This window comes from Streptomyces chilikensis, assembly GCF_001642695.1.
Taxonomy (GTDB): Bacteria; Actinomycetota; Actinomycetes; order Streptomycetales; family Streptomycetaceae; genus Streptomyces; species Streptomyces chilikensis.
Map to the genome: position 1 here is coordinate 105129 of NZ_LWCC02000142.1, position 55074 is coordinate 160202.

Below are 55074 nucleotides of genomic sequence, written 5' to 3' on the forward strand. Positions count from 1 at the left end.
CGGCCCTCTTGCGGTAAGGCCCGCCCCTTGGTGATGACGTAGGACCGGACCAGATCCGGAGTTTCCGCCTCTTGGCGGTCGTGGTCGGTCATGAGCTGCTGCCGATGTCCTGGCGGGCCGGCGAGGTCAGTTCCTTGCCGAGCCGGCCGACCAGTTGCTGCATGCGGAAGGTGATGTCCTGCATGTCGACGTCCGGCAGCGCCGAGACCCCCAGGTAGGCGCCCTCACCCGCGGAGATCAGGAACACCCATCCGCCGCTGAACTCGACCACCGTCTGCCGCCACAGTTGGTCCGGTTCGTCGCAGAAGAAGCCCAGGGAACGGCTCAGGGACTGCATGCCGCTCATGGCGGCGGCCACCCGGTCCGCGTCGTCCCGCTGGAATTCCTTCGTCCGGGCCATCAGCAGGCCGTCGGCGGAGATCAGGACGGCGTGCAGGGCCCCGGGAATCTCCAGGGCGCTGTCCAGCATCCATGACAGGTTGTCGTTCACGATTCCTCGTGCCCTTCACTGCTCGTCGTGCGTGTGCCGCTCGTGTTCCCCCCGGGGGAGGGCTGGGTCGCTCGGCCGGACTGGGTTCCGCGCTGGAAGGCGCCCATGATCGCCGCCTTCTCGGTGTCCGAGCGCTCCGGTGCCCGTGGTGCGGTGGCGCTGTCGTCCCGGACGATCGTCATCGGCCGCTTCCGGCGTCGCTGGGGCAGGCCGTGGGCACCCACGACGGGATCGGCCGCGGGCTCCGGCCCGCCGAGCTCCGCGGCCGGGACGGCCGTGGACGGCGGCCGGGTGTCGGCCGCCGGGGCGGGCTGGGTCGCCGCGGGGGCGACCGGCCGGGCTGGCATCTTCCTCTCCGGCATGCTGGTGAGCAGGTCGTGCGGCAGCAGGATCACCGCGCGGACACCTCCGTACGGGGAGGACGAGTCGACCGCCACCTCGAAGCCGAACTTCTCGGCCAGCACTCCGATCACGGCGAAGCCGAACTGGGGCGGATTGCCGAGTCCGGCCACACCGGTGGCCCGCTCGGTGGACAGCAGCTTCTCGGCGCGGGCGCGTTCCTCGTCGCTCATGCCGACACCGGCGTCGTCGACGACGATGCAGACGCCCTTCGGAACGGACCTGATGTTGATCTCGACCACGGTGTCCGGGCTGGAGTAACTGGTCGCGTTGGCGAGCAGCTCGGACAGGGCCAGGGCGACCGGTTCGACCGCACGGCCGACCACGCGGTAGTCGACCTGGGAAAGGATCTCCACCCGGCGGAAGTGCCGGATCCGTCCCTGCGCGCTGCGCACCACGTCGTACACCGAGGCAGGATCGCGCCGGCCCCCCAGCCAGCCGTCGCACAGGACCGCGATGGACAGGGCGCGGCGGCCGAACTGGGCGTTGGTGTGGTCGGCCTCGAGGAGGTCCTCGAAGATCGGCGAGTCCCCGTGCTTGGTCTGCAGCCGGGACAGCACCAGCTGCTGCTCCGCGGCCAGGCCCTGCAGGGTCCGCATGGCGGACTTCAGGACGGTCTTGGTGTCCTCCTCGGCCTGCTCGCGGGCTTCCCGCAGCGACTTCGCGTGGTCGTCCTCGAGCTCTGCGTTCCGGGCCTCGAGCCTGCGCGTCTCCTCATGCAGCACCGCCAGACGACCGCGCTGCCCGCGGATCACGGCGACCGCCGCCAGAACGATGGCGAGCACGACGAGAAAAGCCCAGAACCAGGGGCTCTGTATGGATTCCGTCATAGGACTCTCTTCGGGGGAGGAGGGCTGATGACCTGCCTGCGGAGTCCTGTGGACGCGGGCCGGAACCGGCCTGGCCCGCGTGAGGGCATGGCGGCGGACCGGCCGTGTGAGGAGCCGTGCCTGGGGTCGGAGAAGCCGTGTCGCGTACCTGCATCTGCCCCGCAAACGCGGTGATCTTAACAGCACGATTTTGCAAACAATCCGTCAAAATCTTTACGTGCCAGATTAGTTGGGTACACAGCGTGACCGCATTCGGGGTGGGTGTCTGTCAGCAGGAACGTTGCGGCTGCTCCCGCCCCCACGGCTCCCCGGCGCGGAGCCGCGCCGGCGCACCGGTCGCCGCGCGGCCGTGGCCGGCCAGCGGTCAGCGGGCCGGCAGGTGTTCACCTGCCTCCGGCGACCGGAGGAGGCCGTCCAGGTCGCGGAGGTAGGAGCCGACGTCCACTTGGACCGAGGACCCCTCCGACAGTCCGTAACGTCCGTCGATGTCGGTCAGGTAAGCGGCGATCTCCTCCCGCATGCCCTCCTGGGACGGCAGCGCGGCATTCCCCGACACCACCTCCGCCAGCCAGCGGGACTGGGCCTCCACCAGGCGGGTGATGGAGCCCACCGGCCGGATCAGCCCGACGAAGTGGAGGCCGGGCCGGTCCGGCGAGACCACCCGCCGGTAGAGCTCGACCGCTCCCCGCGGGCCTCGAGGGCACCCCTCAGGCAGGAACGGGAAGTGCATCCGGTACCCGGTGCAGTAGACCACCGCGTCCGCCTCCTCCGCGGTGCCGTCGGCGAACACCACCCGGTCCCCGTCGAAGGACGTGATCGCAGGCCGGGGGACGACCATCCCGTGCCGGATCCGGCTGAGTATCTCGTCCGAGATCGTCACCGCCGAGGAGAAGACGCGATGATCGGGTTCCGGGAGTCCGTAGTCCGACATCCTCCCTCTCGCCACCCGCAACGCCGTCTCCACGAACTGCCGCTGCTCGGCGAAGGGCATCGCCGAGAACCACGGCGCGTCGGCTATCTCGTCCACCGGCAGCCCGAAGAGCTGCTTGGGGATCACGTGCAGTCCCCTGCGCACCGAGAGCAGGGTCCGCGACGCGTGCCGGGAGAGGTCCGCCGCGATGTCCACCGCCGACGCGCCCAGCCCCACCACCACGACGTTCCGGCCGACGAACTCGGCACCCGTGCGGTAGTCCATCGAGTGGAGGATCCTCCCCCGAAAGTCCTCCGCCCCCGGCGGCAGCGGATCCGGCAGCACCGGCTGCGAGTGATGCCCGGAGGCGACGATCACATGGTCGAACCTCCGGGTGACCAAGACGCCGTCCGCGTCACGGCTCACCACCGTCCAGCCGAGATCCGGGTCCTGCTCCACGGAAACCACCTCGGTCCGCAACTCCACGTCGTCCAGCACCCCGGCCCACTCCGCGAACGACCGCAGATAGGCGGCCATGTCGCTGTGGCGTGGATACAGAGGGTAGGACGCCGGCATCGGGAAGTCGCTGAACTCGGTCAGCCGTCTGGTGCTGTTGAGGTGGAGCGCCAGATACCCGGGCCCGCGTTCACCGGCCTGAGGCTGACGCCAGATCCCGCCGACGTCGGGCGCCTTCTCCACGCACACGAACCCGACCCCCCGGGCCTTCAAGGCATGCGCCACAGCCAGCCCCGACAGCCCCGCGCCGATCACACAGACACTCAACGTTTCTCCCTCGTCGATCATGAACACGCTGTCACTGCCCAGCCGCTTCCCGAGGCACACCCCGAGACCCCGCTCAGTGTGCGGGGACCCCTTCCACAGCGTGGGCACCACCCCACGCACAGGCTCCGGACCGGTTGGGTCGAAGGCCCTTCACCACCCCATCGCTACGGTTCGCGCCTTCCAGGAACTTCCCGCACCTGGAAAGGTCCTGCCACAGTTGCCGCCAGGCCCCAGCGACGAGGATTGCGAACCCCGAAGGTCGACGGCAGCCCGTCCCCGAACTCATGCCCCGCGGCCCCCCGGCCCGCCCGCGTGCTCCCCGCGGGCACCGCTTCAGCCCTGACCGCTGCGACCCCGGCCGCTCAGCGCTCGGACGCCGCGGTCAGCACCGCTGGTGCCACGCCGCCCGCGTCCTCGACGCGTACATGAGCCCCGGCTCCGTCACCGAACGCCTCCACTTCTTCGCCGCCCCCTACACCCCCGCCGACCGAACCGGCACCGGCGGCGGCCTCGAGGAGGACGGCGAGGACATCGAGGTGCTCGAACCGCCCTTCACCGAAGCCCTCGCCATGACCCGCGACGGCCGCATCGCCGACGGCAAGACCGTCCTGCTCCTGCAGTGGGCCGCCCTGGACGGCCCGTTCGCCCCGCATCCGGCCGGAGCAGGCCATGACCACCGGGCCTCCTGACCTCGCCCACAGGGGCAACTGCCGGCCGGGTCTCCCGGGTGGCCGGCAGTTCCGAGGACACGACCTGGCCTCAGTGGCGGAAGCGCGCCCTTCCACCGTTGACGCGGAGGAGGAACCCCGTGAGGGGCGCCCCGCCGTCGCCCGTGGTCATGACGGCGCGGGGGCCGCGCTGGTCGAGGATGCGTCCGACGCGGATTCCGGCGAGTGCGGAGATGACGAGAGCGAGGGAGAACGCCGCGGTGGCCGCCCCGGCCGGCCGGCCGGTGGCGGCGGTGGTCCGGGGGTTGAGGACGGGGAAGGCATGGTGGACGATGCCCCAGCTCACGATCTGCGTGGGGCAGAGGGCGGGTGGGGCGGCGCGGGGCCGTGACCGGTCCCCCGTTCCGGTCGCGGCCCCGCGAGTTGATGAGCCCGGGCTGGTCACGAGCCGCAGCAGCCGCCCGCCGGGGCCTCCTCGGCAGCCGCCCCGGCCGCGGCGGGGGCTCCGAGCTGGACGAGCTGCGGCGCGGGCGCGCAGCAGCCGCCGTCGCCCTCAGCGGCGTCGGGGGCGTCGAACAGGCCGGCGCCGCCGCAGACTCCGGTCTCGGGCAGAGTGAGTTCCACGCGGTCGGCCGCGTCGAGGTCGCCGGCGATCGCGGCGGCGACGGAGCGGACCTGCTCGTAGCCGGTCATGGCGAGGAAGGTCGGGGCGCGGCCGTAGGACTTCATGCCGACCAGGTACACCCCCGGTTCGGGGTGGGAGAGCTCGCGGTGGCCGTGCGGGTAGACGGTGCCGCAGGAGTGCTGGTTGGGGTCGATCAGCGGAGCCAGTTCGACGGGTGCCTGGAGGCGCTCGTCGAGGCCGAGGCGCAGTTCGTCGAGGAAGGACAGGTCGGGGCGGAAGCCGGTCAGGACGATGACCTCGTCGACCGGGTCCAGGCGGCGGCCGTCCTCCCCGGCCAGGATCAGGCGGCCGTCGGTGTCGCGCTCGATCGTCTCGGTGCGGAAGCCGGTGACCGCGTCCGCGTGGCCGTCGTCGACGGCGGCCTTGGCCGCCAGGCCCAGGGCGCCGCGGGCCGGGAGCTGGTCGGCTTCGCCGCCGCCGAAGGTGGAGCCGGAGATGCCCCGGCGCAGGATCCACACGCCCTTCGTCCCCGCACCGTCGTCGGACGTGGCGAGGTCGGCCAGGTAGGCCAGGGCGGTGAAGGCGGAGGCGCCCGAGCCGATCACAGCGGTGCGCCTGCCCGCGTACCGGGCGCGGACGGCCGGGTCCTTCAGGTCCGGGACGCGGTAGGTGATCCGGTCCGCGGCGGCCTTCTCACCGAGCGCCGGCAGACCACTGCCGCCGGCCGGAGACGGAGTGGCCCAGGTGCCGGAGGCGTCGATGACGGCGCGGGCGAAGACACGTTCCTCACGGCCGCCGATGTGGGCGACGTGCACGACGAACGGCTGCTGCTCGCGGTCGGCGTCGACGATCCGGTCCCGGCCGGCCCGCGAGACGCCGGTGACGGTGGCGCCGGTGCGGACCCGCTCGCCGAGGACGTCGGCGAGCGGCTGGAGGTACTGCTCGGCCCAGTCGCCGCCGGAGGGGTAGGTGGCCGGGTCGGGCCGTGTCCAGCCGGTGGGGGCCAGGAGCTTCTCGGCGGCCGGATCGACGACCTCGCCCCAGGTGGAGAACAGCCGCACGTGCGACCACTCGCGGACCGCGGCGCCGGCGGTGGGCCCGGCTTCCAGGACCAGGGGCTCGATGCCCTGGTCGATCAGGTGGGCGGCGGCGGCCAGGCCGGCGGGTCCGGCTCCGATCACGACGACGGGCAGCTCGGCGGTGGCGGGCGCGTTCACGACGACTCCTTGTGGTTCGACATCTGTCGATGGCTTGCGCGGCCCAGCATGGCACCTGTATTGATGGGCGTCAACATAGACATGCGTCGAAACCAGGGGATCGCTCATGGAGCACATCGACGTCGCCGTCATCGGTGGCGGCCAGTCCGGACTCGCCACCGCCCACGCGCTGCTGCGCCGCGGGCTGCGGCCGGTGGTGCTGGAGGCGTCCGGCCGTACGGCCGGATCGTGGCCGCGCTACTACGACAGCCTCACGCTGTTCTCGCCCGCCCGGTACAGCTCCCTGCCCGGGATGCCGTTCCCCGGCGCGGACCGTGACCGATATCCGCATCGCGATGAGGTCGTCGCCTATCTCACCGCCTACGCCGACCGCCTGGACGCCGACATCCGCACAGGCGAGCGCGTCACCTCCGTGCGACGCGACGGGCCCGTATTCGAAGTGGCCCTCGAAGGCGGCGGCCGGCTCAGGGCGCGGGCTGTCGTCGCGGCTTCCGGCACCTTCGGCCGACCGCACCGGCCGGCGCTGCTGCCGGGGCCGGCGGAGTTCACCGGGCAGGTGCTGCACGCCGCTGACTACCGCAGCCCGGCCCCCTTCGCCGGCGGCCGGCTGGTGGTGGTCGGGGCCGGGAACTCCGCGGTGCAGATCGCCGCCGAGCTCGCCGAAACCGCCCGCGTCACGCTCGCCACCCGCGGGCCGGTGAAGTTCGCAGCCCAGCGAATCCTCGGCCGCGACCTGCACTTCTGGACGGCCCGCACCGGCCTGGACATCGCACCCCTCGGCCGGCTTCTGCCGAGCCCGCCGGCGCAGCCGGTCCTCGACGACGGCCGCTACCGCGCCGCCCTGGCTGCCGGGCGGCCCGACCGGCGACCGCTGTTCACCGGCGCCGACGGGAACAAGCTCATCTGGCCGGACGGGCAGCGGGAGGAGGTCGACGCGATCGTGCTCGCCACCGGTTACCGGCCCGACCTGCCCTATCTCGCGTCCCTGGACGGTGCCCTGGACGCCGACGGGAGCCCCCGGCACCGCGAGGGCCTGGCCGCCGGCGTGCCGGGGCTGGCGTTCGTCGGGCTGGAGTGGCAGCGCAGCCTCTCGTCGAACTCGCTGCGCGGGGTGGGCCGGGACGCGGAGCGGATCGCCCGGCGCCTGACCGCCCACCTCGCCCACCTCGCCCACCGATGATGAGCCTCCCCACAGTGGTTCGACGTGTGTCAACATAGACGCATGTCGAATGCGAAGGTGTTGCCGCTGCTCGAACCCGCCGACGGTCAGGGTGCGGCACCGTGCTGCCCGCCGCTGACCGAACGCCCGATGACCGCCGCAGAGGCCGAGACCGCGGCGCGGATGTTCAAGGCGCTCGGTGACCCGGTGCGGCTGCGGCTGTTCTCCGCCGTTGCCTCCCACGAGGGCGGGGAGGCGTGCGTGTGCGACATCTCCGACGTCGGCGTCTCCCAGCCCACCGTCTCCCACCACCTGAAGAAACTGAAGGAGGCCGGGTTGCTCACCTCCGAGCGGCGCGGCACCTGGGTCTACTACCGGATCGAGCCGTCGGTGCTCGCCGCGATGGGCAAGCTGCTGGCCATGCCGGCCGCGGCCCGATGACCGGACGGACAGAGGGGGAAGCGGTGGGCGGGGCGCTGAGCGCGGCGGTCGTGCCACTGGCGGCGGAGCACGCCGAGCAGGTGCTGGCGATCTACCGGGCGGGGATCGACGAAGGGAACGCCACCTTCGAGACCACCGCCCCTGCGTGGGAGGCGTTCGATGCGGCGAAGCTGCCCGAGCACCGCTTCTCCGCCGTCGACGAGAGGGGGACGGTGCTGGGGTGGGTTGCGGCGAGCCGCATCTCCGACCGGTGCGCGTACGCAGGTGTGGTCGAGCACTCCGTCTACGTCCACCCCGCCGCGCGCGGGCGCGGCATCGCCTCCACCCTGCTCAAGGCGCTGATCGACTCCACCGAGCAGGCAGGGATCTGGACGATCCAGTCCGGGATCTTCCCCGAGAACACCGCCAGCCTCGCCGTTCATGAGCGCGCCGGGTTCCGGGTCATCGGCACGCGGGAGCGGATCGGGCGCCATCACGGCGTCTGGCGCGACGTCGTCCTTCTCGAACGCCGAAGCCCCGCCATCACCTGACCGTCAGCTCAGCTGTGCGATCTCGCGTGCGGCATCACGGGCCGGCCAGAACGTGCACCGGCTGCGGCGCGGCAGTCGGGGCGGGCGTCCGCCTGCCTTCGACCGTGAGGCTTACAAGCAGCGCGACATCGTCGAGCGGTGCGTCAACCGCCTCAAGTGAGGCGAGGGATCACCACTCGCTGATCCAAAGGAAGCAGCTCAGTCCACGCTGCGGCAGAGGCGCGCGGGGATCACTCGCCGAAGACCTCGGCCATCGTCAGTGCGCCCTTCTCGGAGCGGCCGGCCGTGTTCCAGCGGCGGTAGGCCGCCACGGCGTGCATGCGGGCGCGGGCCTCGCGGAGTTCCCGGCTGCCCGAGGCGGCCGCGAGGTCGGCGGCGAGGACTTCGGTGATGTAGTCGCTGAGGCCCATGCCGGCGCGGGCGGCGGCGGCCCTGACCTCGGCCGCGAGCTCCTGGGGAACCTGAGCGTTCAACTGGGTCTTGGCCATGCCGAAAGTCTAGGGATTTCCCCAGTGCCGGGCAGGTCCTCGTCGTTATCGGTAGAACCTGGCCTGATTGACCCCGGTGGGGCACACGGTTTGTCACCCGTGCTCATTCCTCGGCCTTCCGTCATCAGCGACGAGGCCGGGGCGGACTGCTGCAGGACGGGGTGGCGTCCGATCCTGCTTCGCCGTCGGGTTCGTCCAAGGTCTCGCGCGGTGTCCGCAGCTGATCCCGTCCGAGCCCGCGCCACACCGCGCCGGCGGCCCCGGCAGGGCCGGACCGTGCGAAGACTTCCCTCAGTCAGTGGCGCCGACGGGTGCCGTCGCGGTGCCGCGGTGCATGATGTGACCGGTGGCGGTGAACGCCTCGTTGCCGACCAGTGGGCCGGTCCGGGTCTCCGTGACGATGAATCCCTCGCCGGCGTAGAGCGCCTCGGCGGCCGGGTTGCCGTCGAGCACCGTGACCTCGACCCTGGGGCCGGCGGCGGCAACGGCGTGGCGCAGCAGTGTCCTGCCGATCCCCTGCCGGTAGCGCTGAGGGTCGACGTACAGCCAGGTGACCTCGTCGTCGTCGAGCGCGACGAAACCGGCCACTTCCCCGTCGGCCTCCGCCACCCACAGCCGGCCGTCGAACAGCCCCTCCGGCTCAGCGGTCTGCGCGAGCGTCAAGAACGCATCGAGGCCGACGGAGTGGCGCAACTCGTCAAGGCGCGCGGCGTCGTGGATGCGCGCGATCGCGTCCCAGTCGTCGTCGGCGTACGGCCGGACCTCGATCTTCAAGGGTGGCATGCTCACGATCCTCCCGGTCCGCCCACGGCCGGCGCAACGCGTTTACGCCGCCACCGCGGCATGTGACGGGAGCGGGGCGACCGGCGCGGACGGGGTCCCTTTTCCACGGGCGGAGGGCCGGTGAGCGGGCTGGGAGTGCGCGCCCCACGGGCGGGCACACCGGGTGCGCACGGTGGACGACGTCGCGCGCACCGGTGCGCCGTGCTCAGCTTGTCGTGCCGGTTCGTGTCGCGATCTGGCGGAAGCGGACATGCCTGGATCGAGTACTCGGCGTTGACGGACTTGGTGCGGCGCGGAATTCGCTGCACCCTCCCCGACCGGGCTGACCAGGCGTGCAACCGCCGAGAACTCGGGATCGGGCTTGGAGAGCGACAAGGCGGTCCGGGCAGCCGCCTATTCCAAGCGCGAACAGGAACGCCGCCGCATGCTCGAGAAAGACCAGGACTAGCTGGTGGCCCGAGTCGGCAGGCGGGATGCGATGAATCCGCTGATCGACGGGTAAATAGCCGTTTCGTACCAAAGGCCGACGGGGACCCGAATGGCACGCCGCCGGAGCGCCGGAGTTCCGCCTGGCGGGCTGACGGCTCACCGTTCCATCTGATCCGGGTGAACGGCCCACAGAGGCGTGCCGGAGCCACGGCCCCCGTCGCACCAGCATCGGGAGTCAGTTGCTCTGTGCGCGGTCTCATCACCGCCGTGCCGTGGTCATGGTGCGGCAGCAGGGGAAGTCATCATGAAGGCAGCGGTATATGAAGGTCCGCGAACGGTCACGGTGAAGGACGTACCGGACGCGAAGATCGAGCATCCCTGCGACATCATCGTCAAGATCACCACTACCAACATCTGCGGTTCGGACCTGCACATGTACGAGGGCCGTACCTCATTCGAGTCCGGCCGCACCCTGGGGCACGAGAACATGGGCCAAGTCGTGGAGGTCGGCTCGGCCGTCCGCAAGGTCCAGGTCGGCGAGTACGTGGTTCTGCCCTTCAACATCGCCTGCGGCTTCTGCAAGCAGTGCGAGCAAGGTCTGACCAACTACTGCCTGACCATGCAGCCGGATCCAGCCCTCGCGGGAGCCGCCTACGGGTTCGCCGAGATGGGCCCCTACCAGGGCGGCCAGGCGGAACTGCTGCGTGTGCCCTACGGCGACTTCAACGCGCTGCGTCTGGGCGAGGACGCCGCCGAGCGGCAGACCGACTACGTGATGCTCGCCGACATCTTCCCCACCGGCTATCACGCCACCGAGATGGCCCACGTCAAGCCGGGCGACCAGACCATCGTCTTCGGGGCCGGCCCCGTCGGACTGATGGCGACCTACTCCGCCCTCCTCAAGGGCGCCGGCCGCGTCTGGACGGCCGACCACCAGCCCGACCGGCTGCGCAAGGCGGAGGAGATCGGGGCCATTCCCATCAACACCGCCGAGCAGGACCCGGCAGAGGTCGTCAAGGAGGCCACCCTCGGTCTGGGCGCCGACAACGGCTGCGAGTGCGTCGGCTACCAAGCACACGACTCCGAGGGACACGAGGACGCCAGCCTCACACTCAACGGACTGATCGACTCGGTCAGGTTCACCGGCGACATCGGCGTGGTGGGCGTGTTCCTGCCCCAGGACCCCGGTGGCGCGGAGGCCCAGGGGGAGCTGGAGGCGCAGGGCAAGGTCCCGATCGACTTCGGCATGATGTGGTTCAAGGGCCAGCGCATGGGCACCGGGCAGGCGCCGGTGAAGAAGTACAACCGGGCGCTGCGGGACCTGATCGCCGGCGAGAAGGCGAAGCCGAGCTTCATCGTCTCCCACGAACTCAGCCTGGACGAGGCTCCCACCGCCTACGAGCACTTCGACACCCGTGACGAAGGCTGGACCAAGGTGGTCCTGCATCCCGACGGACACGGCAACGGCCACAAGCAGTAAAGACTCCTGAGGCCGCCGTCCCGCCCGCATCCCCGGACCGGACCGACCGCGTGCTGCGGCGTCCGGTCCGCTCGATCCGAGCCGGCGGCCATCGCTCGGTCTCCGGCCCGGTGGACGAAGGGCGGACGCCTCCCTCAGCCGGCTCGAGGACGCGTGCTCGACAGGCGGGGGTCCGCACCCGCTCCTGAAGTCAGGGATCCGCCGGAAATACCGTCCGTCGAATCCACGGCGCGCGTCACGACGCCGCGGTACCGGACAGCCGCGCCCGTTCGGGTGGCGAGGGCCGGGGCTTGCATGCGGGCCGGGCGGAACTCCGGCATCGCCCGACACGTGCGGGCTTCACCTTCTCACTCGAGTGACCCAACGCCTTCCTTCCGTTCATCCCACCGCACGCGGGGAGCACTCATGAAGACGGACATCCGCTCCACCTCCCGCCTCCGGCAGGATCCGCTCGTACGCGGCCTCGGCTGGACCAGCGCGCTCCTCGGCGTGCCCCAGGTCGTCGCCCCGGCGGGCTTCGCCCGGACCTTGGGCGTGGACGACACTTCCCGGCACCGCTCGGCCACGACCGCCGTCGGTGTGCGTGAGCTGGCAGCGGCGACCGGTCTGCTGGGGCGGCCGCATCCCGCCTGGCTCTGGGGCCGAGTCGGTGGCGACCTCATGGATCTGGCGATGCTGACCCGAGCCCTGAGGAACCACGACGGTCGCGGCCTCGGCCGCACCGTCGTGGCGACCGCCGCGGTCACCGCCATCACCGCCACGGATGTCTACGCGGCCGTGACCCGCACCCGTAGGAGCACCCCCATGGAACTGACCGCGGCCACCACCGTCACCCAGCCCCCGGACGAGGTCTACGCCCTCTGGAAGGACCTGGAGCGGCTGCCGGACTTCATGGCGCACCTGGACGAGGTGCGCGTCACCGGCCCGCGCACCAGTCACTGGCGGGCCGGCGCGCCGTTCGGCAAGGAGGTCGAATGGGACGCCGAGACCACCCAGGACGTCCCCGGCCAGTTGCTCGCCTGGCGGTCGGTGGACGGCGCCGACATCGACAACTCCGGCGAGGTCCGCTTCGCGCCTGCCCCCGGCGGCCGGGGCACGGAGATCAAGGTGACCCTGCGCTACGAACTGCCCGGCGGGGCGCTGGGCAGGGCCGCGGCGCGCTACTTCGGCGAGGAACCGCACCAGCAGCTGGACGACGACCTGCGCCGCTTCAAGCAGATCGCGGAGACCGGTGAGGTCGTCCGCTCCGAGGGCGCACCCGGCGGCAAGCGGGCCCGGAGGGAGTTCCCGCAGCACCCGGCCCGGCCGCTGACCGAGGACGAACTGAAGGAGGCCCTGGCATGAAGGCGAACTGCTGGACGGGACGCAACTCGGTCGAGGTGCAGGACGTTCCCGACCCGTCGATCCTGAACAGCCGCGACGTCATCGTGAAGATCACCGCGACGGCGATCTGCGGCTCCGACCTGCATCTGGTCGACGGCTACGTCCCCACCATGGAAAAGGGCGACATCCTGGGACACGAGTTCATGGGAGAGGTCGTCGAGGTCGGCCCCGGCATCAGTGACGGCGACCTACGCGTCGGCGACCGGGTCGTGGTGCCCTTCCCCATCGCCTGCGGCGCTTGCGCGTCCTGCCGCGCGGAGCTGTACTCGTGCTGCGAGAACACCAACCCCAACGCCGGCCTGTCGGAGAAGCTCTTCGGTCACCCCACCGCCGGCATCTACGGCTACTCCCACCTCACCGGCGGCTTTGCCGGCGGCCAGGCCGAGTACGCCCGGGTGGTGCTCGCCGACGCCAACGCCCTCAAGATCGAGTCGGACCTCAGCGACGAGCAGGTGCTGTTCCTGTCCGACGTCCTGCCGACCGGGTACATGGGCGCCGACATGTGCGACATCCAAGAAGGTGATGTCGTCGCAGTCTGGGGCGCCGGTCCGGTCGGCCAGTTCGCCATGGACAGCGCCCGCGTCCTGGGCGCGGAAAAGGTCATCGCGATCGACAAGGAGAACTACCGGCTCGACATGGCCGCCGCCCAGGGCTACACCACCATCGACTTCGAAGACAACGACGTACGGTCCGCACTGCTGGAACTCACCGGCGGCCGAGGACCCGACAAGTGCATCGACGCGGTCGGGCTGGAAGCCACACACGGCGCCTCCCACGTTCACCTCTACGACCGCGCCAAGCAGGCGGTCCGCTCCGAGACCGACCGGCCGCACGCCCTGCGCCAGGCCATCCTGTCCTGCCGGAGCGGCGGCGTGGTGTCGGTCATCGGCGTCTACGGCGGGTTGATCGACAAGTTCCCGGCGGGTGCCTGGATGAACAGGTCCCTGACCCTGCGCACCGGGCAGTGCCACGTGCAGAAGTACATGAAACCGCTGCTGGGTCTGATCGGACAGGGCAAGATCGACCCCACCCGGGTCATCACCCACCGGCTGCCCTTGACCGAGGGACCGACCGGCTACGACCTGTTCAAGAACAAGAAGGACCGCTGCGAGAAGGTCGTCCTCGCACCGTGAGGGCCGCGCCGATGAAATGCGGCACCATGTGCCGCTGTCGCCGACGAGCCGAGTCGGCCCTGGAGGCGTGGGCGGCCTCGTGAGAGCCTGTCTTCTGCTTCACGCCCCGGTCGCCACCCGTGGGCGACACGCTCGGACCAAGCCTGGCGAGCGACAAGGGCAGCCGTCCATGTGGACCGGAGGAAGGCGCCCGCGATGTGGAGCGCGGCCAAGTGGACGATGGCCGTCTTTCTCATGACGGGTGGCACTGCCGCGCCACTGCTTCAGGCGGTTGTGGATCACCTGGCGGTGACCCCGCCGGCCATCCCGTTTCGGCGTACGGTCCGGCAGTGACAACTCGATGCGCACCCATTGCGCGTCAGTCAACTGCACACCCAGACCAAAGATCAGATGATCTAAACGAAACGGCCTAGTCCTCGGGGTTCAGCATCGCCGCCGCGGTGGCCAGGTCGGTCTCGGCGCCGGTGGTCAGCGCGTACAGGGCGTACCCGATCGGGGAGGCGTCCCACAGGTGCTTGGCCTGGGCCGCCAGGCCGGGGTGGACGTGCCCGCCCGCCTGCTCGTACGCGGTGAGGGTGGCCTGCAGCATCTCCTCGCCCGCGGCGCCGTACTGAAAGGACAGGTCACGGGCGGGGTCGTCCACGCGGGCGGTGGTCCAGTCCAGGATCCCGGTGATCGCGCCCTCCTCGTCGAGCAGCACGTGCGCGGGATAGATCTCGCCGTGGGTCATCACGGTCCGCTCGGGCCAGCAGGTGTCGTCGTCGAGCCAGGCCTGCCAGGCATCGGACAGGGCGGGGAGGACGGTGAAGGCCTCGCTCACGCGGGCGATGTCGTCCCGCCACGCCTGGCGCACCTGGGCCGGGGTGCGGACCTCGACGCCCGCGGCCTCGGCCTGTTCCGGGGTGATGGAGTGCAGACGGGCCAGCAGGCGCCCCAGGCGCTCGGCGTAGTCCGGGCTGGCGGGGTCCATGTGCCAGTCGGGCTTCCCGGCGTCGGTCAGGGTCAGACCCGGGGCGCCGGGCAGGGCCGGGTAGGCGATCAGCTCCGGGGAGCGGATCTGCCAGTCGGGGACCGCGACACCGTCCTCGGCCAGGACGGGAGCGACCAGGTCGAGAACGCGCGTCTCGGCGGCCATGCCCTCGGAGACGTCGGCGCGGCGCGGTATGCGCAGCACCCACCTCCGGCCGGCCGTGTCGGAGGCCATGACGACGCGGTAGTCCAGGCCCGCCTCGTTCACGGTGGCGTCCTGCGCGGAAAGGCGCGGGCCGTGGGTGGCGGCCAGGGCGATGACGTCATCGATCGTACTCATGGGGCCACGCTCTCATCCGCGCCCGCACCGCCTCCAGTTCTTTTCCCCTCACCGGCCGTGGCGGCGGCGCGGCCGTCCGCGCCGGCCGTCCGCGCCGGCCGGGCCCGTCCGACCCCGGCCGGCCCGTGACCGTCCTACGAGGGCGCGGCCCCGCTCTGTGCCGCCTTGCGGTGGCGCGCGGTCAGGCGGGAGCCGGACTCGCGGCGGGCGGCGCGGCGCAGGAGGGGAACGGCGAGGAGGAAGCCGAGGACGGCCCAGGCGGTCAGGACCGCGGCCACCAGGGGGAGTTCCCAGGAGCCGGCCGCCTCGGCGGCCCGCGCCGAGTCCGGCAGCAGGGCCGAACGCAGGCCCTGCGCCATCCACTTGAGCGGGAAGACGGAGGCCACCTGCTGGACGGGTACCGGCAGCGAGGTGAGCGGGAACACCGTCCCGGACGTGACCAGCAGCCCCATCACCGGCAGCATGATCAGCGCCAGTGCCTCGCGCGGGTTGGGCAGCACGGCGCCGATGGCCGCGCCCAGCGGCACGACGGCGAGCAGTCCGAGCGCGGTGACCCACAGCAGCGTCAGCCAGCCGCCCGGCCCGTGCGGCAGCGGTCCGTCCACCAGGACGGCCGCCGCCAGCAGGAGCAGTGCCAGGGTGCCGACGGCCGTGCCGACCACCAGCAGGCACTTGGCGATCAGGTAGGCCGGTATGCCGCCGGGCGTGGCGCGCAGCCGCAGCAGGGCGCCCTCCTCCCGCTCGGTCACGAGGATCTGCGGGAGGGTGACCAGCCCGACCTGGAACAGCAGGTAGGCGGCGAACCCGGCCAGTACGAGGTGGGCCATCGGGGTCCGGGTGCCGGGCACGTCGTCACCGACGAAGGCCGCGACGGCCAGCGCGACGGCCACGTTGCTCAGGTGGCCCGACAGCTCTTTGGGATTGCGCAGGAGCTGACGCAGTTCGATGCCGCCGCGCTGGAGTCCGGCGCGCAGGCAGCCCTTCATGTGTGTTCCCCTCATGCGGCCCGTTCCTTCGCGTCCTCGGTCCCGTCCGTGTCGTCGGCCGCCCGGTGCACCATGTGCAGGTACGTGTCCTCCAGGGTCGGGCGGCGCACCTCCAGGCCGGGGATCGGCCCGTCCGCGTCCCGGTGGAGTTCCCAGACCAGCCGGGAGGGGTCCTCGGAGCGCTCCCGGCGGGGCGTCCCGTCGTCGGCCGTCCAGCGGACCTCGGCCTGGGCGGCGGCCCGCCGGGCCAGTTCCGCCGGGGTGCCGCAGGCGCGGATCCGGCCGCCGACCAGCATGGCGATCCGGTCGGCGAGCCGTTCGGCCTCCGCCAGGTCGTGGGTGGTGAGCAGCACGGTGACGCCCTCGTCGCGGGCCAGCCGTTCGACCAGGAGGTGGAACTCGTGCCGCGCCTCGGGGTCGAAGCCGGTGGTCGGCTCGTCCAGGAAGAGCAGTTCGGGGCGGCCGACGATGCCGAGGGCGACGTCCAGCCGCCGGCGCTGGCCGCCGGAGAGCCGGTTCACCTGCCGGTCCGCCTGACCGGTGAGACCGACCAGCGCCAGCAGTTCGGCCGGGTCGCGCGGGTCGGGGTAGTAGGTCGCGAAGTGCCCGAGCAGCTCCGCGACCCGCCAGCGGGGGTGGTCCCGCCAGGACTGGAGGACCAGTCCGATCCGGCCGCGCCAGGCGTCGTCGCCCCGCTCCGGGTCGGCTCCGAGGACGCGGACCTCACCGCCGGACCGCCGGCGGAAGCCCTCCAGGATCTCGACGGTGGTCGTCTTCCCGGCGCCGTTGGGTCCGAGCAGGGCGAAGACCTCACCGCGGTGGATGTCCAGGTCGACGCCGCGCAGGACGTCGGCGTCGCCGTAGGCCATCGTCACGTCGCGGGCCTCGACGACGACGTCGGCGGGCGTGCGCGGTGGTGTCATCGTGCGGCCTCCGTGGGGAGCCGCGGGCCCGCCGGGGCGGTGGCCGCCGGTGGGGCGGCGCCCTCGACGATCGCCCGGAGCGCCGCGACGTGTCCTTCGAAGGCGGCGCGGCCGCGGTCCGTCAGCCGTACCCTCGTGCGCCGTTTGCGGCCGCCGCCCTCCTTGTGGAGCTCGAGGTATCCGGCCTCCTCCAGGGTGTGGAGCTGCTTGGAGAGCGCGGAGTCGCTGAGCGAGAGGCTGTCGCGGACGAACGCGAAGTCCGCCCATTCGGTGGCGGCGAGCAGCGCGACCACGGACAGCCGGGTCGAGGGGTGGATCAGCTCGTCGAAGCCGTTGGGAGTGCTCACCGGCCCGCCCCCTCGTGCGTCCGCAGTCCGCCGCGGCCGCGCAACGAGCCGGTCGACCACCGGCTCACCGGCCCGGCGAACAGCACGAAGACGGCCGCCGAGACCGTCGCCTGAACCAGTGCGCCCGTCATCGGCTCCAGCGGCTCGACCAGCCGGCCGGACAGCACGACCGTCCCGCCGGTCATCACCGCGCCCGCGACGAAGGCCGTGAGCATCCGCCGGTCGCAGCGGGAGTGGTGCAGCCGCACCCGGCTCCTGCGGCTGTGGGCCCGGGCCATGGATCCGAGCACCACGAGGTACCCGGCCAGGGCCAGCCAGACACCCCACGTGGGCGGTTCCAGCCCCATGCAGACCAGGAAGACCCACATGGCCGCGGCCGTCGCGTAGGTCGTGCGGGGGCTGCCGGAGGCCGATCGCTCGACCTCGTCGTAGACCCGTTCCTGCGGCACCCGGATGCGCTGCAGGTCCCTCCATGCCTGTTCGGCATCGACCGGTGTGCTCACGGCCACCGCCTTCCCATACGTGTTCCGCCGCTGATCAACTTTCCTGGTGGGAAAGTTACTCCTGACTTTCCCGGTAGGCAAGTAATGTGCGGGCGGGACCGCGGAACCTGGAAGCGGCGCCCCCCGCGGGGGTCTGGGCGGCGCCGCGCCGGCCCGTTCCACCGGCAGCGGGCCGGGACCTCCGTGCGGGTGCCGTCCGGACAGCGGCCGTCCGTCATCCGCATTGCTTCAAAGGGTTGAAGCAGCGTTCGACCACGTTGCGCTGCTTGTGCAGGGGCTTGCGGGGCTGAGAAGCCTGAAAGATTTTGCGTCATCTTGCGCAAGGCCGGGGCGGGCCTCCGCGGGGGCCTGGTCACCGACGCGAGGTGGCCTGTGGGTGAAGTCCGTGAAGCTCCGCAGGCGGCCGCTTCCTCGGCGACCAGCTTGATTGATTCTCTGCCTCGGGTTTCGACGGTTCGTTCAAGACTTCAAGGAAGTCACCAGGCGGGTCGGACGTCACGGCTGAATCACATGCATGGTTAAACGCTTCGAGCGCATGCAGTCACCACTCGACTTCAAGCTGTGTTGGGATGGGCGCGGCCGGCGGGCGTGGATCCGCCGCCACGTTCCGTCGAAGGGATGTCATGCTCTCGATACGTCAGCGCGTGCCCGCCGCCCTGCGGCCGCTGCTCGTGCTCGCCGTGCTCCTCGCCGGACTGCTCGCCGGCACGGTCCCCCACGCCCGGGCGGCCACGGCGCAGGACACCTCGGTCACCTTCCACGTGCAAGCCACCACGGCAGGGGGGACCCTCCTCGTCACCGGCAATGTTCCGCAGCTGGGATCCTGGGACCCGGCCAAGGCCGTCCCCCTGGGCACCACCGCGAGCTCCTATCCGAACTGGTCGGCCGACGTCCAACTGCCCGTCGGCGCCACCGTGCAGTACAAGTACCTCATGCGCTCCCGCACCGGCACGGTGACGTGGGAGAGCATCCCCAACCGCACCCTGACCGTCTCGCCGGACGCGCCGGGCAACCACGACAGCTGGAACGTCAGCCCCGTCTCCGCCATGTTCCGCGCCACGGCCACCACCGGCTGGGGCCAGAACCTCTACGTCACCGGCAACCTGCCCGACCTCGGCAGCTGGGACCCGGCCAAGGCCGTCCCCCTCACCACCGGCTCCGCCACCTACCCGCTGTGGACCGGCGCCCACCAGCTGCCGCCCAACACCACCGTGCAGTACAAGTACTTCAAGAAGAACCCTGACGGCACCGTCACCTGGGAGAACGGTGACAACCGCACCGTCGTCACCCCGCCCACCGGCACCCTGACCGTCGACGACACCTGGCGCTGACCGTCGACGACACCTGGCGCTGACGCCCGGCGCCGGGGCCGAGGGGTACGTGATGGATACCCCTCGGCCCCGGCGTCCGCCAGTATTCCCTGCCCGACGACCTGGTGGTGGTCAGGTCCAGCGCATGCCGACGGCGGACAGCTGGTCGGCACACTCCAGCGACAGCGTCACGGCCCTGGAGCGCTGATTGACGGCCCGCGCCCCGAGTCCGATCTCTCGTTTCTCCTGTCGCCCGCCGCTCTCGCCGTCGCGCCTGTCGTCCCCGCCACCGGCAATGGTCCGTTCGGTGTGGTCTCCGAGGACGCGCAGGTGCCCTTCGCATTGGTGGTACGGGGTAGTGGCGGTGAAGTCGATGGCCCAGTTGCCGGCTTGGCTGCACCGCGGCTTCGGCTTCTCCTGTTCAGCTGCGGGCTCGCTCCCGAGGATCTGCTCGCACAGCCATTGCTGTGCGGTCCACTGGCGAAGCGCCGTCATGCCGAGAACGCTGCTCAGCGCCGGGCCGTCCGGAACGGTCGTGGAGCAGCGCTCTCGACTCCGCCCGGTGAGCGGATCCGCGTCCGCGTCAAGACGCCTGGCTCGGGTTCGTCCTGCGGAGATTTGCCGCATGTCGTCGTAACCAATATTGTTATGACGGCGTTGAAGGGTCGAGGGGGCGAGGTCCGAGATGAGCGCCAACAGCAGGCTGACCATCGCGGCGCCTGACCCCGCGTGCGTCGTGGGCCGCGGCATCGGACCGGCGCTGACTTCCGTCTACGACGGGATCGAGGCCGCCCTCCGCAGGGAGCTGGCGAGAACCACACTGGAGGACGTCCTGAGGGACGTACTCAAAACCGCCTAGCCCACCCCTGGTCCCGGTGGTGGCACCTTTCCGCGCCCGTCAATGTAACAAAAATGGTTACCTCAAAGATTCAGAGAACCCCGTGGGACAGCTGGACGGCAGGACCGCCCTGGTGACCGGCGCCTCCACCGGCATCGGTCTGGCCATCGCGCGCAGGTTCGCCTCCGAGGGAGCGACGGTCTACCTGACCGGCCGCCGCAAGGCCGAACTGAACACCGCTGTCGCGCAGGTCGGCAGCCATGGGATCGGCATCCAGGGCGATGTGTCGCGGCTCGACGACCTCGACCGGCTCTTCGCCGAGATCGCCAAGCGCAGCGGCAGCCTCGACATCGTCGTCGCCAACGCCGGCGTCGGGGACTACCGTCCGCTCGGCAGGATCACCGAGGAGGAGTACGAACAGACCACCTCCATCAACCTCAAGGGCACGATCTTCACCGTCCAAAAGGCCCTGCCCCTCCTGGCGGCCGGCGCGTCGGTGATTCTGCTCTCCTCCAGCGCGGCCCTGCGCGCCGCCCCGGGCCTCGGCGTCTACGCCGCCACCAAGGCCGCGATCCGCAGCCTCGCCCGCACCTGGGCTGCCGAACTGGCCGGCCGCGGGATCCGGGTCAACGCCCTCACTCCCGGCCCCGTCGAGACCCCCGACGCTGACGAGCTGCGGGCCGCGTTCCCGCAGGGCGATCGGTCCGCGGTGGCCGGTCCCGCCACACCGACCCCGCTCGGCCGCGCCGGTCGTCCCGACGAGGTCGCTGCCACCGCCCTCTACCTGGCCGGAGACCACAGCTCCTTCACCACCGGTGCGGAACTGCTCGTCGACGGCGGCGTCACGCAGCTCTAGGGGTGACGCGAGGCGCATGCGACACACCCACCCCACGAGTACGAGGGACAAGGACGAACACCGTGACAACAGATGCCCAGACCTCACGGGCAGTGGCCGAGCAGTTCCTGGAGCGCCTCGGCAGGCGGGACCAGGACGGCATCCAGGAACTGTTCGCGGCGGACATCGACTGGCACGTCCCCGGCAACGACGAACTGCCCTGGACCGGCCGCCGTACCCACCGGGAGGAAGTCGCGCCCTGCTTCACCACGATGTGGCCGCACTTCGTACCCGGCAAGAGCAAGGTCGTGCTGGAGCGGATCATCGTCGACGGCGGTGACGTGATGCTGCTGGGGGTCTTCACGCACACCGTCGCGTCCACCGGCAAGGAGTTCACCACCCCGTCGGCCATGCACCTGGTGGTCGAAGACGGCGAGATCGTCCGCATGCACCTCTACGAGGACACGCTGAGCGTCGACCAGGCGTTCACCACCGACTGAGCGCGACAAGGGCTCATGGGCGTCTCCCGCGACCCGCCCCAGGCGACACCGGACACGGGGTGTACATCGCCCTGATGTCGGGCCGTACGGCATCCCGGCTCGCTCCGGACCGCTCTGCCGGCTGTGGAGCCCGCGGCGTCCACGCCGATGGAGGTCGGACTTGCGTACGCCCGCGTCCCACCCCGGACCTGGTGGTGCTTCGTCAGGTCCTGCTCCAAGCCGCTCGCGCGCCTGCGGGGTGGAGGTGCCTGAAGGAGGGGAACGCGGGGTCCGGCCTCACGGCTGCGTCCGCGTGGGCAGGGTGAGGATCTCGGCTCCGTCGTCGGTGATGGCGATCGTGTGCTCGCTGTGCGCCGTCCGGCAGCCCGTCGCGCTGCGGAGCGTCCATCCGTCGGCATCCGTGACGAGCTGGGAGGTGTCCGCCATGACCCACGGCTCCAGGGCGAGCAGCAGCCCGGGGCGCAGTTTGTACCCACGGCCGGGCCGTCCGGTGTTCGGGACGTGCGGGTCCTGGTGCATGGTCGATCCGATGCCGTGACCTCCGAACTCGGTGTTGATCGGGTAGCCCGCCTCGCGGAGGACGGCGCCGATGGCGTGGGAGAGGTCGCCGATGCGGGCGCCGGGCCCGGCGGCGGCGATTCCCGCGGCCAGCGCGCGTTCGGTCGTTTCGATCAGCGCGATGCTCTCCGCAGGCCTGGTGTCGCCGACGACGAAGCTGATGGCGGCGTCCGCGGCGACTCCCCCCTTGGAGACGGCGAGGTCGAGGGTCAGCAGATCCCCGTCGGCGAGTGCGTAGTCATGGGGAAGCCCGTGGAGCACGGCGTCGTTGACGGCCGTGCAGATGTAGTGGCCGAACGGGCCGCGGCCGAAGGAGGGCGCGTAGTCGACGTAGCAGGACTGCGCTCCCGCCTCGGCGATCATCTTCTCCGCCCACCGGTCGATGTCGAGCAGGTTCGTGCCGACCGTGGTGCGGCCCTTCAGCGTGTGCAGGATGTCCGCGACCAGGGCCCCTGAGGCTTTGGCCCGGGCCAGCAAGGTGGGGTTCAGGATCTCGATCATGTGAGGCTCTTCCCGTGCGGCCAATAACTATACCGGTCAAACTATACCGGTCTAGAATGGGGGTCATGGTCAGGTTGCCGCTCACCCCCGCAGAAGTCGCACGCGGTCAGCGCCTCGGCGCCCTCCTGCGTCGGGCCCGGGGCGAACGCTCGATGCTCGAGATCGCGCTCGAGGCCCGCGTCTCGCCGGAGACCCTCAGGAAGATCGAGTCGGGCCGCGTGGCCACCCCCGCCTTCCCGACCATCGCGGCGATCACCGACACCCTCGGCCTCTCCCTCGATGCGGTGTGGGCCGAGATCAGCAAGCCCGATCACGGCATCGGTCCGGTGACCGGCCGCAGCGCCCGTGAACGGCTGTCCGCCTGAGAGAACTCCTGGCGCTGTCCCGCCGCGGGTTCCGGTTCGCTTTCCGTGAGGCGGTCACCTCCTGTTCGGCGACGTCGGCCGCCGAGGTGATCACTGATCACCTGTGGCCGGAGAGCCGGGCCCGGATGAGCAGCTGGCCCCCAGAGGTGGACGAGGTGCTGGAGGCACCAGGGTGACCGCCTGAACGGAGGGTGGCCGGGGCCCGCCGGCGACCGGCTTCGTCCACGAGAACGGACAGCAGGTGCTTCCCACGTCGGGAGGTACTCCTGCCTGGTGTCGTCCGATCGCGGCAGTTACGGGGAGTGGATACCGGCGTGCCCCCTGCCGGGCCAGGGGCTGTTTGGGGTTCGGATCATGTGGTCCAGGCACCGTCCTTGGGCCCCCGGAGGCGCGCCCGGGTGGCGGCATGCCGTGGTGGGGTGTGGGGACGGGCCGCCGGGTGAGGGGAGGGCCGGGTGGAGATGCCCCGGGCGAGCCGGGCGGGGCGGCGCGGCCGCCGTCGGGATCTCCTCCCGCGGCAGGACCCCTGCGCGCGTCGACGGCGCGTACGGCGCGCGAAGCCGCGGGTTGTTCTCAGACCGTGGCGCTGGACTCGGCGGATTCGGCGGACTCCTCGCGCACGCGCAGCCGATAGCGCAGCGGGGACTCGCCGACGACCCGTTTGAAGGCGGTGCTGAACGCGCTCTCCGAGCCGTAGCCCAACTCGCCGGCCAGCGCTCCGACGCGCGCGTCGCTGTCCCGCAGCGCGCGCTGGGCGAGCACCATCCGCCAGCGGACCAGATAGCTCAGCGGCGGTGTCCCGGCGACTTCGCGGAAGCGCTCGGCGAAGGTCGTCCGTGACATCGCCGCGGCCTGGGCGAGTTCCTCCAGACTCCAGGCCCGGCCGGGGTCGGCGTGCATCCGGTCGAGCGCCGGGCGCAGCCGCTCGTCCGCGAGCAACCGCAGTACTCCCGGCGGCAGTTGGGCCTGTCCGACGTACGCCCGCAGCACCTCCAGGAGCACCAGTTGGCCATACTGCCGGACGGCGAAGGCCGAGCCGATCCGGGCGGCCGTCGCCTCGTCGAAGAGCCGGGTCAGGCAGGAGAGCAGCCGGTCCGAGCCCGTCTGTGCGGCGCGGATGTGGGCCAGCGGCGGCAGGGAGTCGACGAGCAGCGTGCGGCCGGCCTCGTTGAGGTTGATGCAGCCGCCTATCAGGATGTCGTCGGCGCCGCGGTCGGAGCCTGCGAAGGCGGCTGCCGTGAACTCGGACTCGGGGCGCACTTCGCGGCGCGGTGGGTCCCCGGCCTCGAACGCCACCCAGCGGCGTCCGGTGAGGATCGCCACGTCGCCGGTCTCCAGCTCGATCGGCCGGTCGACGCCGTCGGTGGAGAGCGTGGCCCGGCCGTTGACCATCGCGAAGAACTTCACCGGGTCGTACAGCGGTCCCCGCGACTGCCAGCCGCCCCGGGCCACCGCCCCGCCGGTCAGCACCCCACGTACCTCGACCAGGTCGAAGACCTCGGACAGCCACTCGCCACCGCTCATATCCCCACGCTACCGTACTCTCGCTAAAGAAATCCGGACGGACAACTATTCATCGTACGGGTCGGAGTGGAGAGGCTGGGGGTATCCCCGATCCACAGGAGACAGCAGACATGCGCTACCGAACCCTCGGCCGGACCGGCATCCGGGTCAGCCCGTACGCACTCGGCGCCATGATGTTCGGCGCCATCGGCAACCCCGACCACGAGGAGTCGATCCGGATCATCCACCGGGCGCTGGACGCCGGTATCAACCTGGTCGACACCGCCGACATGTACTCGCGCGGGGAGTCCGAGGAGATCGTCGGCAAGGCTCTGGCCCAGGGCGGCCGCCGGGACGACGTCGTACTCGCCACCAAGGCGGGAAACCTCATGGGGGACGAGCCCAACCACCAAGGGGCCTCCCGCCGTTGGCTGTTCAAGGCGGTCGAGGACTCGCTGCGCCGGCTGGGCACCGACTACATCGACCTCTACCAGATCCACCGCCCGGACCCGGACACCGACATCGAGGAGACCCTGTCGGCGCTGACCGATCTGCAGCGGGCCGGCAAGATCCGGGCCTTCGGCACCTCCGCCCTGCCGGCCTCGGACATCGTCCGGGCGCACTGGGTGGCGGAGTCCCGCGGACTGGCCCGGCCGCGCACCGAACAGCCGGTCTACTCGATCCTCAACCGGGGCATCGAACGCGAAGTTCTGCCGGTGACCGAGGAGTTCGGGATGGGCACGCTGGTCTGGTCGCCGCTCGGCGGCGGCATGCTGACCGGCCGCTACCGCAAGGGCCGGGAGGCCGACACCCATCGTGCCCACTACGGCTTCCAGCACCTCAAGGACGACCGGCGCCTCGACGCGGTCGAGCGGCTGATCCCGCTCGCGCAGGAGGCGGGGATGCCGCTGACTCACCTCGCGATGTCCTTCGCCATCGCCCACCCCGGTGTCACGTCCGCGCTGATCGGCCCGCGCACCATGGCCCAGCTCGACGACCTGCTCGCCGGCGCCGACCGCGTCCTGGACGACGACCTGCTGGACCGCATCGACGCGATCGTGCCGCCGGGAACGGACGTAGGCACCCTCGACATGGCGTACCAGCCGCCGGCCCTCCTGCGTACCGCCCTCCGGCGCCGACGGCCCGAGGAACGGGCGGCGGCTTAGGGGCTGTTCGGGGTTCGGATCATGTGGTTGCGGTGAGGAGCTTCAGCCGCATGACCGATCCACGGAGGTGGAGGCCGGCTTCGTAGCTGACGGGTGCCTTGTCGTAGCGGGTGGCCAGTCCGCGCCAGGTCTTGATCTTCTGGAAACAGCGTTCGACGGTGTTGCGCTGTTTGCAGCGTTCAGCGTCGTAGGTGACCGGCCGTCCGCCGGCCGGGCCCTTCTTCCTGCGGTTGGCCTGTTGGTCGATCTTCTCGGGGATCACCGCGGTGATGTGGCGCCGACGTAGGTAGGTCCGATTGGCCTTGGACGAGTAGGCCCTGTCCGCGGCCACCGCCTGTGGCCGGGTGCGGGGGCGGCCGACGGGCCCGGGAACGCGGACCTTGTCCAGCACGATCGGGAGCTGGGGGCTGTCCCCGGGGTGGCCGGCCAGCCCCGGCACCGCCCGGACATGCTCTTCACGGACCGCGGCCACGGCAAGGGCCGCCGACTCCTGCGCGAGCGGGACATCCGCCCGGGACCGCCGCACGCGCGGCCGGCCCCACGGCACCGGCCCGGTCACCTTCCGCCGGGGGGTCGAGCGGACGACCTCCTGGCTGCACGGCTGCCTCCGCCTCCGGCTCCGCCGGGAACGACGCGACGACATCCACGAACCCTTCCTCGGCCTCGCCGTCCGTCCGGCCACCCACCACCCCGTCCGACGGCTTCATCAGGGCCGGTCAGACCAGCAGCCGGACGCCGTCCGGTACGTCGATCCCGAACTCCTCGTCGAGGAGGCGCCGAGCCTCCCTCTCGTCGGTCAGCTCCCGCTCCGTGACCGCGCCGTCGGCGCGGGTCTCGATGATGCGGCGGCCGTCGAGGAGCAGGTGGCGGCCACCGGCGGTGAGGCGCTGGGCGTAGGGACGGCGGCTGAACGGGGAGCGGGGGTGGGTGGCGACGTACCAGTTGGTGACCTCGAAGTCGGGCTGTCCGAAGGGCTCCACCGTGAAGGTGTACTGCGCCTCCCAGCCGTCCGTCCCGCCTGTTCCGGTCGTGCCGTACGCCTCCAGCACCCACATCTCCAGTGGGCCGTCATGCGGTGCGTGCAGCAGCCGGTGCCGGCGGCCCGCGCCGTGGAACTCCGTGCCGGCCACCAGCGGCACCGGCTCCAGCAGGGCGCCGGCCGCGCCGAATCCCACGTCCGCGAGGTGGGGCCGCTGCTCGCCGGGAACCTCGACGAGCAGCGCCATGTGCGTGCGCGGGCGGCTCTCGAAGCGGTCGGTGCCGACCACGACCCGCGCGGCCAGCCGGGTCACCCGGAAGCCCAGCGCCTCCAGGACGCCTGCGAACAGCGTGTTGTGCTCGTAGCAGTAGCCCCCGCGGCGACCGTGCACGAGCTTGACCGTCAGATCGGCCGGGTCGAGGGAGGGAGCCACACCCCGCACGGGGTCGAGGTTCTCGAACGGTACGGTCAGGGCGTGGGCCGTGTGGACGCCCCGCAGCGTCGCGAGGTCGGCCCGCCGCTCGCCCTCCCACCCGATCCGCTTCAGATAGGCATCGAGGTCGAACGACGTCGTCGGTGCAGTCTCAGGCATACCTCCACCGTACGGACGCACCGTCCCGGCCCGCCCGCTCCTGCGGCTGGAACCGTCACCGGCCTTTGGTCCTAGGACCTGTCGTCGAACGAGGGCGATCAGGTACCCCTGGGCCGCGATGGTGGCTGGAGAATGCTGTCATGGCTCCTACTTCTCCTGCGTCGCGGCTGGTGGCAGCGGCCGCAAGGACCCGGCTTCGCCCCCTGGGTCTCCGTCAGCGTGGCCGGTCCCGCCTGTGGTTGGACGATCATGGCTGGTGGCTGGGGCTTGTCGAGTTCCCTTCGCCCAGGTGGAGCCAGGGCAGCGGTCTGCATGTCGGAGCCATGTGGCTGTGGCAGGACTTTGATCACTTCGCGTTCAACGTCAGTGAGCGGCTGAGCGGGGCCGAGGACTATCGCAGTGATGAACAGTTCTCGCCGGTGGCGGATGAGCTCGCACTCCGTGCGCAAAACCATGTGCGGAAGCTCCGGGCCCAGTTCCCCGATCTTGAATCGGTGGCGGGCAACCTGGCTGCTCAGCCCGTCAGGCGCGGGTGGTTCTGGGAACCGTGGAACGCTGGGGTCGCGGCGGCGCTCGTCGGGGACGTTTCACTCGCGCGGCAGCGGTTCGACTCGGTCCTCGACGAGGATCCCGTCGCCCCTTGGATGGATGCCGCGCAGCGGACCGCGCGAGAACTTGTGGCCATGGTAGGAGACGGGGACGCCGTCAGGGCATGGGCGCTGAACAGCATCGCCTCGTGCCGGCAAAAGCTGCGCCTGACCCCGGAACCGCTTGAAAAGATCTTTGGCGCAGGCACGAGCATGTGATTCGACCACGGTCCGGCATCCTTGTGTGAAGGATCATGGCCGGGTGATACGTCGCCGTGAACTGTCTGGTTCTGAGTGGGATTTCGTGCGGCCGCTGCTGCCACGGACTTCGGCGGGGCGTCCTCGACGCGATGACCGGATGGTTCTGAACGGGATCGTGTGGAAGTTCCGAGCCGGTGCGGCCTGGCGAGATGTTCCTGAGCGGTACGGCCGGCCGACCACCCTGCACACCCGGTTCCACCGCTGGGCCAGGGACGGCACCTTTGCACGGATGCTCCGGAGGGCGCAGGCCAAGGCCGATGCCGCGGGCCAGATCGGCCGGCTGGTGTCGATCGCCTCCGCCGTCGTCCGGGTTCATCAGCATGCCGCAGGCCCGAAAAGGGGGCTCCCCGCTCCTGGACGGTCGCGTTGTGGGCTGACCAGCGAGATCCATATGGCCTGCGGCGCCGTCGGTCGCCCGCTTGCTTTCGTCATCACTGGCGGGAACACCAACGACTGCGCGCAGTTCACCGCCGTCATGGAGGCGATGCTGTGGTCCCCGCACCGGCCCCGGACGGCCACGGCTGCGTCCCGACCACCTGACAGCCGACGAGGGCTACAGCTCGAAGACCATCCGCGCGTGGCTGAGGCGCCGAGGCATCGCACACACCATCCCCGAGCGAGCGGACCAGATCCGCAACCGAGCCCGGCTCGGCAGCAGCGGGGGCCGCCCGCCGGCCTTCGACAAGCAGCTCTGCAAGCGACGCAACGTAGTGGAACGCTGCTTCAACGGCCTCAAGCAATGGCGCGGAATCGCTACCAGGTATGACAAGACCGCCGACTCCTGTCAAGCAACCCTGACCCTCGCATCACTCCTGACGTGGGCGTGACACTTTGACGACAGCTCCCAGACGATCAATTCCAAGGGGTGAGAGCGGCGAGTCGACGGCTACGATCAGGCGGCGGAGGGCTCTGGGGGGTGGCATGACGCATCTTGGACGTCGGGGGATGCTCGTACTCGGCGTGATGACGGTGCTTGCGGCGTGTACGTCGACTTCGAAGAGCACAGATGATGGCGCCAAGGTCCGGACCGACCTGGAGCCTCTGGAACGTCGGTTCCCCGCGCTCGGCCCGCTGTCCGGCGCGCACTGGCTCGGCACTGCACTGGGCACCGACTCGAGGGTGTCCGTTCCGGGCCCCACCGACGTTCGTGTGGTGGGAACTGCCCAGTTGGGAACAGGTACCGTCGCCGCCATCACGAGTGCACCGCAGCGGATCTTTCAGCTCGAGAAGCCAACTCAACTCCCCGCGGAGCTCGCCGAGTTCGTGCCCAAGGATGCAAGGTGGGTCCGGAGCGAGTCCTTCGACCTCGACATGACGGGTGGAACGTACTCCGGCGCGTTCTATCTCGATCCAGGCATGGACAGGGTCTACTTCGACACGATCAATCCAGATATTTCTGCGAGCTCCGGACCGTGATCGGATCCATGGAATCGGCCGCACACATGGGGCGAGGGCATCCAGCGTTGGTGTGGGAGGAAAGAGTTGGACACCCTCGCGACCGCACTCTGCGTGAAGACCGACGACCTCTTGAAGGCGTCTCCTCATCTCACGCCATGGCGTCCTGCTGGGGGATCCCCCGTAGCTCGTCGACGCGGAACTGGTCACGCCGGCGATGACGCAGGCCATGCTCGGCTTCACCTCCGGGGCTCGGTGGCTCCGCTGCGCCCGCCACCACCTACGGCATCTGTTCCCGTACCCGCCGGAGCAGCCCGGATACGACAAGCGTCTGCGTAAGGCCGTCGAGCTGCTGCGGCAGGCGATCCGGATGCCGGCCACCGACACCTCCGTCTGGAGCGACGACGTGTGGATCGTGGATTCCACTCCGGTGGAGTGCGGCCGCTCACGTGAGACGGTCAAATGCTCCGACCGGGCCGGGGGCGAATACGGGTACTGCGCCGGCCACAGCCGCTTCTTCGGGGGCCTGCGACTGCACCTGATGTGCACCCTGCAGGGTCTGCCGATCGCCTTCGCCCTGACCGGGGCCAAGGCCGACGAACGCGAGGCCCTGCTGGACCTGCTCGCCGCCGAACCGGGCCTGACCGCCGCCCGGCCTGGACAGACGCTGATCGGCGACAAGAACTACCTCGGCCGCGACTTCGGGCACCAGTTGGCCGAGCAGGGCATCCGGCTACTGAGGCCGGCCCGCAAGGTGAGCCAGAACGGCCCGGTGACCCGCTGTTCAAGCCGTTGCGGCAGGCCGTCGAGTCGGTCGACGAGACCTTCAAGGGCCGGCTCAACCTCGAACAGCACCGAGGCCGCACACCGGGCGGCGTGACCGCCCGCGTCATGCGGCGCATCCTCGCGTTGACCACCGCGTTCCGGCACAGCGACCACACCCACGAACCCGTCCTGCGCTCACTTACCGCCTACGACCACCGACCCCTTGGAATCGATCACCCAGGGCTTGCTGCGGAGGCGGAGTTGCCGGACCGGACGTGCCCTGCGGCCGGTGCCGTTGCGTGTCAGGCTCCGGAGGGCTACTGCCGTCGGGGATTGCCGGCCGCGATCGGGAGGCTGCGCAGTGTCAGCGCGGTCGGCGGGGGCAGTGGTTCGTTGGCCGTGCCGGCGCGGAACGACTGGAGCAGGTAGGCCACCAGGCGCCGGGACGCCGCGCCGTCGTCCGGCAGGGCGGTCACCAGGGCGCAGTGTGCCAACAGGACCACGGCGAGGTCGGAAGGGTGGAAGTCGGCGCGCAGCGCGCCCGACGCCTGGGCCCTGCGCACCAGGGTCGTGAAGTCCCGCTCGGCTCGTTGCCGGGACCGCGCGTGTTCCGACGTGCTCTCCGGGAAGGCCGCGAGGAACGCGGCCGGGAACCCGCGTTCCTCCCGCTGCAGAGCGCAGACCGTCTCGACCAGATGCTGGAAGCCCTGCCATGGATCAGGGACGGCCAGAGCCTCGGCGAGCGCCCGCACGCAGGTCTCCGTCTGCTGCGCGAACGCGCCCCTCACCAGGGCGTCCCGGGTGGGGAAGTGCCGGTACAGCGTCGCCACGCCGACCCCTGCCCGACGGGCCACGGTCGCCATCGGGGCGTCGATCCCGTGCTCCGCGAAGACCGCACGGGCGGCGACGAGGACGCGCTCCCGGTTGCGCCGGGCGTCCGCCCGCACCCCGCCCCGGGCTGTGATCCGAGAGGATTCCGCCGTCACTGTCTCTCGCTTCCGCTCCGAACGGACGATTGCGTCCACCTGAGAGCTTACGGTCGACGCCAGATCCCTCCGGCGGCAAAGGCGCAACGATGAACGACCGCATGATGAAGGCAGTGCTCCACGACCGCTACGGCGGCCCCGAGGTGCTCTACACGGGCCGCGTGCCACGCCCCGAGCCGGCCCCCGGCGAGGTCCTGGTGAAAGTGCGCGCGTTCAGCGTCAACGGCGGCGAACTGGCGGCCCGTGCCGGCCGTCTCCGCCTCCTGAGCGGCCGGAGATTCCCCAAACGCGTCGGCCTGGACTTCACCGGCGAGGTCGCCGCACCGGGGGCCGGAGTCACATCGTTCGCGGCCGGCGACCGCGTGTGGGGGGTCCTGGGCCGCACCTCCGGGTTCGGCAGCGCCGCCGAGTACGTGACCGTGCCCGCCGAGCGGATCGGCCGGCTCCCCGACGGCCTCGACCCGGTGGACGCCGCCGCGCTGCCGGTGGCCACCACGGCCATCACCGCGCTGCGCGACAAAGCCCGGCTGCGCCCCGGCGAACGACTCCTCGTGCGGGGCGCGGCGGGAGGCGTCGGCAACGCCGCCGTCCAGCTCGGACGGGCGTACGGCGCCGAGGTCACGGCCCTGGCCCGCGCAGCCAACCTCGACTTCGTGCGCGGGCTCGGCGCTCACAAGGCCCTCGACCACCGGACCGTGCGGCCGGCGGAACTGGGCCGCTTCGACGTGGTCCTGGACACCGTGGGCACCGACCTGCGGGCCTTCAGGCGCCTGCTGGATCCCGGCGGGCGCATGGTCACCATCGCCTTCGACCTGGAACGGCCCGTGGCGTCGCTCGGCCACCTCGCGGCCAGCACGGTCCACGGACGCGGGCGGGTGCGCTTCTTCAGCGGCAACCCCACGCGGGCGGACTTCGACGACCTCGCCCGCCATGTCGTCGAGGGCAAGCTGAGCCCCGCGGTGGACACGGTCTTCCCCCTGGAGGAGACAGCAGCTGCGCACCGGGCGCTGGAGGCGGGCGGCGTCCAGGGCAAATACGTGGTCAGAGTTGCGTAGGACCCCGGTGAAGGCGCTGATCACAGCCACTCGTCGATCAGATCAGCAGCCGCCTGATCGGCCGCCGCACAGTGCCGATGGGGATCACCTCCGGAACTCCTCTCCTGACGGAACGACTTTCCGGGGCCGCCCGGCCGGTGTGAAGTGCCGTCGGGCAGCATGGGGCGGTGTACTTCGATCAGCCGGTGCCGCGTGAGGTGAAGGTCATCGATTCGGCCTCGCTGTTCAGGCTGGAGGAGCGTGCGTGTGCCCTCGGCTTGAACGCGCGGTTGGATCCGGCGTGGGTGCAAGCCAATGCGGCGCCTGACGGCGTCCACCATCTCTGGCCGGCCGTGTGGAACAGCCTGTCCCACCGTCCGGACGTTCCACGTCAGCTGCGGTGCGAGCTGTTGATGACTCTGCGCGCGGGAGACCGCGTGGTCAGCTTCCTGGACGTGCTTCCTGAGGACTTCACCCCGCTGCCGGGGGTGACCTCGCGCGAAGAAGGCAGGCGGGTCGGTCAGCTGCTCGACCGGGCTCCCTCGGTCAGGGAATGGCTGCTTCGGCAGGACGAGGGCTCAGCCCGACCGTGACAGGGGCCGCCGGCGGACGGGTGCGCATTTCAGGGTGAGGAAGGCTTCGTGGAGGGCGCTGCGGATCTCCCGGCGGATCCGCGGGCGGCGGAACCGGTGCGGGTGGGAGGCGGCGCGCTCGACACCCCGGCGTCGGGTACCGGAGCCGTACGGCGAGACGGTGGGGAGCCGGCCACCGCGCGACTGCCGCGCGGTCGGGTGCGTCCCGGCAGGAACGCGGGGAGCCCCGTCGGGGCAGGGTGACCACAGGGGTCCCCTGCCCCGACGGGGCTCGGTCGGCCGGGCGGCGGGTCACCGGCGCCCGGCCGAGGCCGGTGCCGCGTGCGGCGCTCCTCGGATCAGCCGAAGTTCACGTCGCTGCACCACATGTAGGCCTGGTCAAGGTGCGAGGCCTGCCAGATGATGAACAGGATGTGGTGTCCGGTGTAGCCGGAGGTGTTGACGTTGAACCTGATGTCCTGCGCCGGGGCGTAGCGCCCGGTCTGCGTGATGAAGTCGAGGTTGCCCCAGCCCAGGGTCTGAGTCTGGGGGTTGAAGCCCTGCTTGCTCACGTAGACCCTGAAGTAGTCGGCACCGTGGGACGCCTGGTCGTGCAGCTGGACCGTGAAGTTGCTGCTGATGTTGGTCGTCTTCCACGCGCCGGGCTTGTTCAGGCTGGCGTTCCTCGAGAGGTTGTTGCTGCAGAGCGTCCCGTCGGGAGTCCGCGCCTGGAACTGGCCGCCGAGACCGTCACGGAGGGCGCTCATCCAGTTCCACATGGTGTCGGGGTTGGCCTGGAACGCCTGGTAACACATGGGGTCCTGGGTCTGCATGGTCGGGCTCGTGTGGTTGCTGCCCCACGTCTTCCAGCACTGGTACGCGCGGGTGCCGGGGTTGACGATGGTGCCGTGGGCCTGGGCGGGGGTGGACCAGGCCAGTGCGCCGGCAACCACGGCGAACAGCATGACGAGCGCCTGGAGAGGCCGGCGGAGCGACAACCGCGAGCGCCCGGTTAACGCACTCTTTTCACGCATGTGGGGGGAACTCCTTCCAAAGGCAAAGCTGTGATGGGAGCGCTCCCAACGGTACGACTTCTGAGTGAAATGTCAATGAAACAAACAGAGTTGGTTGCAGGGATGGCCGCGAGCTGGCAATTCGCCGTGGACCGGGAGCCGGAACCGTTCCCGCGACCGGGAAGCGGGGGCGCGGCCCGGACCGGTGCGCGGGGCGATGCCGGGGGAAGGCGTTCGCGGCACGGCGGCGGGACCTGGTTCCGGTGCGGGGGCCGTCCGGTTCCACGGCGGCACCGGGAACCTTCCCGACCGCGGAAACCGAGCCGTCACATCCGGCGGAACATCGGCTTACCATGTCGCCGCGCCAACTCGCCGTCCTGCAGATCCGGACCCCCGGGGGGAGACCGCCTCCACGCCGGGTCCGCCCGGTCCCCGGCAGCACCACGCCCAGCAGGCCGGTCCACCGTCACTCCACCGAGACGAGGTCTCATGAACCGAAACCGAGCCGCCGTCGGCGCGGCCGCCGTGACCCTGTTAACCACCGGCCTCGCCGTCGGCCCGGCGACCGCCGCCACCGCCGAGGCGAAGGCCCGCGTGGGAGCCGACTGGACAACTCAGTCGATCGTCTTCACCGCCGCCGCGGGGCAGACCAACAACCTCAACATGTTCTCCATGTACACCAGCGACGGGATCCGGCGGATCGGCATCAGCGACGTGGTCCCGCTCGAGCCGGGCGACCACTGCGCGTACTCCAGGGCCGAGGACACCACCTCCGTCGTCTGCGAACTGCCCGTCGACAGCTCCCTGCCCGACAGGATCGACGTCTTCCTCGGCGACGGCGACGACACGGTCGCCGCCTTCACCCCCGGGGTCGGCACCGTCAGCGGCGGCCCCGGCGACGACGAACTGCACGCCCACACCGCACGCACGGTGCTGGGCGGCGCGGGGAACGACATGGTCATGGGACCCGCGGCCCTGCACGGCGGCGACGGCATGGACCACCTGATGGGTGACAGCGGCAACCAGCAGATGTGGGGCGGCCGGGGCGACGACATGATCGAGGGCTACGGCGGTGACGACACCGTGCACGCCGGCCCCGGCGACGACCACGCCATGGGCGGGGACGGCCGCGACATCCTCCTCGGCGGCTCCGGCGACGACACGCTGGACGGCGAGGACGGCGACGACCTCGTCTGCGGCGGCACCGGGAAGGACGTCCTCGAAGGCGGACCCGGCCGCGACATCGTCCTCCCGTAAGCGCGCCTGCGTGCCCGAAGGCCCTGGCCCGCGGCGCGAACAGCGTCGCGGGCACCGGGCCTCCGCCGCCGGCGGCCCCTCACCCGGGCCGCGTCGACCGCGAACGCCGCGAACGCCGCGGACGACGGGCCGCCGCGCGGCACGAGCTGACCCGTCGGGCGAGCAGGAACGGTACATCCGGGCAGTCTCCCTTCCTCCCGCCCTGCCCTTTTCCCCCTTCACCCCGGCCGGGCGGCGCGGCAGCATGGGTGATCGACCTGTGTGCGGACACACGAGAGGAAGCGGCCATGCGCGCCGACAGACAGCAGCGCCTCGCCCGGCCGGACGACAAGCGGGCGCTTCCTCGGCAGGCCGACCAGGCCCCGGCCCTCCTCGAGGGAAGCCCCGCTGCCGCCGGGCGCACCGGTCCGACGTCCCCCGCGGCCGCGCGTTCCCTCCAGCGGACGATCGGCAACGCCGCGGTCGTCCGGCTGATGGAACGCGAGCGCCACCAGCACGACGCGGACTGTGGTCATGCCACCGCCACACAGAGGCTGGCCGAGGACCCGACGGTGCAGTCCGACGCCGTGGCCCGGGCCGATGCCGTGACACGGGCCGCGGGCAGCCGGATGCGGGCGGACGTCCAGCGCAAGATGGAAGGCGACTTCGGCGGCGAGGACTTCAGCGACGTCCGCGTCCACGTCGACCGCGACTCGGCCGAGGCCCTCGGGGCCAAGGCCTACACCACGAAGACCAACCGGATCGTCTTCCGCAGCGCGGCCGACATGGACGACCACACCTTGCGGCACGAGTTGCAGCACGTCCGCCAGCAGCGGGCCGGACGCGTCCCCACGGGTGTCAGCCACCCCGCCGACGCCCTGGAACGCGACGCCGAGAGCACGGCGGTCGAACTGGGACGGCAGACGAAGGGCGTGCAGCGCTCCGCGGCCACGGAACACCGCACCGCGCCGGTGGCGGCCACGGCCCACGCCGGCACCGTGCAGCGCGTGCTGTCGAAGACCTCGCAGCCCTTCTTCCAGAAGTGGGCCGGAGAGGGCAGCCCTCGTCTGAACCCCGAGCAGAAGAACTGGGTGTGGAAGAAGCTCATCGAGATCAACAAGAACGAGGCGGCGGTGAAGCGACTGACGCCCGACAAGGCCCTGGACCAACTGGCCGCGGCTGGATGGACCAAAGCCGTGATGGACCAGGAGATCGGCAGCCCGTCGACGGCGCAGGACACCGCGCCGCCGGAGTCCATGGAGCAGTACCAGGAGCGGGCCGAGGGCACCGTTCGCGAGGCCGATCGCCTCTGGCGTGAGCGGGAGTCCGACATGCCCAGGCTGGAGACGCGGACCTTCGACATCGAGGGCCTGGGCCGGGGAACCGTCGCCATGCTCAAGAGCGCCTCAGCACCCAAGCACCCCGACATGCTGGCGTGGTTCTCGCACGGTTACGAGGACAAGCAGCCCATCACCATCGGCACGGCGCGGCAGTACGGCTTCGCCGTTCAGCCGGAGCAGAGCCTGAACCGGATCGGGGCCGACGCCAAGGTCTTCGCGTCGCTGCCCGACGCCCTCGCGAACGCCGGGGTGGAGCCCACCAACAACGCACCGGGTGAGTACGTCCAGCCCCACCACGCCACCGAACTCTCACTGGAGATCGACCGCGTGACCGGCCTGGTGGACTACTGCGACGTGGCGGTCCTGCTGGACTTCCAGTGGTCCGGCAAGGTCTCCGAGGCCTTCGCCGAAGCGAGGAAGGCCGAAACCCCGCCACTGCCCGTCATCATCGACCAGGCGCAGGCGTTCAGCAGGTACAAGTCGCTGCTGATCTACGCCTGCCGGACACCATGGTCGGTCAACGTGGCGGTCTCGGGCAGCGGCATGCTCAAGGCGAGTCTGCAGAAGGAACTCATGAGCCGGGAAGGGCTCTCCGCGGACGAGGCGATGGCGAAGGCGCACGCGAAGTACGAAGGCTCCCCCCAGCAGGGCAAGATCTACCAGTGACGCGTCATCCCGTTCGGCAGGGTGAGCCGCTGCCGCGGCGGGGATCGTCGAGCGGCGGACACCGGACGAGCGGGGGAGGTGTCCCGTCCCCGGGTCACCGCTCCCGCGCCGTGCGGGCGGCGCGGTCCCGGCGGCGCCGCTCCCACGCCCACACGCCGTCCGCCCGTACGTCCTCGTGGAACCGCGGCTCGAGCCGGCCCACGCGTTCGCGGGCCCGCGGGGTGCGGGGATCGTCCAGCAGCGACAGGCCGAAGGCGCCCTCCAGGCGCAGTTCCTGGTCCTCCTCGTCGAGGAGCCCCCACAGCGCCTCGGTCACCGACGGGTGGGGATCGCGGGCCCGGCTGAGCGCGTGGGCGGCCGCGAGACGGACCGCGTGGACCTCGTCGTCGAGCAGGTCCAGGACGATCCGCCGGGTTTCGGGGAGCCGCCGGACGGTGTGACCGGCCGCCTCCGCCGTCGCCGCCCGCACCTCGGGGTCGTCGTCCCGGGCCAGGGCGTCGACCGCGGCGAGTGCCGCCGTCGAGGGCGGCCACTGCCACTTCAGCAGGCAGTCGGCCGCCGCACGGCGCACGCGCGGATCGGGATGACCCGCATGGGGGAGGGCCACGGCGGCCGAGGCCTCGTCGGCCATGGCCAACGCCTCCAGCACGGTGGCCAGAACCCCGGGATCGGACTCCTCCGCGGCCCAGGCGAGCAGGACGCGGTCCGCCTCCTCCTGCCGTGCCTCGCTGTGCGCGACGACGACCCCCAGGACGCGCAGGTACTCGGCGACGAAGAAGCGGTGGCTCCGGTCGGGGTGGTTCCGGCGTGCGAGGACGGCCTGCCAGGTCCGGTCGCCGCCGCGCTCCTGAAGGACGTCCAGGGACTCCCAGAAGTCCACGTGCCGCGCGTCCGCGCGGGCGGCGCGGGCGATCAGCTCCCCGGGCGGGGTGAGGACGCGGAACGCCCACTCCAGCTTGGTGAGGACCGCGCCGTGCCCGGCACGGACGGTACGGCCGCCGAGGGTGACCTGTTCGACGTCCGGCTCCTCCAGGCCGTCGTACGGCTCGTCCGCGACGCGCACGACCTCCGCGGGCCCACGCGCCCCGGACAGCCGGCGCAGCTCCGCCTCCGCCCCGGCGTCGTACCAGTGCCGGGCCAGGGCCAGCAGCCGGTCACGTTCCGCGGCCGGCAGGCGCAGACGTGGCTCCTTGCCCAGCAGGGCGCTCACCAGGCCGGGGGAGCCCGACGCGACGGCGAGCCCCAGCGGGGTGGTCCCGTCCGGCAGCCGGCGATCGGGATCGGCCCCGCCCTCGACCAGCTCCCTGGCCCCGGCCACCTCGAACGTCCGGATCGCGGCGAGCAGCGCCCCGTCCGCCGCCGCGCCGGCCCGGGCGTTCGCCGCTCCGTCCGCCTGCTCGTCCACCCGTACCCACTCCCGGCTCATCGTGTCATGCCTGGCCGTACGGACGCTCAGGCTTTCTCCTCCGGGGAATGCGGTGGGGAAGGAGGAACGAGTTCCTCTCCGGCTGGACCAACACGCTCCGGCAGCTCGCTGCCGGTGGCCGGGCCGCCCGGGGACACGGTGTTCGCCACACGAACCCCCGACCATGACCCCCCTTCCCTCGGCACGGCATCCCGCAGGGGCCACGAGCCCGCAGTCGGTGGGCGGTGTTACTTTCCGTGGCATGACCGATCACGCGCTGCGGCTGCTGCGGCAGGACCGCCGCCTGGCCGAACTGGCCGCCTTCCCCTTCGACTTCGACCTGGACCGCGCAGCCCACGGTCATGTCGAGGAGGTCCGCCTCGCCTCGGGCGGGCCGTTGGAGACGGTGGCCGGGGACGACACCGGCGGTACGTACTTCGTGTGTGCGGACGGTTCCGTGCTCTACGCCTCCTCGGAGGGCGCCGCGGGGATCATCGGCTCCAGCGTCGACGAGGCCCTGGAGCTCGTGATCGGCCTGCCCGGATGGCGTGGCTGCACGGGTCTGTCGCCGGAGGACGGCGAGGAGAGGATCCTGGCGCACGTCGCCGAGCTCGAGGACGAGATCCGGGAGTACTGCTCGATCGACGAGGAGCGGGACGAGCTCCGCGCGGCGCTGGGCTTCCCGGCACGCTCCCCGGTCGAGCTGGTGGTCAGACTGCGTGCCGCGCTGCTGCGCACCGAGCCGGACTTCGTGCTGCTCAACGCGGAGGAGGGATGCGCGTACGACCGGATGGGCCCGCCCGGTCCCCCGGTGTGGGAGCCGGTGCTCGCGGCGGGCCGCGCCGACCTCGCCCGGCTGCGGGAGGGCGACCGCACGGCGTGGCGTGAGGTCGCCGAGGACCCGGTACGGCGCCGGGTCACCCTGCGGGCCGCGCAGTTCGACCGCGCCGAGGGCGACCTGGACCTGCTGCGGCATCTGCTGCGGCACGAGACACGGTCGTCGATGACGGACGAGCTGCGGCTCGCGGCCGTGCTGGTGGGGCTGCACGGGGACACCGGAGACCTGCCCCTGCTGCTCGAGGTCCGGGAGACGGACTTCGACACGGCGTGCGGCCTGAGCGACGTGCCGGAACCGGGTGCGGGCGCGGACGAGCTGCGGCAGTGGGCGCGGACGCTCGACGAGTCGATGTTCGGGGCGGACCCGTCGGACGAGCCGCTCTCCACCTGGACCGACCTGGCGCGGGACCAGGGGATGACGGACCTCGCGCGGGTGACGCTGATCCGCGAACTCGACCGCCTCCTCATGGACCGGAGCAGGCTCCACCGCCCCGAGGCGCCCCGCACCCTGGCCACGGCCCCGCTGCGCGGGCTCGCCCGGGACTTCGAGGAACTCGGCGACCTTCCCCAGGCGCTGCGCGCCCAGCGCCTGTACGCCGCCCTCCAGGAGACGGCGTGGGACCGGGTCTCGGCCCGGCACACCCTGGCCCGCCTGGAGCGGGAGGCGGGCCGGCTGCCGCAGGCGGCGGACAGCCTGGCCGCCGTGCGCGACACCCTGGCCGCTCCGGGCGACGACTCACTGTGCCACTGGCAGCGGGTCAACCTCGGCCGCTACGTCGCCGAGGAGCACTACCGGCTCGCCCTCGCCCTGGCCGGGGCAGGGCGGCTCGAGGAGGCCCGCGCCCTCCTCACGGCCGCCGACGCCATACTCGACGAGCTCTCGGACAACGCCGCGAACGGCATCCGCGAGCTCGCCGGGCGCTGCGCTGCGAGCGTGCGGGAGGCGGCCGGCTGAGGGTGGCCCTGCCGCGTGCGGAAGGACGGGCCTCGCTCGGCCGACCCACTCGCTGCACCACCCGTCGCGGACACTCCGCCGACGGCCGCCCCAGCCCCGGCGGACACGAACGACGACACCGCGCGGTCGGGTTCACCTCCGCCGCGTGATCACCGGACGCGCGTCCGTCCTCATCGGGAGGGCTCGCCAGCCGGGCATCGAGCACCAGCCGAGCACCTGCCTCGGGCCGGCGGCCGGCTCCGAGGCAGGTGTCCGCTCCGGAGTTCCTCGGCCCGCTGTCAGGACCGGTGCCTAGGCTGTCGCCAGAATTCGATCAAGGAGCGGGGCAGTGCGAATAGAGCGTCATCAGGTGGGCGGGGCTGCCGTGTCGGCAGCACGCGAGGACTTCACGAACCGGATCGGAGGTCAGGTGCGGTCCATGTCGCGGAGCGGCCGGATGGCCACCTACGAGTGGTGGTCGATCGCGGAGGAGTTCCTCGACTACCTGGGCGCCCTCTCCGTCGAGACGCCCGACCTCGGCATCCCGGAGGCCAAGGCCGCCCTCAAGGACGCCTGCGAGGCCGCGGCCGGCGCCGTCGCCTATGCCGCGTACCACCCGCACTGCAGCTTCCAGGTCTTCCTGGATTACGTGAACTTCGGCATGAGCTACGACCCGGGCAGCGACGCCCCCGAGGAGAGCGTCACGCTCGCGGAGTGGACCGACGCGCTCTGCCTGTCGGTCCTCAGGGACAAGGCCACGTGGCACGGCGAGGCGTTCCACTTCGCCCGGCAGAAGTTCGCCGAGCAGGCGAAGGGAACGCCCGCCGGCGAACTCGCCACCGGGCTGATGGCCGTGGTCCTGAACGACACCGGCGACGACGAGGAGTACCCGCCGAGCGCGCGGGCCAAGCTCGCCGCCGTCGACGCGGCCCTGGACCGGATACGCGTCCGCGCCGAGGAGACCGGCGAGCCGCTGCTGGACCGGCCGGGCAGCACGGCGCTGCGCGCGCTGCGCGCCTTGGTCGCCGAGGACCAGGAGGCCTTCGACACCGCGCTGACCGACCTCCTGGTCGGGTACTCCGCCCTGCACGGCCCCTCGGCCTCCCCGAGCAGTCTTCTCCCGCTCGTCCCCATTGCTCTCGCCGCACTCGCGTACCGGACCCTGGACTGGGCGCCCGCCGCCCACACCGACTACCTCCCGCACGCCCTCGTCACCGGCTTCGAGACCCGAGGCCCGCGGGTCGCGGGGTTCGGCCGGGACCGGCGGCCGGACGCGGTCGCCGCGCTCGCCGCCGGCCCGCTGGTGGTGGAGCGGCCGGACTGCGAGCGGTCCGTGCACCCGGAGACCGAGGCCATGATCGAGGAGGACCTCCGGGAGGCGTTCACCGCCGCCGACGGAGAGCCTCTCGCCGTCTCGCGGCTCACCTGGGCCATGCGCGATCAGGAGCACCTCTTCAAGTGGCGCGCGGGTGACCCCGACGGCGACACGGAGGCCCAGCTGGCGAGGCTTCGACTGGCCTCCCAAATGGGGGCGGCCCTCTTCCGCATCGCCCTGGCGGAGCCGGGCACCGAGGCGCAGGTGACCATCGGCGGCCGCACGCTGCGCTACCCGGCCAAGCGGGGTGAGGAAGCCTGCGCCCACAACTGGCAGAGAGCCACTGCCTTCGCCCTGATCACCGGCGCGCGCGAGGACCTCGCCCCGCTGGTCCTCACCGGCCCCGCCTTTGCCCGCCCGGACGACTCCGCCTTCGCCGCGTACAGCGAGGCCCTCCACGCCTACCTGAAGGGCGTCGATCCCGAACCGGCCGCGCAGCGGGCGCTGCAGCAGGCCGAGAAGGCCAAGGACTGGGGCTTCGCCATGCCGCCGGCCGTACTGCTGTCGCAGCTCGTGGAGGGCGACGAGGAGAGCTTCAACCTCGCCCTGGCCGACGCGCTCGAAGCCCATCGCGACTACTACCGGGTCGCCGACCGCAGCGACGATCCGGACGTCTCCGTCAACCTCGACGTCCTCGCCCTGGCCTGCCACGCCCGCCGCCGCGGCTGGGCCATCCGCGTCGAATCCCCCTACCTCCCGCAGAGCGTCCTGCAGGCCGCCAAGCCCTTCTAGGCAGTGGCCGACGGGGCGTGTGACCGGGTCACGTCTGCCCCGTCCCGCCCCGCACAGGGCGGGACGGGGCGGGACGGGCGCCGGAAGAGCCACCGCGCGCGCCCCGATCACTTGGGTGGTGACAAGACGTGCAGCTCACGTCGCAGCCGTACGCCTCCGGATCCGTCCATGACCCCTTGTGCAGACCGTGGGCGGCCTGCCCTGCCAGGGGCCGGGGCCACTCCCTTCGGAGCGGAGGCGTCGGCACACGTCAGGAGAAGATCGCGTGCACCTGACCGACCGCTTCGGGCCCGTAGCTGACCGCGCCCACGGGGAGTGCGACGCCGCCCCCCCTCGCACGATTCGTCGGGCAAGCACTGAATGATCGATTCTAAGGGGGCAGGGGCCGTTGGCCGTGTGGACCGGTTACCTCTCTTGATCTCGACTGCGCTTGAGGTAGCACCCTTTTCCGTATGACCACGAATTCCACGGCGTACGCCGCAGACATCGAAGCCATCAAGCAGGTCGTTGCCACCGTCGAGCACTCCCAGCAGCACAAGGACCCCGACGAATTCCTCGCCCTCTTCCACCCCGACGCGGTCTGGACGACGGCCCACGGCAAGGTCCTCATCGGATTCGAAGCGATCTCGGAGTTCACCTGGAGAGTGCTCCCTGCTGCCGACTGGGACGGCAAGGTCAGCTACGAGGTGATCCACGTGCTCTTCATCCGCCCCGATGTCGCGGCGGTCAAAGTGCGTCAGCGCTACCTGTCCCCGGACAACGAGAGCGAGGGTGCTCCGCTGTATGTGATGGCCAAGCAGGACGACGGCCGCTGGCTGCTGACCGCATGCCAGAACACGGTGGTCGTCACCGACTGATCTCTTCGAGCGCGAGTTCGAACGCGAATCGGCCGAGCAGGGCATCTGGCTGCCATGGCCGGTCCGCGCAGGCGAGCCGGAACTGCCCGGAGCGCCCCTGTCCAGGCCGCTGCAACAGGTCAGTGAGACCTTCACGGGCCGACTCGATCTCGAACAGCACCGAGGGCGCGCGCCCGGCGGTGCCATCGCCCGCGTCATGCAGCGCATCCTCGCGCTTGCCGCCGCGATCTGCCACAACGACAACATCGAGCAACCAGTTCTACGCTCACCGACCGCCTGTGGTCACTGACCTTGTGGAATCGACCATCTAGATGATCAATTCCAAGGGGTCAGTGGTCGTACGTTGTGAGCGAGCGGAGGGTGTCCTGTCCGGTGGCATCGTTGTGCCAGATCACGGCGGTCAGGGCGAGGATGCGCTGCAGGACGTGGGTGATGACACCGCGAGGTGTGCGCCCTCGGTGCTGTTCGAGGTTGAGGTGTCCCTTGAACGTTTCGTTGACCGACTCGATGACTTGTCGCAACGGTTTGAACAGCGATCCGCCGTGCCGCTGCTGTTCGCCCTTGCGGGTCGGCCGTAGCAACTGGGTGCCCTGCCGAGCGAGTTCGTGCTCGAAGGTACGGCCGAAGTAGTTCTTGTCGCCGATCACTGTCTGGGCGGGCCGGGCGGCGAGGAGGTGTGGTTCGGCCGCGAGCAGGTCAAGCAGGGTTTCGCGCTCGTCGGCCTTGGCTCCGGTCAGGGCGAAAGCGATGGGCAGCTCCTGGAGGGTGCATATCAGGTGCAGGCGCAGACCTCAGAAGAAGGGGCTGTGGCTGGCGCAGTAGCCGTACTTGGCCCATCCGGCCAGGTCTGAGCGTTTGGCGGTCTCCCGTGAGCGGCCGCCGCATTCCACGGGTGTGGAGTCCACGATCCACACGTCGTCGCTCCATACCGAGGTGCTGGTGGCCAGGATTCGGGTGATGCGACCCAGCAGTTCGGCGGCCTTGCGTACCCGCTTGTTGTAGCCGGATTGCTGCGGCAGGTACGGGAAAAGGTGGCGAAGGTGGGCCCGGGCATACCGGAGCCACCTGGCCTCGGAGGTGAACCCCAGCATCGCCTGCATCATCGCGAGGGTGACCAGCTAGGCGTCGGTGAGCTGCGGTGAGATACCTACGGCGGGCCGCCACGGCGCCAGGTCCGGGTGCTGTTTCAGTAGATCGTCGGTCGCCGCATACAGTGCTGTCGCGACGGTGTCCAGGTTGTTCGTCACACAACGATCTTGGGCGGGTCAGCTACGAGTTCGATGACACCAGCCGCGTACGAACGAGCGCTCGCAGCATCGCGGCGCCCGCCCCCACCGCTGCAAGATGCAGGACCGCCGCGAGCGCGAGGTTTTCCGGCAGGGCCGCATCGGCCGGCTGCGCGACCGCCAGGTACAGGGTGAACGGAAGCTTCCAGCCGCTCCAGGCGAACAACGAGCCCGAGCCGAGCCAGCCGAGCACCATCGGGCACCATCGGGGGACTCGTGCGGGCCAGCCCCGGACGGCAGCCCAGGTAGCGGCGGACGCTACGAACGCCCAGATTCCGAAGACGCCGGACAGCACATACCAAGCGAGGTCCCGCTCGCCGCGGTGGGCTACACCTGCGGTGCCGCCCACCGCCCAGTACAGCCAGATGAGACCGACTGCGACGCCGACCACGGCCATCCATGGCAGCGCCCTTGGCGAGCCCTCCCCACGGTCCCCGAGCCGACCCGCGAATGCGTCCGGCCAGCGCCGCCGCAAGTACGTGGGCAGCGCGATGGCCAGACCCAGCCCCATGCCTACAAACCCGATCTGAATCAGCGCTGCCTCCCAGACAGGCATCGACGGGCCTGCGTCGCTCCCGCTCGTCGGATTGCCATCCTCCGAGCCCAGCAGCGAACTGAGAACGGCGTACGGCAACACCGGCACGAGGAACCCCGTCCCAACCCAAGCGCAGAAAGCCAACGGCGCTCCCGGTATGCGCATCCCCCACGGCCGCGCCAGCGCGAGCGCCACCGCGATCCCAGTCCCTGCCATACCGATCGTGGCGCTGTTGAGCACCACCCACTCTGCCATCCCGAACCCGGTCCCGACCGGCAGCAGCCCCAAGAGCGAACCCACCACCCACGACACCTTGATCAGTAAGTAGGGCGTCAGCGCCAGCGCTGCCCCATACGCCGCGACCCGCCCGACCCGATCCCACCCATCCACCTGAAATCCCCATTCGATCAACGGAGTTCCAGTCTCATTCACCACTGCCCCACAGGCGTCAACTGCTGGGCGCATCCATGTCATCACTCAGGAGGAGTGAGAATCAGCCGACGGGAGCACCGAGGGCTGGAGCACGAGGAGCCGCCGATTCAAGCCCTCAGCCGCACCCTTGGAATTGATCATCCAGAGGCGCCTGTGTACCGGTTTCGGCTTCGAGTGCCTGGCCGACGGGCTGAGCGGGGCGGCCGGTCCTGGCCTCGCTGATCGGCGTCGCCACGTCCGTCGGCTTCCACCTCGCCTTCGTCCGTCTGCACCGGAGGTTCGCGTGACCGCCGGTCCGGGCGTCACCGGTCAGCCGACGGACCCGCTGGCCGGCTTCGACGCCGTCATCCACGCGCCCAATCGGCTGCGCATCTGCGCCCTGCTGGACACGGCGGGCGAGGCGGAGTTCGGCCTGGTACAGCGACAGCTCGGCGTGTCCGCTTCGGTGCTGAGCAAGCACATCACGGTGCTGATGGACGCCGGTTACGTCGAGCAGCGCAAGGTCGTGCGCGACACCCGGCAACGTGTATGGCTTCGCCTGACCGGGCAGGGCCAGGAGGCATATCAGGGTCACCTCGCGGCATTGCGGGCCATCGTGGGGACGACGGGCCCGACTCCCTGACCACGGTCGGGGGCCAGAACGATCGGCGTGTCATTACCCGGTAATAACTGTCCCGCTGTCGGGTGCGGTGGAAAGGCACCGCTCCGGCGGATCGGTCTCTCCGCCGGCGGTCCGCCGTGCTCGGTCCTCATCCTGCGACGACCGGCCCCGTCGTTCGGCGGTTGGAGTTCTTGCGGGACGCGGCATCGGCGGCCTGACGTGAGTTCTTGTCTCACAGCTTCGCAGGGACCCGCCGGGATGCTGCGCTGATCAGCGGCTGGGCACTCTGCTGCTCGGGCATCCCCCATCGCTCCTACACGCTCTCCCATTACCGGGTAATGGGCAGCCGACTTGTGGCCGGAGGCAGGTCATGAGTTCCTCTGCGGTGAGGCGCGCGTCATTACCCGGTAATGGGAGAAGGCACGGTCTGCTTCGGCAAGTGGTGGATTGGCCTTCGCTGGGGTCACTGCGCATGCGGGAAGGCTGCTCCGGACAGAGTCGTTGCGGCGAGGCGTACAGCGTTCTCCCAGGCCCGGATCTCTTCGGGGGACATGTAGTCGAGGTGGTACTCCAGGCCCACGGCCGCCACGAACTTCCGCTCAGGATCCGTCACCGCCTCGATCCCCTGCCAGACTCGAGCTGTGGTCTCCTTCAGTGACATGGCACCGGCGGACAACTGTGTCGCCATGTGATGCAGGAGGCAACGTTCAGCGGTCTCGTAGTCCGGGATCTGGATCCCGAGCTCCTCCATGGTGTGCCCGAAGAGCTGGCGGATCTCTGCTGGGTGCTCATGCCGGGAACGGCCGGCCAGGTCACGCAGTGAAGGAGAGTCGTGGCCGGCAGCCAGTAGGTGGGCCGCCACCATGGGCAGATCTTCCACCCGGATGAGGCTCGCCATGTACTTCCAGGCGATGGTGGCGGGTTGGTCCATGAGCGCATCCTGGCCGAGAAGAACGCCTCAGACCAGTGAGCTATCGGATCCGTGTGAGGCGCCGATGGCCGATGAGGAGGACAGCGATGCCGACGAAGGCCAGGAAGCGCTCGGGCTTGCGCTCGTAGCGGCGGTGGAGGCGGCGGCAGCCCGCCGGCCAGGACACTGTTGGCTCGACCGCCCATCGGTGGCGACCGAGCCGTTGTGAGGATTCGACGCCTTCACGGGCAATGCGGTGGCGCATGTCGTGGCTACGGAGCCATCGGCGTAGGTGGTCATGGTCGTAGCTCTTGTCGCCATGGAGTTTCCCAGGTCGCCTGCGACGCGGGCCCCGGCGGGACCGGATCGGCGGTGTACCTCGTACGAGCGGCATCAGACCTTGGCTGTCGTGCAGGTCGGCCGCGGAGATGCCCAGCGACAGAGGGTCCGTTCCGGTTGGTGATCAGGTGGATTTTCGATCCTCGCTTGCCGCGATCGTTCGGACTCGGTCCTGTGCGCAGCCCTCTTTTTTGCGTCCCCGATGCTTACGGAGTCGATGGCGCAGCGGGACCGGTCCGGCGCACCGAGCGCGCCGAGTTCGTCGAGGATGATGCGGTGCAGCCTGGCCTAGAAACGGGTCCGGCTCCACTGCGCGAAGCGCCGGTGGAGCGTGGGCCACGTCACTCTCCGGCGCGACGGTCGGTCCGGGAGAGGACTCCGGTAACGGACGCTGAGAACGGCTCTCGTTCGGTGCGCGGCAGTGATACCTCGACCAGTTTGCCGTCATAGATCATCCAGAGGCCGAAGCAGTCGTCGTCCTCGTCGCGAACGAGGACTTGAACGGAATGCGGATCCGGCCACGCCAGGGACTCCAGATGGCTCAGCAACCCGCGCCAGTTGTGGCGGATGAATTGGATGACCCACGCGTAACACTCCACGGACGGCATGCGCGACCCGTCGAACATGCCGTCGTCCACACGCGTGAAGCATTGGTGCCAGTCCCGGTCCTCATCGGGGCGGGTGAGCGGTTCCATGACCTCCTCAGCCCTTCGCGCCAGGACGATGACCTCCGCATATCTACTCATCAGCCCATGATGACCGTGACCCGTCAGAGTGGAGTGAAGGGCTGATCACATTTTGACGGCAGGTCCTAAGGCACTCAGGTCATCCGACCTGGCGGATCATCACCGAGATGGTTCTGTTCCTTGGACCGATGGCTCAGCTCTCCGGGTCGTACATGATCTCGCGCACCTCCTGCGCGCACCGGCACGCCTCGGCGATCTTCGCAGCCCACATCAGCGCGTCCTCGCGCGACGGGACCTCGATGATCGAGAAACCGCCGACGACCGCCTTGGTCTCGGGGTACGGTCCGTGCGTGACCGTACCGTCGGTGGCCACGATGCTCGCCTGCTGACGCTCCACTCCGGCGCCGAAGATCCACACACCTGCGTCCTTGGCCTCCTGGACCACCCTGTGGGATGCCTCGCTGACCGCCGGGAGGTCCTCCTCGGGGAAGGTCATCGATCCGTCGTCGAACGAGATCAGATACCGCGCCATCGTGTTCGCCTCCTTGTTCAGCGACCATCCGGCCGCTTCGTTGCTGCTCCCGGTGAGACAGATCGCGTATCAGCTTCTCATCGGTCGTCCCGCCCCGCTTCAACGAGATTTCGGCGGAGTGACTTTGGCCGGGAGCCGCTTAACCGCATCGGTACGTTGCTGTTGGTGTCAGCCACTGATGTCAGCTCGGTCCCAGGGGCTGATAGAGGAGAGCAGGGGAACTCCACCTGGTCCGCCCGCTGATCAAAGGAAACGCCCTGGCCGTCGGCCCGCGCCATGGACTGCCCGGTCACCTGTCTGCCGGGGCTGACGATGTGGCGGATCGCCGACCTCCATCCGGGCGAGGTGAAGACGGACGCGAGGAACGCATTCATCATCGGGGACGTGGCCCGCGCGATGCCCCACACGCTGCTCACCGATCCGACGCACCCCCGTTCCCCTTGGCCGAAGACATAGGGACACCTGCCGGGCCGCACGTTGAGCCATTACCGGGTAATGAACGACAGCGGCGGACATGGCTCGTCTCTTGGCCTTCTCTCAGTGGAGACTGCCACGCCGGGTTGTGCGGAGGGGTCTTCTCGTGAGGCGGGTGAGCAGGTGTTTCGCCGTGTTGGTGACAGTGGCCTGGCCGACAGGCTTTGGGACGAGCGTTGCGTGCTGCTCCTGAGCGGACACCGGGGTTTCGCGGCCGCCGAGCAGCACCAGCAGACATGTGCACTCCGATGCAGGGTCCCTCCCGGCGACCGGTTCGTCTCGTTTCAGACCTGCCAGGGGAGAGCGCCCGGAACACCTACCTCGACACCGCGAACTTCCCCCGTCCTGGCGTCCCACCGAACTGGGCAAGGCCGGCCGCGCCGCTGAAGACTTGATGTGGTGTGCCTCCTCCGTCCGCGCCGGAGACCGCCCGCAGATCCACACCATGACTTCGTCCTACGAGCACGACCGAGTGGTCCTGTCCTGGGACCTGAAGAGGACTTTTCGCGCCTGTGTCGAGGAGGCCGCCAGCCGCCGCACCTGGACCTCGGCCAAGTCCCCCACGTCAACAGACTTCGCTGCGCTCGACATGGAGGACTGGCCTTCGCTCGGGACGCTGCGCCGTCCGTGGACAACCGCAGGCGGCTGCCGCAGTCGCCAGCCGGCCGTGTCCGTTCACGATGGTCATGTTCCTGCTGACGGTGCTCGCAGGTCTGCCTTCATTACCCGGTAATGGCTGCCGGTGCCCCGGAGCCAGGCCTGCCAATGCGGCATTGCCCCCGGGGTGCCGTGCTGTCCATTACCGGGTAATGGTGTCCAGCCCACTGCGGGGTGCGTCTCGGCTGCGGTGAGATGAGACGAAGGCCTCTGACCTCGCTGAGGAGGTGGCCTGCTCGGAACCAAGCATTCATCCGCTGCTTGGCTTCGTCATTACCCGGTAATGACCCCGAGGGCTGGTGGCCGGTCCCGTACTCCTGCGCCGCTGATGCCTGGGCCCACAGGGCCCTTGCGGGACAGCCCAGCCGAGTCGGCTCACCTTCTCCTCGGCTTGCGAGGTTTGGACCAGTGGCCGTGAGGCCGGTTGCGGGCCTGTGCCAGCACCGCCGCGTCGAACTCGGCCTTGCTGGTCACCACTCGTGGTTCCGGCTCCCGCACGGCCTCGGTCGATTGCCACGGGACGGCGGAGGCCCAGCCGATGAGCGGCATGGTCGCGTTGTAGCGGGGAGCGAATTGCTCGGTGACGAGGGCAGGCATCCGGTAGTTCAGACCTCGTACGTGCTCGAGGAACGCCCCGGGGAGCAGGACGTGGTGCGTCTCCAGGTAGTGCGGAGTGTCCAGACGCCAGAGCCACGTTCCGTCGGTCACCGGCGATGAGCAGCCCAGACCATGGCGGTGCGGGTTCCCGGTGATGATGTCGCACCCGCCCTCCATGACGTCGAGGAGGACGTGACCGGCATCGAGGTAGGCCACCAGGTCCGCCTCGTCCGGCTCGCCGACAGGCCGAACGGCATCGTGGATGGATCCGTTGGGCTGGCCGGGGTGCTTGTCGAGTTCGTCGTAGAAGCCCAGCAGTCCCAGCATGTGCACCTCCTTCGGGGATGGCGGGCGAGGGTGTTTCCTGCAGGCGCAAGGAGCGTATTCGGTGCCGGCTGCGTCGTGCGCGTGCCGCAGGCTGTATCCGTAGTCGTTGGGGCCGTGTTCGCCGTCGTGGTGGCCATCCATGTCGTCGACCCGGCTGAGGTCGGCCGGTGCCACCTGGCCAAGAACCCGACCTGGCCCTCAAGGGCTTCCGGCCATTACCGGGTAATGGACGACGCCCCGTCATTACCCGGTAATGACGGCCGCCCGGGTGGTGATGCACCCTCACGGGTGGAAACTTGACCAACCCAACGTGCCGGTGCTTCCTTCTGGCCAGGACGTTAGTAAGGTATCTCCCATGAGTTCGCCAGCCACTTCCGACCGCGAAAAGGTCGTCTCCAAGCTGCCGGGATGGCTCCGGCAGAACCTCAAGGTTCGAGCCGCACAGCACGGCATCGAGATCCAGAAGGCCGTCGAGCAGGGCATCACCCGCTGGTGCCGGCTCGCCTCCTCCCCCGACCCCATCGACACCGCGGGCGCCGACTCGTTCGCCACCTTCCTGCCTCCCGGGCAGTGGGACGAGTTCCGGCAGATCGCCTCCCAGCGCGGGGTCTCCCTCGCCCAGGGGCTCGCCCAGTCTGTGCAGTTGTGGCTCGACGCCAACCCCGCACCGGAGATCAAGCGGCCCGCCGTCACCCGGCGCATCATCGTCTGCAACCAGAAGGGCGGCGTCGGCAAGACCGCCATCACGGCCGGTCTCGGCGAGGCCCTCGCCGAATCCGCCGACCAGCTCCACCCCGTCCGCGTCGCCAAGCAGCTCCAGCAGGCACTCCAGGCCGCCGAGCAGGGGCGGCACGAGGACGGCGACACCGTCCTCGTCGCCGACCCCCTGGAGATCGAGAACCTCCCCGGCCCCGGACTGCGCGTCCTGCTGGTGGACTTCGACCCCCAGTGCCACCTCACCAACCAGCTCGGCGCGGCCCCCCTGCCGATGGACGGCGACAGCCTGACCAACCACATGGGCGGCAACCCCAAGGGCGATCTGCGCGACCTCATCGTCTCCGTCGAGCCGGAGACGTTCGGCGATCGCCTCCACCTGCTGCCCGCCTGCAATGACGCGTTCCTCCTGGACGTCCGCCTCTCCAGCGTCCGCGCCCGCGAAGCCGCGCTGGAGCGGGCCCTGCTCCCGCTCGAGGACGACTACGACGTCATCCTCGTCGACTGCCCGCCCAGCCTCGGCCTCAGCATGGACGCCGCCGCCTACTACGGGCGTCGTCGTGAGAACGAGGAGGCCGGCCGTTCCGGCGCGCTGATCGTCGTCCAGGCCGAGGACAGTTCCGCCGACGCCTACGACCTGCTCACCACGCAGATCGAGGACCTCCGCAACGACCTCGCCCTCGACATCGACTACCTCGGCATCGTCGTCAACCTCTACGACGGACGCCGCGGTTTCATCGCCACGTCCTCGCTCCAGGGCTGGGTCGACATAAAGGACCCGCGCGTCGTCGGCCTCGTCACCGACCGCAAGGAACAGAAGGAAGCGGTCCGCGTGAAGCGGCCCCTGCTGTCCTACGCGCCCAACTGCGACCAGTCCGTCAGCATGCGCGCACTCGCCCGGGAGGTCGCGTGAGCAGCAAGGCCAAGACCCTCGGCGCCGGACGGTTCGGCAGCAGCGCCGCCGCCCCGGTCAGCGCCCGCCGCCAGGCGGTCGCCGCCGCGACCGGCGTGCCGACGGAGGGGGTGGCCCCTCCCACCCAGCTGCCCGTCGACCGGATCAGCCCCAACCCGGACAACCCCCGCTCCAGCCTCGGTGATCTCGGCGAACTCGCCGGGAGCCTGAAGGAGCACGGGCAGAAGCAGGCCATCACGGTGATGAACCGGGACGCCTACCTCAAGGCCAACCCCACCAAGGCCGCTGATCTGGAGCCCAACGCCACCCACGTGGTCATCGACGGCAGCAGCCGGCTGGCCGCCGCCCGTGAAGCCGGGCTCACCCACATCAAGGTGTGGGTGGACGACGAGCAGGGCGCCGACTCCGAGGAACTCCTCGAGTCCGCCCTCGTCGCCAACATCCACCGCAACGCCCTCCCCGAACTCGACGAGGCCCGTGCCCTGCAGCGCCTGCTGGGCATCCACGGCTCCCAGGCGGCCCTCGCCAAGCGGCTCCACAAGTCGCAGGGGTGGGTGTCCCAGCGGCTCGCCCTGCTCAATCTGACGCCCGAGCTCCAGGAGAGGATCGGCGAAGAGCCCATCAAGTTCCTGCGCGCAGTCGGCAACAAGCCGCAGGAGGAACAGGCCGCCGCGCTGGAGGAGATGAAGCGCAAGGCCGCGGAGGAGAAGGCCACCGCGGCCGAGCGGCCCTCAAGGGCAGCCGACGAGGCGTCCGGCGTCCCCACTCACCCGGCCGAGGAGGGCTCCGGGCGTCATTACCCGGTAATAGCTTCTGCGGAGACGACCGGCGGGAACGTGCCCGGCGCCCTCGCCGAGCAGGGCGGCGAGGGACCGACGGGTCATTACCCGGTAATGACTCCTCCGGCCGAGCAGCCCGATGCCGGGACGGCCTCCCTCGGCACCGAGACGCTCCGGGAGCAGCCCGGCAGCCTCCCCGAACCCCGGACCGGACCGCCGGAAGCGACGCAGGGCGCCCGTGCCGACGACCAGGAACGGCTCCAGAGCCAGAGTCCGGAGCGCCAGCAGCCCAAGCCGCTGCCCTACGACGATCCCTTCTACGTCGCCGGGCACCTGCGCAGGAGGATGCAGCCACAACACCGGGCACGGCTCGTCCGGTTCCTCCTCGACGGCCTCAAGGAGGACTCCGCGGAGGAGTACCACGAGATCCTGGGGAAGGCCGTCGACTCCGCCTCCTGAAGCGGCCCTTCCCGCCCGTCGGCCCCGTCCCCGCTGGATGTCACACACCAGCGGGGCGGGGCCGAGCCGCGTTCAGCAGGTGTCCCTGAAGTCCGCCCGCGAGGTGCGTACGGTCACGGATTCCTCGCCCCCGGCGACTCATGGTCGAGTCGCTGCTCATCCTCGCCGGCCTGGTCCGGAGTTTCCTGGAGCTCTCCGGCCACACCAAGCTCCGGAGCCTGGCCGCCCGGGAGCGTGCGAAGCGGTGCCGGGGGAGCCGGCAGCGGCGGAAGGCGCTGCGCGACCGGTGCGAGTACCTCCAGCGCAAGGCGGGGAGGCGCCGGGGCCTGACCTGGCGCGGCGCCGGCGTCTTGCCTCACCCCATCGACGCGGGCGCCGCAGCGCCGTGCTCCGCCTGTCGGCTGTCGCCGGCCAGGCGGGTGAAGGCGGCGCGGAAGACGGGCACGTTCTCCTTCGCCATCTCGTAGGCGACGGCCTTCTGCCAGCTGGGGTTGTCCGGGTCGTAGACCACGGTGATGGGTGCGGTGGTCCCCTCCGGCCACCAGCCCTCGCGCACACCGCGCGGCAGGGCACGGGAGAGGGCGACGGTCGGGCCGTTGAGCTTGCCGACGATGCTGCGCAGCCGGTCGGCGTCGGCGTGGCCGTCGCCGTCGACCACGACGACTTCGGCGAACCGGCGGGCGCCGGCGGGCAGCGAGCGCAGGTAGCGCTCGGCCCGCTCGGCCGTCCACTCGGTGCCCGTGCTCACGGTCAGTTCGTGGCGGTGCTCGGCGAGCAGCGCGAGCAATTTCCGCTCGAACTCCTCCGACGCGCCTTCAATGGTGATTCTCATGGAGCCTTCCGACAGATACTTGCCCGATTCTCCGGGATCTACATGCCGTCATGCGGACTCCGGATCGTCGTGGGAACGTGGTGCGTTCGTTCGAGGAGCACCTCGTCCAGGCGTTCGACCTTCACCCGCAGTTCGGCGGCGGCCCTCGGCGGCAGCATGGACAGGGCCTCCCGCAGCTTGTCCCGGGCCCACTCCTCGCCGCAGCACGAGCAGGTGAACTCCGCCTCCCACGGCCTCCACCGGCGTCGGGTGCCGTGGGCGTGGGACGACCACACGCTCAGTGCGACGGACACGACGCCCGGCGTCAGCCGGTCCCGCTCGAGCACGCGGACGGCCGCGTTCGCCGACCCCGACAGGCCGGGGACATCGCGATAACGCACCCAGGGGCTCCTCCAGCCGCGTTCCCGCGGCCGGAGCGAAGCCGGCGTCCTACGCGGCACGGTCCCTTCGAACATCGATCATGGACGGCATCCTCCCACACCGGGAGCGACCGGGTCAGTCCGTGCGGGTGGCGGTCAGGAGCCAGGCGGTGCTGCGGAGCCGGAGGGCGCCGTCGGTCCGGTACGGCCGGAGCCGCTCGACGAGACGGCTGCGGGCGCGGTCCTGGTCGTCGGGGCCGACCTGCTCCAGGAGGTGGCGGCCGGGGCCGGAGTCGAGCAGGAAGTGGGCTGCTTCCCGGGCGTCGCGGCCCCAGGTTCCGTACGCCTGGACGTGCTCGGCCCGTACGTCCTGGAAGCCGGCTTCGGTGAGCGCCGCGGTCGCGGTGCCGGCGTCGGCGAGGGAGAACATGCCCGGGGCTCCGGGGGCGCCGAAGCCCCGCATGGGCAGGATGTCGTCGAGCGCGGTGAGGGCCTGCAGCCACTGGTTGCCCTCGGGCTCGGCGGCGCTGAGGAAGGCGATGCGCCCGCCGGGGCGCAGCGCTGTCGCGATGTTGGCGAAGGCGGCGACGGGGTCGTCGAAGAACATGATGCCGAAGCGGCTGATCGCGACGTCGAAGGCGCCGGGGGTGAGGGGGTGGACCTGGGCGTCGCCGTGCTCGAAGG

52 protein-coding genes and 9 pseudogenes (2 of these 61 running past the window's edge) are annotated in these 55074 nt (G+C 70.7%); 30 read left to right on the plus strand and 31 right to left on the minus strand.

Annotated elements, in window-relative coordinates; genetic code table 11:
- From A2U95_RS27905 to A2U95_RS27920, 4 genes are all read right to left on the minus strand, one after another.
- On the minus strand, window positions 1–92 hold the 5' portion of the coding sequence (locus A2U95_RS27905) for a DUF742 domain-containing protein (RefSeq protein WP_166028059.1). Its footprint begins 286 nt before the window's first position; only the first 92 of its 378 coding nucleotides appear in the window; it begins with the start codon at window positions 90–92; the stop codon falls past the left edge of the window.
- Entirely contained in the window at window positions 89–490 is a 402-nt protein-coding gene (locus A2U95_RS27910) for a roadblock/LC7 domain-containing protein (RefSeq protein ID WP_166028061.1), read from the minus strand. The genes A2U95_RS27905 and A2U95_RS27910 overlap by 4 nt, the downstream gene beginning before the upstream one ends.
- Window positions 487–1719, minus strand: a complete 1233-nt coding sequence (locus A2U95_RS27915; protein ID WP_166028063.1) for a sensor histidine kinase — start codon at window positions 1717–1719, stop codon at window positions 487–489. The genes A2U95_RS27910 and A2U95_RS27915 overlap by 4 nt, the downstream gene beginning before the upstream one ends.
- Before the next feature lie 364 nt (window positions 1720–2083).
- Window positions 2084–3412 (minus strand): flavin-containing monooxygenase, encoded by a 1329-nt coding sequence (locus tag A2U95_RS27920; RefSeq protein ID WP_166028065.1) that lies wholly within the window; start codon window positions 3410–3412, stop codon window positions 2084–2086.
- 410 nt (window positions 3413–3822) lie between these two features.
- On the opposite strand from A2U95_RS27920, the pseudogene A2U95_RS27925 reads away from it, so the two are divergent.
- Window positions 3823–4101: pseudogene (locus A2U95_RS27925) on the plus strand (NUDIX hydrolase); the annotation flags it as partial.
- A 139-nt stretch (window positions 4102–4240) separates the two neighbouring features.
- Here A2U95_RS27925 and A2U95_RS27930 read toward each other — a convergent pair.
- A pseudogene (locus A2U95_RS27930) lies at window positions 4241–4525 on the minus strand (MFS transporter); the annotation flags it as partial.
- Window positions 4522–5922, minus strand: coding sequence for an NAD(P)-binding domain-containing protein (locus tag A2U95_RS27935; protein ID WP_166028068.1), 1401 nt, complete (start codon window positions 5920–5922; stop codon window positions 4522–4524). The gene A2U95_RS27935 and the pseudogene A2U95_RS27930, both read right to left, overlap by 4 nt.
- A 106-nt stretch (window positions 5923–6028) precedes the next feature.
- Here A2U95_RS27935 and A2U95_RS27940 point away from each other — a divergent pair, with 106 nt between their 5' ends.
- From A2U95_RS27940 to A2U95_RS32205, 4 genes and pseudogenes are all read left to right on the plus strand, one after another.
- On the plus strand, window positions 6029–7102 hold the full coding sequence (locus A2U95_RS27940) for a flavin-containing monooxygenase (protein ID WP_166028070.1): 1074 nt from the start codon (window positions 6029–6031) through the stop codon (window positions 7100–7102).
- 42 nt (window positions 7103–7144) lie between these two features.
- Window positions 7145–7522: an ArsR/SmtB family transcription factor gene (locus A2U95_RS27945; RefSeq protein WP_166028072.1), complete on the plus strand. Its 378-nt coding sequence runs from the start codon at window positions 7145–7147 to the stop codon at window positions 7520–7522.
- On the plus strand, window positions 7519–8052 hold the full coding sequence (locus A2U95_RS27950; RefSeq protein ID WP_166028074.1) for a GNAT family N-acetyltransferase: 534 nt from the start codon (window positions 7519–7521) through the stop codon (window positions 8050–8052). The genes A2U95_RS27945 and A2U95_RS27950 overlap by 4 nt, the downstream gene beginning before the upstream one ends.
- Window positions 8053–8110: 58 nt before the next feature.
- Window positions 8111–8209, plus strand: a pseudogene (locus A2U95_RS32205) (IS5/IS1182 family transposase); the annotation flags it as partial.
- Window positions 8210–8282: 73 nt separating this feature from the next.
- Here the strand turns inward: A2U95_RS32205 and A2U95_RS27955 are convergent.
- Window positions 8283–8540 carry a hypothetical protein gene (locus A2U95_RS27955; protein WP_166028076.1) on the minus strand — a complete coding sequence of 86 codons (258 nt, stop codon included), beginning with the start codon at window positions 8538–8540 and terminating at the stop codon, window positions 8283–8285.
- A 291-nt stretch (window positions 8541–8831) separates the two neighbouring features.
- Entirely contained in the window at window positions 8832–9323 is a 492-nt protein-coding gene (locus tag A2U95_RS27960; protein ID WP_166028077.1) for a GNAT family N-acetyltransferase, read from the minus strand.
- Between the two features lie 733 nt (window positions 9324–10056).
- Between A2U95_RS27960 and A2U95_RS27965 the strand changes: the two genes are divergently transcribed.
- From A2U95_RS27965 to A2U95_RS27975, 3 genes are all read left to right on the plus strand, one after another.
- Window positions 10057–11232: a glutathione-independent formaldehyde dehydrogenase gene (locus A2U95_RS27965; RefSeq protein ID WP_166028079.1), complete on the plus strand. Its 1176-nt coding sequence runs from the start codon at window positions 10057–10059 to the stop codon at window positions 11230–11232.
- A gap of 405 nt (window positions 11233–11637) precedes the next feature.
- Window positions 11638–12576: an SRPBCC family protein gene (locus tag A2U95_RS27970; RefSeq protein ID WP_166028081.1), complete on the plus strand. Its 939-nt coding sequence runs from the start codon at window positions 11638–11640 to the stop codon at window positions 12574–12576.
- Window positions 12573–13748: a zinc-dependent alcohol dehydrogenase gene (locus A2U95_RS27975; RefSeq protein WP_166028083.1), complete on the plus strand. Its 1176-nt coding sequence runs from the start codon at window positions 12573–12575 to the stop codon at window positions 13746–13748. The genes A2U95_RS27970 and A2U95_RS27975 overlap by 4 nt, the downstream gene beginning before the upstream one ends.
- Before the next feature lie 409 nt (window positions 13749–14157).
- Here the strand turns inward: A2U95_RS27975 and A2U95_RS27980 are convergent, their stop codons facing one another.
- The 5 genes from A2U95_RS27980 to A2U95_RS28000 form a co-directional block, all read right to left on the minus strand.
- Window positions 14158–15057 carry a macrolide 2'-phosphotransferase gene (locus tag A2U95_RS27980; protein ID WP_166028085.1) on the minus strand — a complete coding sequence of 300 codons (900 nt, stop codon included), beginning with the start codon at window positions 15055–15057 and terminating at the stop codon, window positions 14158–14160.
- A 134-nt stretch (window positions 15058–15191) separates the two neighbouring features.
- Complete coding sequence (locus A2U95_RS27985) at window positions 15192–16043, minus strand: ABC transporter permease (protein WP_420857071.1); 852 nt, start codon at window positions 16041–16043, stop codon at window positions 15192–15194.
- An 11-nt stretch (window positions 16044–16054) separates the two neighbouring features.
- Complete coding sequence (locus A2U95_RS27990; protein WP_166028089.1) at window positions 16055–16966, minus strand: ABC transporter ATP-binding protein; 912 nt, start codon at window positions 16964–16966, stop codon at window positions 16055–16057.
- Window positions 16963–17313 (minus strand): transcriptional regulator, encoded by a 351-nt coding sequence (locus A2U95_RS27995; RefSeq protein ID WP_166028091.1) that lies wholly within the window; start codon window positions 17311–17313, stop codon window positions 16963–16965. Before A2U95_RS27995 ends, A2U95_RS27990 begins: the two co-directional genes overlap by 4 nt.
- Entirely contained in the window at window positions 17310–17816 is a 507-nt protein-coding gene (locus tag A2U95_RS28000; RefSeq protein ID WP_240958254.1) for a hypothetical protein, read from the minus strand. The genes A2U95_RS27995 and A2U95_RS28000 overlap by 4 nt, the downstream gene beginning before the upstream one ends.
- A gap of 623 nt (window positions 17817–18439) precedes the next feature.
- On the opposite strand from A2U95_RS28000, the gene A2U95_RS28005 reads away from it, so the two are divergent.
- On the plus strand, window positions 18440–19147 hold the full coding sequence (locus A2U95_RS28005) for a CBM20 domain-containing protein (protein WP_166028095.1): 708 nt from the start codon (window positions 18440–18442) through the stop codon (window positions 19145–19147).
- 111 nt (window positions 19148–19258) lie between these two features.
- Here A2U95_RS28005 and A2U95_RS33075 read toward each other — a convergent pair whose 3' ends face one another.
- On the minus strand, window positions 19259–19837 hold the full coding sequence (locus A2U95_RS33075) for a hypothetical protein (protein ID WP_240958256.1): 579 nt from the start codon (window positions 19835–19837) through the stop codon (window positions 19259–19261).
- A gap of 1 nt (window position 19838) precedes the next feature.
- On the opposite strand from A2U95_RS33075, the pseudogene A2U95_RS33080 reads away from it, so the two are divergent.
- The 3 genes and pseudogenes from A2U95_RS33080 to A2U95_RS28025 all read left to right on the plus strand — a co-directional run.
- Window positions 19839–19985: pseudogene (locus A2U95_RS33080) on the plus strand (Rrf2 family transcriptional regulator); the annotation flags it as partial.
- A gap of 82 nt (window positions 19986–20067) precedes the next feature.
- The gene (locus tag A2U95_RS28020) at window positions 20068–20820 is read left to right on the plus strand and encodes an SDR family NAD(P)-dependent oxidoreductase (protein ID WP_166028096.1); all 753 of its coding nucleotides are present in this window, start codon (window positions 20068–20070) and stop codon (window positions 20818–20820) included.
- A 62-nt stretch (window positions 20821–20882) separates the two neighbouring features.
- The gene (locus tag A2U95_RS28025) at window positions 20883–21299 is read left to right on the plus strand and encodes a nuclear transport factor 2 family protein (protein WP_166028098.1); all 417 of its coding nucleotides are present in this window, start codon (window positions 20883–20885) and stop codon (window positions 21297–21299) included.
- A gap of 276 nt (window positions 21300–21575) precedes the next feature.
- On the opposite strand, the gene map is transcribed toward A2U95_RS28025, so the two are convergent.
- A complete protein-coding gene (map, locus tag A2U95_RS28030; protein WP_166028100.1) occupies window positions 21576–22358 on the minus strand; it encodes a type I methionyl aminopeptidase in 783 nt (260 codons plus the stop codon).
- Window positions 22359–22423: 65 nt separating this feature from the next.
- On the opposite strand from map, the gene A2U95_RS28035 reads away from it, so the two are divergent.
- Complete coding sequence (locus A2U95_RS28035) at window positions 22424–22723, plus strand: helix-turn-helix domain-containing protein (RefSeq protein ID WP_166028102.1); 300 nt, start codon at window positions 22424–22426, stop codon at window positions 22721–22723.
- A gap of 573 nt (window positions 22724–23296) precedes the next feature.
- Here A2U95_RS28035 and A2U95_RS28040 read toward each other — a convergent pair.
- Window positions 23297–24247 (minus strand): AraC family transcriptional regulator, encoded by a 951-nt coding sequence (locus A2U95_RS28040; RefSeq protein WP_166028104.1) that lies wholly within the window; start codon window positions 24245–24247, stop codon window positions 23297–23299.
- A 110-nt stretch (window positions 24248–24357) separates the two neighbouring features.
- On the opposite strand from A2U95_RS28040, the gene A2U95_RS28045 reads away from it, so the two are divergent.
- Window positions 24358–25392 (plus strand): aldo/keto reductase, encoded by a 1035-nt coding sequence (locus A2U95_RS28045; RefSeq protein WP_166028106.1) that lies wholly within the window; start codon window positions 24358–24360, stop codon window positions 25390–25392.
- A 19-nt stretch (window positions 25393–25411) separates the two neighbouring features.
- On the opposite strand, the gene A2U95_RS28050 is transcribed toward A2U95_RS28045, so the two are convergent.
- On the minus strand, window positions 25412–25831 hold the full coding sequence (locus A2U95_RS28050) for a transposase (RefSeq protein ID WP_166028108.1): 420 nt from the start codon (window positions 25829–25831) through the stop codon (window positions 25412–25414).
- A 277-nt stretch (window positions 25832–26108) separates the two neighbouring features.
- Window positions 26109–26963 (minus strand): arylamine N-acetyltransferase family protein, encoded by an 855-nt coding sequence (locus tag A2U95_RS28055; protein WP_166028110.1) that lies wholly within the window; start codon window positions 26961–26963, stop codon window positions 26109–26111.
- Between the two features lie 323 nt (window positions 26964–27286).
- Between A2U95_RS28055 and A2U95_RS28060 the strand changes: the two genes are divergently transcribed.
- The 4 genes and pseudogenes from A2U95_RS28060 to A2U95_RS28075 form a co-directional block, all read left to right on the plus strand.
- Window positions 27287–27769 carry a hypothetical protein gene (locus tag A2U95_RS28060; RefSeq protein ID WP_166028112.1) on the plus strand — a complete coding sequence of 161 codons (483 nt, stop codon included), beginning with the start codon at window positions 27287–27289 and terminating at the stop codon, window positions 27767–27769.
- Window positions 27770–27812: 43 nt separating this feature from the next.
- Window positions 27813–28638, plus strand: a protein-coding gene (locus A2U95_RS28065) for an IS5 family transposase (protein WP_166028114.1) whose coding sequence is annotated in 2 segments (ribosomal slippage) — window positions 27813–28301 and window positions 28303–28638 — 825 coding nt in all. Because the reading frame shifts where the segments join, the coding sequence is not laid out codon by codon here.
- A 118-nt stretch (window positions 28639–28756) separates the two neighbouring features.
- Window positions 28757–29227, plus strand: a complete 471-nt coding sequence (locus tag A2U95_RS28070) for a hypothetical protein (protein WP_166028116.1) — start codon at window positions 28757–28759, stop codon at window positions 29225–29227.
- Between the two features lie 66 nt (window positions 29228–29293).
- Window positions 29294–30187: pseudogene (locus tag A2U95_RS28075) on the plus strand (IS982 family transposase); the annotation flags it as partial.
- Between the two features lie 101 nt (window positions 30188–30288).
- Here A2U95_RS28075 and A2U95_RS28080 read toward each other — a convergent pair.
- The gene (locus A2U95_RS28080; protein WP_166028118.1) at window positions 30289–30957 is read right to left on the minus strand and encodes a TetR/AcrR family transcriptional regulator; all 669 of its coding nucleotides are present in this window, start codon (window positions 30955–30957) and stop codon (window positions 30289–30291) included.
- An 89-nt stretch (window positions 30958–31046) separates the two neighbouring features.
- Here A2U95_RS28080 and A2U95_RS28085 point away from each other — a divergent pair, with 89 nt between their 5' ends.
- Window positions 31047–32012 (plus strand): NAD(P)-dependent alcohol dehydrogenase, encoded by a 966-nt coding sequence (locus A2U95_RS28085; protein WP_166028120.1) that lies wholly within the window; start codon window positions 31047–31049, stop codon window positions 32010–32012.
- Window positions 32013–32179: 167 nt separating this feature from the next.
- A complete protein-coding gene (locus A2U95_RS28090) occupies window positions 32180–32584 on the plus strand; it encodes a hypothetical protein (protein WP_166028123.1) in 405 nt (134 codons plus the stop codon).
- Between the two features lie 338 nt (window positions 32585–32922).
- Here A2U95_RS28090 and A2U95_RS28095 read toward each other — a convergent pair whose 3' ends face one another.
- Window positions 32923–33597 (minus strand): lytic polysaccharide monooxygenase auxiliary activity family 9 protein, encoded by a 675-nt coding sequence (locus A2U95_RS28095; protein WP_476756115.1) that lies wholly within the window; start codon window positions 33595–33597, stop codon window positions 32923–32925.
- Window positions 33598–34065: 468 nt separating this feature from the next.
- Here A2U95_RS28095 and A2U95_RS28100 point away from each other — a divergent pair, with 468 nt between their 5' ends.
- A complete protein-coding gene (locus A2U95_RS28100) occupies window positions 34066–34833 on the plus strand; it encodes a calcium-binding protein (protein ID WP_166028125.1) in 768 nt (255 codons plus the stop codon).
- Between the two features lie 287 nt (window positions 34834–35120).
- Window positions 35121–36818 carry an eCIS core domain-containing protein gene (locus tag A2U95_RS28105; RefSeq protein ID WP_166028127.1) on the plus strand — a complete coding sequence of 566 codons (1698 nt, stop codon included), beginning with the start codon at window positions 35121–35123 and terminating at the stop codon, window positions 36816–36818.
- A gap of 94 nt (window positions 36819–36912) precedes the next feature.
- On the opposite strand, the gene A2U95_RS28110 is transcribed toward A2U95_RS28105, so the two are convergent.
- Complete coding sequence (locus A2U95_RS28110; protein ID WP_166028130.1) at window positions 36913–38244, minus strand: HEAT repeat domain-containing protein; 1332 nt, start codon at window positions 38242–38244, stop codon at window positions 36913–36915.
- Window positions 38245–38485: 241 nt separating this feature from the next.
- Here A2U95_RS28110 and A2U95_RS28115 point away from each other — a divergent pair, with 241 nt between their 5' ends.
- The 4 genes and pseudogenes from A2U95_RS28115 to A2U95_RS33885 form a co-directional block, all read left to right on the plus strand.
- Entirely contained in the window at window positions 38486–40015 is a 1530-nt protein-coding gene (locus tag A2U95_RS28115) for a hypothetical protein (protein ID WP_166028132.1), read from the plus strand.
- 349 nt (window positions 40016–40364) lie between these two features.
- Window positions 40365–42101 carry an immunity 49 family protein gene (locus A2U95_RS28120; RefSeq protein WP_166028416.1) on the plus strand — a complete coding sequence of 579 codons (1737 nt, stop codon included), beginning with the start codon at window positions 40365–40367 and terminating at the stop codon, window positions 42099–42101.
- A 452-nt stretch (window positions 42102–42553) separates the two neighbouring features.
- The gene (locus tag A2U95_RS28125; protein ID WP_166028134.1) at window positions 42554–42958 is read left to right on the plus strand and encodes an SgcJ/EcaC family oxidoreductase; all 405 of its coding nucleotides are present in this window, start codon (window positions 42554–42556) and stop codon (window positions 42956–42958) included.
- Window positions 42959–42962: 4 nt separating this feature from the next.
- Window positions 42963–43247, plus strand: a pseudogene (locus A2U95_RS33885) (IS982 family transposase); the annotation flags it as partial.
- 40 nt (window positions 43248–43287) lie between these two features.
- Here A2U95_RS33885 and A2U95_RS28135 read toward each other — a convergent pair.
- Window positions 43288–44205 (minus strand): annotated as a pseudogene (locus A2U95_RS28135) (IS982 family transposase).
- A gap of 22 nt (window positions 44206–44227) precedes the next feature.
- The gene (locus A2U95_RS28140) at window positions 44228–45190 is read right to left on the minus strand and encodes a hypothetical protein (protein ID WP_240958259.1); all 963 of its coding nucleotides are present in this window, start codon (window positions 45188–45190) and stop codon (window positions 44228–44230) included.
- A gap of 304 nt (window positions 45191–45494) precedes the next feature.
- Between A2U95_RS28140 and A2U95_RS28145 the strand changes: the two genes are divergently transcribed.
- On the plus strand, window positions 45495–45833 hold the full coding sequence (locus A2U95_RS28145; RefSeq protein WP_166028139.1) for a transcriptional regulator: 339 nt from the start codon (window positions 45495–45497) through the stop codon (window positions 45831–45833).
- 442 nt (window positions 45834–46275) lie between these two features.
- Here the strand turns inward: A2U95_RS28145 and A2U95_RS28150 are convergent, their stop codons facing one another.
- The 4 genes and pseudogenes from A2U95_RS28150 to A2U95_RS28165 all read right to left on the minus strand — a co-directional run bounded on the left by A2U95_RS28150 (window position 46276) and on the right by A2U95_RS28165 (window position 48279).
- Complete coding sequence (locus A2U95_RS28150; RefSeq protein ID WP_166028141.1) at window positions 46276–46743, minus strand: hypothetical protein; 468 nt, start codon at window positions 46741–46743, stop codon at window positions 46276–46278.
- Window positions 46744–46783: 40 nt separating this feature from the next.
- A pseudogene (locus A2U95_RS28155) lies at window positions 46784–47394 on the minus strand (IS5 family transposase); the annotation flags it as partial.
- An 8-nt stretch (window positions 47395–47402) separates the two neighbouring features.
- Window positions 47403–47807: a hypothetical protein gene (locus A2U95_RS28160; protein ID WP_166028143.1), complete on the minus strand. Its 405-nt coding sequence runs from the start codon at window positions 47805–47807 to the stop codon at window positions 47403–47405.
- A 133-nt stretch (window positions 47808–47940) separates the two neighbouring features.
- Window positions 47941–48279 carry a YciI family protein gene (locus tag A2U95_RS28165; RefSeq protein ID WP_166028145.1) on the minus strand — a complete coding sequence of 113 codons (339 nt, stop codon included), beginning with the start codon at window positions 48277–48279 and terminating at the stop codon, window positions 47941–47943.
- Between the two features lie 255 nt (window positions 48280–48534).
- Between A2U95_RS28165 and A2U95_RS28170 the strand changes: the two are divergent.
- Window positions 48535–48690 (plus strand): annotated as a pseudogene (locus tag A2U95_RS28170) (IS110 family transposase); the annotation flags it as partial.
- 1095 nt (window positions 48691–49785) lie between these two features.
- On the opposite strand, the gene A2U95_RS28175 reads toward A2U95_RS28170, so the two are convergent.
- A complete protein-coding gene (locus A2U95_RS28175; protein WP_166028147.1) occupies window positions 49786–50334 on the minus strand; it encodes a hypothetical protein in 549 nt (182 codons plus the stop codon).
- A gap of 355 nt (window positions 50335–50689) precedes the next feature.
- Here A2U95_RS28175 and A2U95_RS28180 point away from each other — a divergent pair, with 355 nt between their 5' ends.
- Both A2U95_RS28180 and A2U95_RS28185 read left to right on the plus strand, forming a co-directional pair.
- Window positions 50690–51961, plus strand: coding sequence for a ParA family protein (locus A2U95_RS28180; protein ID WP_166028149.1), 1272 nt, complete (start codon window positions 50690–50692; stop codon window positions 51959–51961).
- A complete protein-coding gene (locus A2U95_RS28185; protein ID WP_166028151.1) occupies window positions 51958–53199 on the plus strand; it encodes a ParB/RepB/Spo0J family partition protein in 1242 nt (413 codons plus the stop codon). The genes A2U95_RS28180 and A2U95_RS28185 overlap by 4 nt, the downstream gene beginning before the upstream one ends.
- A gap of 355 nt (window positions 53200–53554) precedes the next feature.
- On the opposite strand, the gene A2U95_RS28190 is transcribed toward A2U95_RS28185, so the two are convergent.
- The 3 genes from A2U95_RS28190 to A2U95_RS28200 all read right to left on the minus strand — a co-directional run.
- Entirely contained in the window at window positions 53555–54031 is a 477-nt protein-coding gene (locus A2U95_RS28190; RefSeq protein WP_166028153.1) for a hypothetical protein, read from the minus strand.
- A 38-nt stretch (window positions 54032–54069) separates the two neighbouring features.
- The gene (locus A2U95_RS28195) at window positions 54070–54411 is read right to left on the minus strand and encodes a hypothetical protein (protein WP_166028155.1); all 342 of its coding nucleotides are present in this window, start codon (window positions 54409–54411) and stop codon (window positions 54070–54072) included.
- A 115-nt stretch (window positions 54412–54526) separates the two neighbouring features.
- Window positions 54527–55074 carry the 3' portion of a class I SAM-dependent methyltransferase gene (locus tag A2U95_RS28200; RefSeq protein WP_166028157.1) on the minus strand. 298 nt of this gene lie beyond the right edge of the window, so the window shows 548 of its 846 coding nt (coding positions 299–846); the start codon falls outside the window, past its right edge; the stop codon is at window positions 54527–54529.

What these genes read in the sequence shown, in the direction of transcription:
- A2U95_RS27915 (WP_166028063.1), bottom strand. Translation starts at nt 1,719, where the DNA reads ATGACGGAATCCATACAGAGCCCCTGGTTCTGGGCTTTTCTCGTCGTG.
- A2U95_RS27940 (WP_166028070.1), top strand. Translation starts at nt 6,029, where the DNA reads ATGGAGCACATCGACGTCGCCGTCATCGGTGGCGGCCAGTCCGGACTC.
- A2U95_RS27945 (WP_166028072.1), top strand. Translation starts at nt 7,145, where the DNA reads ATGTCGAATGCGAAGGTGTTGCCGCTGCTCGAACCCGCCGACGGTCAG.
- A2U95_RS27950 (WP_166028074.1), top strand. Translation starts at nt 7,519, where the DNA reads ATGACCGGACGGACAGAGGGGGAAGCGGTGGGCGGGGCGCTGAGCGCG.
- A2U95_RS27955 (WP_166028076.1), bottom strand. Translation starts at nt 8,540, where the DNA reads ATGGCCAAGACCCAGTTGAACGCTCAGGTTCCCCAGGAGCTCGCGGCC.
- A2U95_RS27960 (WP_166028077.1), bottom strand. Translation starts at nt 9,323, where the DNA reads ATGCCACCCTTGAAGATCGAGGTCCGGCCGTACGCCGACGACGACTGG.
- A2U95_RS27965 (WP_166028079.1), top strand. Translation starts at nt 10,057, where the DNA reads ATGAAGGCAGCGGTATATGAAGGTCCGCGAACGGTCACGGTGAAGGAC.
- A2U95_RS27970 (WP_166028081.1), top strand. Translation starts at nt 11,638, where the DNA reads ATGAAGACGGACATCCGCTCCACCTCCCGCCTCCGGCAGGATCCGCTC.
- A2U95_RS27975 (WP_166028083.1), top strand. Translation starts at nt 12,573, where the DNA reads ATGAAGGCGAACTGCTGGACGGGACGCAACTCGGTCGAGGTGCAGGAC.
- A2U95_RS27980 (WP_166028085.1), bottom strand. Translation starts at nt 15,057, where the DNA reads ATGAGTACGATCGATGACGTCATCGCCCTGGCCGCCACCCACGGCCCG.
- A2U95_RS27985 (WP_420857071.1), bottom strand. Translation starts at nt 16,043, where the DNA reads ATGAAGGGCTGCCTGCGCGCCGGACTCCAGCGCGGCGGCATCGAACTG.
- A2U95_RS27990 (WP_166028089.1), bottom strand. Translation starts at nt 16,966, where the DNA reads ATGACACCACCGCGCACGCCCGCCGACGTCGTCGTCGAGGCCCGCGAC.
- A2U95_RS28005 (WP_166028095.1), top strand. Translation starts at nt 18,440, where the DNA reads ATGCTCTCGATACGTCAGCGCGTGCCCGCCGCCCTGCGGCCGCTGCTC.
- A2U95_RS33075 (WP_240958256.1), bottom strand. Translation starts at nt 19,837, where the DNA reads ATGGTCAGCCTGCTGTTGGCGCTCATCTCGGACCTCGCCCCCTCGACC.
- map (WP_166028100.1), bottom strand. Translation starts at nt 22,358, where the DNA reads ATGATCGAGATCCTGAACCCCACCTTGCTGGCCCGGGCCAAAGCCTCA.
- A2U95_RS28035 (WP_166028102.1), top strand. Translation starts at nt 22,424, where the DNA reads ATGGTCAGGTTGCCGCTCACCCCCGCAGAAGTCGCACGCGGTCAGCGC.
- A2U95_RS28040 (WP_166028104.1), bottom strand. Translation starts at nt 24,247, where the DNA reads ATGAGCGGTGGCGAGTGGCTGTCCGAGGTCTTCGACCTGGTCGAGGTA.
- A2U95_RS28045 (WP_166028106.1), top strand. Translation starts at nt 24,358, where the DNA reads ATGCGCTACCGAACCCTCGGCCGGACCGGCATCCGGGTCAGCCCGTAC.
- A2U95_RS28055 (WP_166028110.1), bottom strand. Translation starts at nt 26,963, where the DNA reads ATGCCTGAGACTGCACCGACGACGTCGTTCGACCTCGATGCCTATCTG.
- A2U95_RS28060 (WP_166028112.1), top strand. Translation starts at nt 27,287, where the DNA reads ATGTGGCTGTGGCAGGACTTTGATCACTTCGCGTTCAACGTCAGTGAG.
- A2U95_RS28070 (WP_166028116.1), top strand. Translation starts at nt 28,757, where the DNA reads ATGCTCGTACTCGGCGTGATGACGGTGCTTGCGGCGTGTACGTCGACT.
- A2U95_RS28085 (WP_166028120.1), top strand. Translation starts at nt 31,047, where the DNA reads ATGAACGACCGCATGATGAAGGCAGTGCTCCACGACCGCTACGGCGGC.
- A2U95_RS28095 (WP_476756115.1), bottom strand. Translation starts at nt 33,597, where the DNA reads ATGCGTGAAAAGAGTGCGTTAACCGGGCGCTCGCGGTTGTCGCTCCGC.
- A2U95_RS28100 (WP_166028125.1), top strand. Translation starts at nt 34,066, where the DNA reads ATGAACCGAAACCGAGCCGCCGTCGGCGCGGCCGCCGTGACCCTGTTA.
- A2U95_RS28105 (WP_166028127.1), top strand. Translation starts at nt 35,121, where the DNA reads ATGCGCGCCGACAGACAGCAGCGCCTCGCCCGGCCGGACGACAAGCGG.
- A2U95_RS28110 (WP_166028130.1), bottom strand. Translation starts at nt 38,244, where the DNA reads ATGAGCCGGGAGTGGGTACGGGTGGACGAGCAGGCGGACGGAGCGGCG.
- A2U95_RS28115 (WP_166028132.1), top strand. Translation starts at nt 38,486, where the DNA reads ATGACCGATCACGCGCTGCGGCTGCTGCGGCAGGACCGCCGCCTGGCC.
- A2U95_RS28125 (WP_166028134.1), top strand. Translation starts at nt 42,554, where the DNA reads ATGACCACGAATTCCACGGCGTACGCCGCAGACATCGAAGCCATCAAG.
- A2U95_RS28150 (WP_166028141.1), bottom strand. Translation starts at nt 46,743, where the DNA reads ATGGACCAACCCGCCACCATCGCCTGGAAGTACATGGCGAGCCTCATC.
- A2U95_RS28160 (WP_166028143.1), bottom strand. Translation starts at nt 47,807, where the DNA reads ATGAGTAGATATGCGGAGGTCATCGTCCTGGCGCGAAGGGCTGAGGAG.
- A2U95_RS28165 (WP_166028145.1), bottom strand. Translation starts at nt 48,279, where the DNA reads ATGGCGCGGTATCTGATCTCGTTCGACGACGGATCGATGACCTTCCCC.
- A2U95_RS28175 (WP_166028147.1), bottom strand. Translation starts at nt 50,334, where the DNA reads ATGCTGGGACTGCTGGGCTTCTACGACGAACTCGACAAGCACCCCGGC.
- A2U95_RS28180 (WP_166028149.1), top strand. Translation starts at nt 50,690, where the DNA reads ATGAGTTCGCCAGCCACTTCCGACCGCGAAAAGGTCGTCTCCAAGCTG.
- A2U95_RS28190 (WP_166028153.1), bottom strand. Translation starts at nt 54,031, where the DNA reads ATGAGAATCACCATTGAAGGCGCGTCGGAGGAGTTCGAGCGGAAATTG.